The sequence below is a fragment of the Terribacillus saccharophilus genome, from assembly GCF_046592595.1.
Classification (GTDB): Bacteria; Bacillota; Bacilli; order Bacillales; family Amphibacillaceae; genus Terribacillus; species Terribacillus saccharophilus_C.
In genome coordinates, this window is record NZ_JAWVPF010000007.1 from 173,015 (window position 1) to 230,685 (window position 57,671).

Genomic DNA, 57,671 nt, shown 5'->3' on the forward strand with positions numbered 1-57,671 from the left:
TGTTATGTCATGGATACTTGTTCCACTTTTTCATGATGGTCAAACAGAATCTTGAAATCACCGGAATGTAATGGCACCTGTTACTATCGCTATGAGAATAATGAATAAAGAAGTCAAAACAGCCCATTTAACTGCATATCGCTGAAATGCACCAAGATCAATTTTCAACATACTGACAAGCAATATCGTAGAAGCTACAAGCGGGCTCATAAGATGTACCGGCTGCCCTAATATGGAAGCCCTGGCGATTTCGACAGGGTCAACACCGTAAGCGGATGCAGCTTCAGCGAATATAGGTACCATACCGAAGTAATAAGCATCATTTGAAAGAACAAAGGTCAATGGAAGACTTGTGATAGCAACTACTACCGGGAAGAGTTCACCCATGGATGGCGGAACAAATGCGACAATCGAACCTGCAATTGCATTGACCATTTCTGTTCCAGACAGTATGCCGGCGAAAACACCTGCAGCAAAGACAAGCAAAACAACTGTGATTGCATTGCTTGCATGTTCTGCAATACGCTCTTTTTGTATTTGGATATTAGGGTAATTGATAGATAGAGCCAACACAAAACCTATGAGGAAGAGTACTGCCGGATGCATAATTCCCATTACCAGCAATACCAAGATAGCTATAACAAGGAATAAATTAATCCAGCGAAGCTTTGGCCGCTTCAGTAAGTCTCCTTCCAGCGCTGCAGCCATATAAGGTTCTGACTCATAGCTACCGGATTTTATTTCTGTCACTCCTATACGTTTCCGTTCCTTAAGACCGAGCATAAAAGCAGTAAAGACGACGAAAACGATACCGCCAAGCATTGTTGGCAAGAGCGGGACAAAGAATTCAGAAGGGTCAAGCCCTAGAACCGCGATTGCTCTAGTTGCAGGACCTCCCCAAGGAGTCATGCCGCTGATGATACTCAAGGCCAGCATCGCAACTGTTGCCATAACAAGCGGATTCATACCAATTCGTTTATACAAAGGAAGCATGGCGGAAACCGTGATCATGTAAGTGGTGGTTCCGTCACCGTCAAGTGCAATCAGCATTGCCAGTACAGCTGATCCAATCGCAATTTTTACAGGATCACCCTTTACTAGCACGAGTATTTTCTTAATGAGAGGATCGAATAGACCGGCATCGATGAGGATTCCAAAAAACAAGATAGCGAATAATAACAGAGCTGCCGAACTTGCAACAGTTTGCAGTCCATCCAAAATCATATCTCCAAGACTTCCTCCAAATCCTCCAATTAAAGCAAAGAAAATCGGTGTCAACGTCAAAGCAACAATGGGAGAAAGCTTCTTAGACATAATCAGAACAGTGAATACAATCATCATAGAAAAACCTAATATCGTCAGCATGGTTATTCCCCTCTCTTTGAATACGCTTTCATTCGCTTGCACAAGAAGCATTTGAACTAGCATATTACATAGCAGGAGATAAGTTAAATATAAGTATTTTTGCAGAACTCATAAGTATTTTTTATATTGTTACGTGCTGTTCTTGTTTCAAAAAACCGATGAATGCTTTTACCACTTGCAGATCAAGTGATTTCGGATCATACATCAACCATGTTTCACGAAGCAAAGGCTCTTCCTTTTCATTCGTCAGACCAATACGGTAAAGCTGATCAGATTCACGCAGGCATATTTCAGGCACGATCGAATAACCCAAGCCATGTTTGACCATCTCTTTGCACGTTTCCTGCCGATCCACCTCCATTGCGGTGAGCGGTGCGTGCTGCAGGTGCTCATGTATCCACCCATCTATGATTGTTTTCAATGAGGTGTCTGTATTGTATTTAATAAATGGAAGTAAGGGCAGCTGACCTATGCTGATCTGCTGTTTTGAAATGATATACAATTGTTCCCTCGTCAGTATCTCCTTCACTCCTTGCCAGCGGTGATTTCCCCGCAAAATGCCTAAGTGAACATCTCCCTCATCCAGTAACTTCATGACCCTCGTACTCCAGCCAGTCTGTACATTGTATTGGACATTCGGATAAATGGAAGAGAACTTTGTCAGCAAGCCCGGCAGTTTATATTGAGCGAAATTACTGGACACCGCTAAACGCAGCGTGCCTTGCACATCCTTCCCTAGGTTAGCTATCGCATCCTTGGTTTCCTTTAGCTTTCGAAGCATCTCGCCAGCATAATTTGTGAGGTACTCCCCTTCTACTGTCAGGGTTATACCCCTGTTCCGCTTTGTAAACAGCTTTACGTTAAAACTCTCCTCAATCTTTTGAATGCGGTATGTCAAAGAAGGCTGAGATGTGAATAATCTTTCAGCAGCTTTTGTGACACTCTTTTCTTCGCCTAATAGCTTTAATAATATCCAATCCTTTTCATCCATTGCTCACCCTCCTAGGTAATAACTCACAGTTATAAAATTATTTTTAATTAAGTCAAAAATAATTGTATTTTATTTTATCAATGCTCGGGACTATGCTGTCAGTATAAACTACTTCATCCTAAAAAGGACGTGAGCAGATGGAAAAAATCCGTATCGTCTACATGCGCGGGGGCACAAGTAAAGGTGTTTTTCTTCATGAAACAGATATGCCTGCAGAAAAGGAAGACTGGGCGCCTTTCCTTCTTGATTTGATGGGAAGTCCTGATAAACGGCAAATCGATGGGTTGGGAGGCGCCAATTCCTTAACGAGCAAAGCTGCCATTATACGAAAAGCTGAGGCTGATAAAGACTTTGATGTCTACTATACTTTTGCACAAGTGAGTATTACAGATGAAACAGTAGATATGAAAGGAAACTGCGGCAATATTTCTTCTGCCGTCGGTCCATTTGCAATTCAGGAAGGGCTTGTCCCTATCACCGAACCGATAACGTCTGTAAGGATTTGGAATACAAACACCCAAAAATTGATCATTGCCGAAGTAGCTGTTAAGGATGGTGATGTTCAAACCACAGGTTCGACAGCCATACCTGGAGTACCTGGTTATGGGTCGGAGATTGCTTTGACATTCTGCCATGCAGAAGGATCCGTGACTGGCGAGTTGTTACCTACCGGAAATGTTACCGATGTACTTGAGACGAGCTTTGGCAGCGTTCGCTGTTCTATTGTTGATGCTGCCAATCCTTTAGTTTTTGTAGAAGCTGCTGACCTCCGCCTACAAGAGACCATTCTGCCAGCTGCATTCACAGAAGCAGACCTGCAGCGATGCGAGGAATTGCGTGCTGCTGCAGCTGAACTCTGCGGATTTTCCACTAGAGAAAATGCGACTAAGGTTTCTCCGGCAGTTCCAAAACTCACATTGATCGGAGAAGCACAAGCATTTACTGATATGAACGAGAATATGTACTCGACTGAGGATATGGATATCCATGTGCGTATGCTATCGATGCAAAGACCACATGAAGCACTTGCAATAACTGGCGCTATCTGTACCACTGCAGCATGTGCTATTCCTGGAACATTGCCACATAAGCTTGCTCGAAAAACAACAGGAAACTTACGTATTGCCCATCCTTCCGGTATTACTGAAACAGCATATAGCAGCTTGTCAGAAATAAAAGTAATACGTACAGCAAGAAGAATCCTTGAAGGCACTGCATATGTAAAGAAGACCTATAATTCAAGCGAAGTATTCGCTGCAAAGAATTAAAAAGCTGTCGATAGTGACAGCTTTTTAATTTATCTTGATCAAATTTAAAATTTAGTAAAGTTAGCTTCTTTGAATGCGACTAATAATGTTGTTCAATTCCAGATGTGCTCTATACTCAGACTTCTCTTACCAAGGTGAGCTTGTCAGCAGCTAGTGTAATATTCTCTTTTAAGTAGGAAGGCGCATTTTTATGTACCAGTATATCCTCTGTCGTCATCCACATTACTTCTCCTACTTCTTCCGCGCTCTTTACATAAGGTTCACCAGCTATATCCTGACAAAGAAAAACGATATCGATAACATGCGTACCCTTATCCGTCACAAATGAAGAGCTGTTTACATAAGTCAAGTCCTCAACTTCAATACCTACCTCTTCAAAAATCTCCCGCTTCAGTGTCCTTTCCAAAATATTAGAAGATACGCCTTCCAAATCACACTTACCACCAACCATGGACAAGCATCCTGCTGCATGCTCTTCCTTTTCACTTCTTGTGATCATAAGCCACTTACCGTTACGGTATATGGCACCTTCTACATTGACTATAAACATTGAGAATCCCCTTTACCATTAGTAAAAATATAAATCATAGATATCACTTGAATTATCCAGCAGATAAATCATGAAAAATATCCAGTTCTTTGCACCCTCTGAACTTCCTCAATGATACAATTATAGTATGTTATTCCAATAATTAGAGCAAGGAGGAACAGAAGTATGAAAGCAGCAGTTATATTTGATATGGACGGTACCCTTTTTCAAACTGATAAAATACTGGAATTAGCTCTTGATGAGACATTCTCCCACTTGCGTTCATTAAACTTATGGACTGCTGATACCCCTATTGATACATATCGCGAAATTATGGGAGTTCCGCTGCCTACAGTATGGGAAATCCTGCTCCCTGAACACTCAAACGAAATCAGACAGCAAGCGGATGCATATTTCTTAGAAAAGCTAGTAGTTAATATAAAGAGCGGAAATGGTGCTTTGTATCCGAACGTACAAGAAATTTTTTGTTACTTGCGTGAAAATAACTTCAAAATCTATATTGCCAGCAATGGACTCACAGAATATCTTCAAACCATTGTCACTTATTACAATCTGGACAAGTGGGTGACGGAAACATTCAGTATTGAACAAATACATACACTTAATAAAGGAGATTTAGTCAAAACAATAATTGATAAATATAAAATTAAGAGAGGTGCAGTTGTTGGTGACCGCATATCGGATATTAATGCAGCGAAAGATAATGGACTAGTTTCGATTGGATGTAATTTTGATTTTGCGAATGAGGCAGAATTAGCTCAAGCTGATTATGTTATAAATGATTTGAGTGAACTCCAGCATGTAATAGCCAAATCCGGCCTAAATTCTAAACAAATTTACAATTAGGAGGTTCCTATGAATACTGATTTTTATTGCGAGGAAGTATTGAACGGAAAAACTCCAGTGAAGAAAGTAATAGAAACCGAAAACGTATTGGCCTATCATCATACAAAACCTTTTTATCCAGTACATATTGTTGCAATACCAAAGAAACACATTCCTTCTTTGATAAGCTTAGAAGATAAGGATAATAGTTTACTTCTTGAACTGCTTGCCGTAATTAAAGAAGTCGCGGCTATGGTTAATAAAGAACATGGAGCATGTAAAGTCATTACAAATATAGGAGACTATCAAGATTCTAAGCATTTGCATTGGCACATTGTAACTGGTAAACCTTTATAAAAGCTATTTTCAAGGAGATGCTTCATGGAAATATATAAGTTCACAAAAGAATCAGGTAAACATATTAGACAATTTAATTCCAATTTTACGATGACACGAATTGGGATGTTGGAAAAGTCTGTTCATATCGGATATATGTATTTAGAGAAAAACGGTAACGTCGGAAATCACCAAGCTGTTACTCCTCAGCTTTTACTCATTATCAGTGGAGAAGGTTTTGTGAAGGGAAAAGAAAATACGTTCAATGAAGTAAGTACAGGAGATGCAGTATTTTGGGACAAAGGAGAATGGCATGAGACGAAAAGCGCTGATGGGATGACCGCACTTGTCATTGAAAGTGAAGGTCTTTCTTCTTCCCTGCTATCTCAATTAACCTAGGAACCCATGTGGGTTCCTATTTAAATACATAAGGAAAACTTTAAATACGCCGACCATCTACAGTATTTTACTTCTATTTACTCCTTGTGAATATCCTGCCCATTCAATAATTGCCATTTCTAATAAATCAGCGCCTATACCAATCTGCTCCATTTTTGTGTATTCACCAGGATGATGGCTTAAACCATTTTTAGAAGGTACAAATAGTAACCCAGTTGGACAAAGCATTGCCATATTCATTGCATCATGTCCTGCCCCACTTGCAATATGCGTATACGTATATCCTTTTTGCTCACAACTTTGAGATAGGGATTCTATTACTTCTCTATCAAGATTGATAGGATGCTCATCACTCAACTTACTGTACTCAATACTAACATTTCGCTTTTGCTCTACTTGTTTTACCACAGCAAATAGTCTTTCAGTTACTCTATTCTTTGAATCAATAGAAGTTCCCCTTATGTCGATTTTCATTGTAGCCAGATCTGGTATCACATTCATTGATCCTGGTTTAACTTCACATGCACCGACTGTTGCCACCGTTCCGTTACCAGCTTCCATTTTTGCTGCCTGCTCCAGCTGCAAGGCTATCTCCGCTGCACTCAAGAAGGCATCCCTTCGATAATCCATTGGTGTCGTTCCTGAGTGAGATGCTTGCCCTTTAATTTTTACTTCAAAACGTGTAGGAGCAGCAATGCCTGTAACTATACCAATCTGTTTTAATTGTCTTTCTAAAACAGGTCCTTGTTCGATATGCATTTCTAGAAATACTTTAAACTCCTCTTTCTGACGGATACTTTTTTCTATCTCATTAAAGTTAAGGGAACATTCTGAAAATACATCGTTAATCAAATTCCCTTTGCTATCACTAATCTCAGATAAAGATTCCTTTTCTAATATTCCTGCCATTGCCTTGCTGCCTATTGTGGAAACACCAAATCTTGAGGATTCTTCACAGGCAAAAGCAATGATCTCAATCGGGTGTTCTGTCGTAACACCTTTTTCATTTAAGCTGCGAATAACCTCGAGGGCTGCTACAACGCCTAATACACCATCGTAATTCCCACCATGGATCACTGTATCTAGATGGGAACCGCATGCTACGACAGGAAGATCAGGGTTACTGCCTTCCCTGCGTGCTATCACATTTCCACAAGTATCAATCCGAACGTCCATTCCTTCTTTTCTGCAAAGGCTGCTAAAATGTTCAGCTGCTTGTCGCTCTTCTTTAGAATATGCTAAGCGCGTTACTCCCTCTTTCGAACGACCAAACTGATTCATTTCATGTAATGTCTTCTCTAAACGTCTTAAATCCATATCTTACCTCCAGCATCTAATTTTGAATAGTTTTATCTGGTTTATTTTTGCATTTCTCCTTGATTTTGTGCTCAAACACCTACTAAATTCAACATTAAACTAGTAAGAAAATGATATATGTCCAATTCCAACGATAAGGCAGCATGATTAACCCATGCTATATTTTCTTACTAAATCCAATCCCCTTTCATCAAATGGAAACAAACCTTTACTTATATTTTTCTGTAATAAATCCAATGACAAAAAAGCATATTCAATTAATTCAGCAGGATAACCATACTTTACACTATTCACCTCAAATTCATCTTCATCTACAACCATCCAGTCTTCATTTCTTCTTTTCACTACATCTAAATCCAAATCAACAAAACTAAGCTGATTGCCATTAAGCACGGAAGGCATTGCAATATTGCAGTAATATGAGAGTATTTTACCTTCTTCAATCTCCATGGCAACTGTGTAGCCTTCTTTTAAGAAGAAGTACTCCAACGAAGTAACATCTATTGTAAAGCTTGTATTTCTCGTATGGTGTTTCAACTCTCTGCCGCTTTCACAAAGAACGATCACATACTCTGGCGTTTTTCTCAATAAACGACCTTTCCATTCATAGTGCGGAATGTCGGGATATTTCATTGATTTCATGTGTATCACTTTATTCAAGGGTACCCTCTCCCAGTCTATGATATGAATTCCTATTGATGATATTACCTTCTTTAAGATTTTACCTGCTCAATCAGGCAACCTCTCATTTTGGAATAACAATAGACTTACAATTATCGTAATATTTGATAAAATCAGTCTATCATAGTTTTAATTGAAATAGGAAAAGGTCATTGACTTATAAAAATTCATCAAAAAAAGAAAAAAAAAGAATCTTTTCAGCAAAGTATTCTTTTGACCGAGCATTCTCAGTTATTGACGAAGAAGGTAACTTGCTGGCAATTGTGAGTCAAGAAGATGAAAGTGAAATTCTAGTGGTTGCACTGTATATGTTGCCTAGAGGAAGTCTTAGACACTTTTACTCTCTCCTGTTCGATTATATCTGTGTCTAAGCGTACTTCATGATCGACTTCATAGAACTTGTTAGATTGTTAAATTGGTCTAACACAGTATTTAAGATTATTCTGTATAAAGAATGATAAATATATTTTCGCTTAAACAATGATATCAAGATTGGAGGCAACAATCATGGAAGACTTCCACACTTTCCTTCAACAGTATCTATCAAGTTGGAAAGCTGCTAATTTAGATTTTATGAAAATTGTAATAGATGAATCATTCAAGGGAATTGAAATTAGAGATGGTATTGCTTCCACACACGGAAAGGAAGCATCGGTGACAGGTTGGAGCCAAGCCTTTACCTATTTTAAAGACAAGGATATGGAGTGGATCTTATCTCCAACCACTATCCTGCCACTCAATGAAAATGAAATGATGGCAATTATACGAGCAACGATGACACTGGAAGGAAAATTAATCGATACATCTAATTTGTTCTTCCAAACATTCTCAAGTAAATCTGGAGAATGGAAGCTGATTCGTACTTATGAAGAAACAGGTGTTTTGAATTCGTAGTATTTATTTAGCAACTAATAAATCTAGTTTAAAGAAATCGGCGTAATTCTGTAGATGATAATCAGCTATACTGCTTTGCCCTTGATACATGCAAGTTAGAATACCCAGCTCTTTTGCTGGCGTCAAGTCTAAGTCCCTATCTCCAATCGCTAAATCGATACCATGTTTTTTATGTAAGTAACTATAAGCAGCAGAATCAGGTTTACGAGGAAACCATCGTCAATTGTAACTATATCGGCAAAGTACTTCTCCCAATTATAATGTTGCAAGATAGACAAGACGCCATCCCTGTGCTTATGAGTCACAATGACGTTTTTATTCGCAAACTTCAGTATATCTTCCACATGATCAAATGGCAGTAAATCATTTGGTAATAAATTTTTAATTAAACCTTTTACTTCTGCTTCTTTGTCTTTAGAGACCTTATAGTAGTTAATTGCATGAGAATACGAAATTTTTAACTTCTTATAGATATCCTCCTTATCATCTACATCATCCAGAACAGAAGAAAGCGCACTGGTATAGGGCCGGATACGTATCAAATAATGTCCCATTGAAATCCCAAAGTATGTTCATATTGTCACCCTTTCAAATACTCCAATAAGTATTCAATTATATAAATTATATTACCATATCTCGGTAATCCAAAGATGTTTAATAAAAGTCAAAGGAGATTTGTATTGAGATCCATCAAAAATATCGGCCATTTCTGTAAAAATGATTGCAATGGCTTTATCATTAATGACGCGAGTTTAGATAAAATAGATACCCTATTCTACAAACTAATTGAAATGGTAATAGATACTTATCGGCAAAAGTTAGGTTCAAACTTACATAGTATTTATATAAGAGGATCCATTCCGCGTGGTCTAGGTATTCCAGGCGTGTCAGACCTTGATACAGTCTGTGTAACCAACAAAGAATTAAAAGACATAGACCTCGATTGGGCTGATAAAGCAGAACGAGAATTAAACAATGCTTTTAATTGTGTTAATGGTGTAGAAATGAGCTTTTTCCACCTTAATGATATATGTAATACGAAATTATTTTCTATCTACCCTTTATGATTAAAACACACAGTATTTGTGTCTATGGCGAAGATTTGAGAGACAATCTGCCATATTTCAGAGCAGATACTACTTTAGCAAATGAGCATTTGATCAATATAAAGAGTCATATTGACCAAGCTAAAGAGGATCTTAAAGATAATGAGGATAAAGAAGATATTTTAGACTGTTGTACGTGGATAATGAAGATTATTATTCGGGCTGGACTAGCATTAATAATGGAAGAGGAAAAGCAATATACCCGAGATTTATATCCAGCATATGAAGCATTCTCAAGATATTATCCTGAGAAAAAAGAAAAAATGCTGCAAGCTCTCGAATATGCAATAAATCCAACTAATCAAACGAAGGACATATCCTTTTATCTAAATGATATGGGAAAATGGATGATAGAAGCGTCAGAAGAGTGGTTATCACTTCACAATCCCAACAAAGACCGTAACATGCTTATTCAATAAATTATTTAACGGTAAATTTATTAAACATAGATCTATATACATGCTGGTAACTACTATGTATGTAATATAACAATCGTAATCAAATATAAAAAAGTGCCCCCTATTTATAGGGGCACATTTAAAAAGTTAGAATCCAGCTTCATACTGTTTCGGTACAACATTCTCTTTTCTCAACAGCTTGGCAGCTTCCAATGTCCAATAAGGATTTCTTAGCATGCCTCTTCCAACTTGTACAAGATCTGCATCTTCATTTCCGATAACAGCGTTAGCCAAAATTGGATCATCAAGTCTGCCTACAGCCATGACTGGGACTTGGAGTGCTTCTTTGATTTGACGTGCTAGTGGCACTTGGTAAGCAGCATGTGTGCCTGGTCTGCCCCAAGCTGCAATTTGTCCTTCACCACCGGAAGAAACGTCAAACACATCTGCACCTGCATCTTTGTATGCCTTAGAAAATTCGATACTTTCCTTTATACCATAGCCGCCTTCTACATATTCTCTTGCGGAAATTCGCATAATCAATGGCATATCAGCTGGCATTTCTGCTTTAGCTGCTTCGATGACTTCACGACCGAATTTCGTCAGATCCTGACCATATTGATCATCACGCTTATTCGTTAATGGAGAATGGAATTGGTGAATAAGGTAACCGTGTGCACCATGAATTTCGATTGCATCGAATCCTGCCTGTACCGCACGTCTTACAGCTAAGCGGAATTTCTCGACCATACCTTTTACCTCTTCTGTTGTAAGGGCTCTAGGTGTTTTGGAATTCTCATCAAATGGTATAGCAGATGGTGCCACTGGTTCAGGCGCATCTTCTGCTTTGCGTCCCGCATGAGCAATCTGGATACCGATTTTAGCTCCATGGCTATGTACAGCCTCTACAATTTTTGCAAGTGCCGGAACTTGCTCATCAGACCATAAACCTAAATCATAATCCGTGATTCTTCCATCCGGCTCTACATCTGTCATCTCAACGATGATGAATCCTGCACCACCAACCGCTCTGCTGACATAATGAAGATAATGCCAGTCATTCGCTATACCATCTTTCTTTTCTACGGAATACTGGCACATCGGCGGCATAACTACTCTGTTTTTCAGCTCTAGATTCTTTATTTTGTAAGTACTGAATAAATTTTGCACGTTTAAGACTCCTTAGCAAATAAAATATATGCATAACGCATGCATTTAATTTATCGGTTTTAGTATCGCTCTGTCAAACGAAAGGCATAAACAAAAAAGCACCTTTTCAGGTACTTTAATGGTTTACGTCTATAATTTCTGCAATAATTGCTTTAATATGTGTGCAGAGTCCACTTGAGCATAATTTATGCTTATAACCTCATGAAACGTTTGGAGACCACGCTGCAGTTTATTCTCCCCTAATTCCGTCATCTGCGTATAAGTTCCTCTGCGATCATCCGTGCAAATATGTTTTTGCAATGCACCGCAGCTGTCAGCTTCCATATTCGCGACCAGCCTGGACAGAGCACTTTGACTCAATCCTATCAATTCCTGCAGTTGCTGCAGACGGAGCTTTTTCTCTGGAGCTTTGGACAGATAGTACAACACATAAAACTCTTTAATCGATAAATTGTATTCTTTTTGCAGAACTGTTTCCAGTTCCTTTTTTATTTTCAAATGTAAATTATCCAGAGCCAACCACTCATCCATGAATTCATGGTTTGTATTCATAAGATATTCCACCTATTCTAATCTCGAATGCTATACATGTTACTATACTGGAATTGACAGGGCAGCTCAAATTTATTTTATAAGAAAACAGACCATGTAAATCTACATGGTCTGTTCAGTAAATATCATTTAATTAACTTGACTTGATATTTTTTCGTTCAGATTCTTTTTTATTTTGTTCACTTAGTCTTTCAGAGAGCTTGTGTCCTTCAATATCCACATTAGGAATTAGCTTATCCAGCCATTTAGGCAGGTACCATGTAGCATGTCCCATCAGCTTCATTACTGCCGGGATAAGTGCCAGGCGGACGATGAAGGCATCGAACAACACACCGAATGTCAGAGCCAGCCCCATTGACTTGATCATCGTATCTCCCGCAAAGATGAATCCTGCAAATACAAAGATCATGATCAAACCTGCAGCTGTTACGACAGGACCACTATACTTAAGACCTGCTAAAATGGATCTGACCGGATCCTTGGTGATTGTATATTCTTCGTGCATGCGACTAACAAGGAATACTTGATAGTCCATTGCTAAACCAAACAAAATACCGATAACCAAAATTGGCAGAAATGCCAGGATTGGTCCTTCTTGCGGAATACCAAGCAAGCTGTTGAAGTATCCATCTTGTAAAATGAAAACGGAAAAACCCAATGTTGCAGTCATGGTAAGCAAGAATCCAGCCACTGCGGTTAGCGGTACTAACAAGGATCGGAATACAATCATTAGTAAAATAAACGCAAAACCTACAATGATGACACCAAAGACAGGTATTGCATCGTTCAACTTTTCAGCAATATCAATGTTTATGGCCGTCAGACCAGTTACTCGGAAATCGATATTCTCTCCGCCGCCATTTAGCGAGAGCTGTCTGATATCATGCACAAGGTCGGCTGTGCCGCTATCATTTGGTCCTGTTTCCGGTATCACGTTAACGATTGCATACTTCCCGTCTTCGTTAGGCATGGCTGGTGTTACTTGTCTTACATTATCCAATTTTCCAATCTCTTCTGCTGCTTTTTGGAATTGCGTTGTCTGATCACCGCTTGTTCCGGAAGCATCAACCAAAACAGCTAAAGGTCCGTTAAAACCTTCACCGAATCCATCCGCCAGCACGTCATAAGCCTGACGCGCCTGATCGTCTTCTGCTTTCATTCCATCATCAGGTAACCCCAACCTCATATCTGTTGCGGGGATGCTGATTACTACTAAAATCACGATGCTGAGAATCGCAACTATCAGAGGCTGCTTTGTAACGAATCGTCCCCAGGCGTTCGAGTCAGTTTGTCCTTTTTGAATTTTAGCTGATTTACTTAACAGACGATTCTTCTTCTCTATTTTTCTGCCTACGAAAGCCAATACAGCAGGACCAGCAGTAATGGACACTAGTACTGCGAAAAGGACACTTATTGCAGCTGTAATCCCCATTGCTGCAAGGAACGGAATACCTACTACAGTCAATCCGCATAAGGCAACAATGACTGTCAGACCTGCGAATATTACTGCTCCCCCTGCCGTTCCGTTAGCCCTTGCGATGGATTCGTTAACCTCGATACCTTCCCTTACCTGCTGCCTATGTTTAGAGAAGATGAACAGCGCATAATCTATTCCAACAGCTAAGCCGATCATGACGGAGAGAGACAAACTGAATGATGTAATGTCGAACATACTTGCACCAATCAGCGTTATGCCAATGCTGGCAACCAAACCAAGTATTGCGTTAAATATCGGTAATCCAGCGATAACAAACGAAGCAAAGGTGATGCTTAATACGATGAAGGCCATTACGATACCTATCACCTCGGAGATTCCTCCGATTTCTACTTCAGATGGTATGATGTCGCCTTTCATTGCAACTTGTATTCCTTCGTTCTCGGCAATTTCAATACTTTTTTCTGCATGTTCCAATGAAGATTCCGGAACATCGGCAGCTGCTTCTTTATATGTGATATCAGCATAAGCAACAGTTCCATCTGCATTTATCGTCTGTGCTTCGAATGGATTTGCTGCAGATGCTACTTCGTGATCTTCCATTATCTTATCAAGCACATCGCTGATTGCTTGCTGAGAAGGTTCAGATGTTAAACTCTCGTTCCCCTCTGCACCAAACACGATCCTTAGTGACCCAGCATCCGATCCACTTGGAAATTCATCCTGCAATAAAGCATTTGCTTCCTCAGATGGTGTTCCCGGTATACTCATATCTCCGGAAAAAGACGGCTTTAAAAGAAATGCAGAAATAAAGATGATGGCAATGAAGGCAATCCATCCTGCAAGAACAGTCTTTTTATGCAATGCACTCCATTTCCCTAATCTATATAACAATGTAGACATAAAAATCTCCCTTCTCATTTTAGAACCTGAATATCTTACTCCATTCATATTAAAGGGAGAGCAAATAAAAAAAACGTACGTTTGGGCAGTACGTTTTTAAAAAGTCTACAATTTATTATAGTTAAGGTGGATCAAACCTGATTCAATGGCTACAGCAACCGCTTCCGTTCGGGAATCCACACCCAATTTATTAAAGATAGCCGTTAGCCTTGATTTTATTGTCCTTTCCGAAACACCCATATCAAAAGCAATATCCTTGCTCGTCGTCCCTCTGGCAACTGCTTGAAGAATGATGATTTCCATTCGGGAAAGCTGGACCTTTTCTTTAATATGCTGCCTTTTTCCCTGATAATCCCGGATTCTCTTCATCATGTCCTCTCCTATGAGGGTCTCCCCATTCATAGCGGTATCCATAGAATGAAACAAAGATTGGAGACTGGTATCTTTCAGGAGATAACCTTTTGCACCTAAAGCAAATCCTTCTGCCAGCAATTGGTCTTCATTATAAGTTGTGAGAATGATGATAGGCAGCTTAGGATGCGTGACTGATAGCTTACGAATTGCTTCCATGCCGCTCATGACAGGCATGTACAAATCCATCAATATTATATCTGGCTCTAAATCATTTACAAGCTGGATTGCTTCTGCCCCATGTCCGGCTTCGCCTATGGTTCTATAATTTTCATTTGTTTCTATAAGCAATTTCAGACCTTCTCTTACGACTACATGGTCATCTGCGATAAGCACTTTATTCGTCATTTAATCATCTCCATTCTCCGGAATACTGACTGTCACTGTTGTACCTTCTCCCAATGTGCTGCTAATGTGGATCTCTCCGCCTAAAATCCTTACACGTTCCTTCATACCAATTAAGCCGTAATGCCCTTGCTTGTTTGAGATTTCTTCTGCATCAAAGCCAACACCATTATCCTCCACTTCTAAATGGATACGATTATCCAAAGTGCCTGTAATAGAGACAGAAGCTTCGCTTGCCTTGCTATAACGTGCGATATTCAACAGACATTCACTAACGATTTTGGAAAGATGCTCGGTAATTTTCGGCGATAGAGATTGCACGACTGTATAATTTAAACTGCATGGTATGCTTGTTGCAGTTGTAAACTGCTGTGTATTTTCGCGCAGGATGTACTCTAAGTCGATATTTTCTTCGTGTAAACGTAAGTCATCAATGACAATCCGGGAATCTGCCAATACGGAGCTGGCACCTTTCATAGCAAGCTGCGCTATTTGCTGCGCACGCTCCTGATTTCCATTAGAGAGGTGGGCATTAATTGCCTCGAGCTGCATTTTTATACCCGCAATCCCTTGTGCCAGCGTATCATGCAAATCACGTGCCATTCGCTGCCGCTCACTATAAAGAGTTAGATTCTCCACTTGGTGATGCGCTTCTTCCAGTTCCTGCAGTATTTGTTGGGTTCTAATTCTTGCATTTACCTGTTTAAAGAAGATTGCAGCATAAGCAACAATTATTAAGGTAGCCGGAATAACGATAACGAAGTAGGTAAACAAACTTTCTTTTGGAATAATAATGACTGAAGCAATAATAGATAGACCAGCTAAAATGACAAAGAAAGCGAGTCTGTTTCTCCCGACCATCCCGACTAGCTGACCTAGGAGTAAGGGAAACAATGCAATAATTGTTACCGAAACGTTGTACATTAAAAAGGCGCTTCCATACACAATCAACCCTTGGACACAAAAATATATCCACGCCTTGCCCGGCAGAAACCTATTTGAAAACCAATATAATGTACTAAAAATAATAATTAGTACACTGAATAACATACAATGCAAAAAAGAACTGCCCGACATAATTTGTATAATCAAAGATGCAGTAAAAGCAACAATAATCCAGATCAACCCCGGAATTCTTGCTGCAACCATATTATTGTTTTCTTGTTTTAAATTATTTTGTGTGTACACGTGATTGTCCATTTAATTCTCCTAATATCCCTTTAATGATTAGTATGCACCATTCTAGAATGTTCTGTCTTTCCCGTTCGGGCATTTTCATTCAGATTACTTCCTTTTACTGAAACTATTCACAGCAGCTAAGATAACAAAACATGTCATAGTATAATTAGCCATGTTTCTAAATTTACTTCTATAAGCACAAAAAAAGAGAAGGAATATCCTTCTCTTTCCGTACATTACTTCATCCACTCTGGCTTATGAAATTCAGTGAATTCTTCCTCAATTACCTTAGCAAATTCCTCTGACTCTACCGCTTCCTTTATATCCTGAACAAACTGCTCATCTTTATTTTCTGTAGATACAACTACTCGGTTCTGAATGTCCTCTGGCAATTCGTCAAGTGCGAGTGCAGTCGCTAAATCGATGCCAGCAGATATAGCGAAGTTTCCATTTATAGCAGCCAAATCAACAGACTCCAATGTACGCGGCAGCTGAGCCGCTTCTACTGGTTCGAATTTTAGATTCTTTGGATTGCTTGTCACGTCTTTCTCTGTGACCCGCAATGGATCAGCATCTTCATCGATTTCAATCAGACCATTATCTCTTAGCACGGTAAGGCCACGGCCAAGATTAGTCGGATCATTAGCGAGTGCAACAGTGCTTCCATCTTTTATCTCATCCAGTGACTCGAATTCATTTGAATAAATACCAATAGGTGCTGTTGGAACTGTTATAACGCTGGTCAGCTCCATATTGTTCTCCTCGGCGAAAGCGTCCATATATACTTTATGCTGAAATAGATTAGCATCTAATGAGCCGGTTTCCAACGATTTATTCGGCTGCACATAGTCATTGAACTCCTTTACTTCCACTGTATATCCTTTATCCTCCAGATACGGTTTTACGCCTTTTTCAAGCATGTCGCTATACGGAATTGTTGCACCTAGGACGATCTTTTTATCGGATGAAGCACTGCTTTCTCCCGAACCGCAGCCAGCTAGGACTATGATGAACACTGCGGCAAATAATAAGAAAATAGATTTTTTCATTTTCGTTTCCCCTCCATAGTTCATCTTTTTGATACAACTCTTGCTATAAGATCACCTAGGTATTGAATAACTTGAACGAGTACAATCAGAACGATGACCGTAGTGAACATGATAGTATTATCATACCTGTAGTACCCATACCGTATAGCAAGATCACCGATCCCGCCTCCGCCTATTGTGCCGGCCATGGCAGAATATCCAATGAGACTGATGGCTGTAATGGTTAGTCCTGTGATTAAGCCCGGCTTTACTTCCGGAAGGATGATACTTCTAATAATCATCCAAGGAGATGCACCTACAGCAATAGCAGCTTCAATCACACCCTTGTCTATATCCCTTGCTGAGGATTCAACGATTCTTGCATAAAATGGGATAGCTGCAACAGATAAAGATACAGAAGCAGCTAAAGGACCGATCGTCGTATTGAGCAGAAATTGTGTGAAAGGCAGTAAGAAGACAAGCAGAATAACAAAAGGAACCGATCGAATGAGATTGATAATTAGTCCGGCTATTCTTTTTACCAGCACATTTTCTAAAAACAAGCCGCGATCTGTTACAAATAACAGTATTCCAAAAGGCAGCCCAATCAAGATCGCCACAGCCAAAGCGATGGAAACCATTAGAAGTGTTTCAAGAAATGCTTGGTTCAATTCAGGCAAGATGGCGATTACGCGATCCATCATCAAACACCTCCACCTTGCTTACTTTATCTCTCAGATAAGCAATCGCTTTATTTACTTCAGCTTCATTTCCGTTTAATTCCATCACGAAAATTCCTAACGGCTTGTTCTGGATGTACTCTACTTTGCCGTGCAGTATATTGCCTCTGATCGGAAATGCCTGCAGCATATCCGATACAACAGCATCGGCAGCAATGCTGCCTTTGAATTGCAGCCTGACCAGCTTTCCGTTTATCTCTCCCAATAATTCTTCCGGGAGATCAAAACTAAGTACAGTCTGGATAAAGGATACTGTCAAAGGATTAGCAGGATCTGAGAAAATATCATAAGTTGGACCGTGCTCTACCACTTTCCCATCCTGCATCACTGCACAGCGGCTGCAAATCTCCTTTACAACCTCCATCTCGTGCGTGATGACAACGATTGTCAGCCCCAGTTCTTTATTTATTTTCTTCAGCAAAGCCAAAATTGATTTTGTCGTACCAGGATCCAAGGCAGAAGTAGCTTCATCACATAAAAGGATCTTCGGCTGATTCGCAAGTGCCCGCGCAATACTGACTCGCTGTTTCTGACCGCCGCTAAGCTGGGCTGGATACTGATTTTTCCGATCCTCTAACCCCACCAAGGCAAGCAGCTCATCCACTCGATGCTTTATTTGTTTTTTATCTGCTCCTGCAGCTCGTAATGCAAATGCCACATTTTCAAATACCGTTTTTGAGGAGACTAGATGAAAGCCTTGAAAGATCATACCGATCGACTGTCTTGCTTTTCGCAGATCTTTTGACGACAGCTCATGCAAATCAACTCCATCAACAAAGACTTTGCCTGATGTTGGCTTTTCCAATAGGTTGATGCAGCGCAGCAAGGTGCTCTTGCCCGCTCCGCTATATCCCACTATTCCAAACACTTCACCTGCTTCAACGGTTAGAGTCACATCATCAACGCCAATGATTTCCTTTCCCTTGCTGCTGTATTTCTTTGTGATGTTCTCCAGTTTTATCACCTTTCATCTCCCTCTCCTGTCGGTATTTTCAGCTGTTGAAACTTAGTTGCAGGATGCCCAGCCGGTAGTCTGCTTGATTCATAGTCAAATAATTTTTCTCTCAATGTGCCTGATCTGTAGGTCTGTTTATAAAGTCCCCTTTCTTGCAGAATCGGGATAACCAGGTCAACAAATGACACCAAATCTCCTGGTGTAACAAGATGATTCAAATTAAAACCATCCACCCCGGATTCTTCGAACTGATGCTGAATAGCATCTGCCACCTCTTCTGGATTCCCAACTATCAAACTTTTGTCAGGTGTATCGAACCGCTTCAAAGCTTCGCCGACTGTCAGCTGCTTCGCTGCATCCTTTGTCAAAGAGGCTGCTTTATAGTGGCCACCTTCTGTCGCTTTACCATAAGAAAACGGCTCGTCAGGGTCTAACTCTTCATATTCCGAGATATCGTAGCCGCTTGCACCAAATTGCGCCTTGGCAGCATCTGGACTCCAATGACTTGCATATTCCAAATACTTTTGCTGCGCCTCTTCTGTGGTTTCCGCTACGATGACACTCAGGAAAGAGAAGATCTTAATGTGATCTGGATTCCGCCCATGCTTGGCAGCTTTCTCCCTTATATCCTCTGCGTAGTGACGGATACGCTCAGGCGTGGGCCCTCCAACGAATACACATTCTGCATGCTTGGAAGCAAATTCCCGTCCACGTTCGGATGTACCAGCTTGATAAATCACAGGTGTCCGCTGCGGGGAAGGCTCACTCAAATGCGGTCCCTCTACCTGGAAGTAACGGCCTTCATGATTGATTTCATGTACTTTTTCAGGATTCACCAATACTTGGTTTTGCAGATCCTCAACCACTGCATCTTCCTCCCAGCTGCTTTCCCATAGCTTATAAGAAACCTCCAGGAATTCATCGGCAATCTCATACCGTTCATCATGCTTGATCATTTCGGTCAACCCAAAATTCCGCGCAGCGTTCGGAAGATATGACGTCACAACATTCCAAGCAACTCTGCCCTTTGTCAGATGATCCAGCGTGGAAAAACGACGCGCATTCCCAAATGGAGGTTCGTATGTAGTACTTACTGTAACGGCGAATCCCAAATTCTCGGTTACACTTGCCATCGCAGAAACCAATAGCGCTGGATCATTCAGGGGAACCTGCAGACCATCCCGGATAGAGGGAGCTTTACTATTCCGGTAAACATCATATATTCCCAGTACATCGGCAAAGAAGATTGCATCGAATTTACCGCGTTCGAGTAACTTCGCAAGATCGATCCAATAATTCACGTCCTTGTACTGACGATGCCGCTTACTCTCTGGGTGCTTCCATAACCCATGCGAGTTATGCATCGCACTATTCATATCAAATGCATTCAAAATGATTTGTTTTCCCACTTTTATCCCTCCATTTTAACTAATAAAAAGACCCCTTCTCGGATAAGAAGAGGTCTTACTTAGTCGACGCAGGCGTACAACGTCCACTCTCTTCTCATCTTTCAAGCTAGCAGCTTGCTGGAATTGGCACAGTACTGCAATAGTCTGTTGCCGAGGCTTCAAAGGGCCAGTCCCTCCACCTCTCTGGATAAGAAATGCTTATTGAATTACAGCTCAATATACAGGACAGTCCTCTGTCTGTCAATCGAGTTTTCTAAATTAAATATTTAATTGACAATATTCTGATTATGGATTATATTTATGCCGACAACCGAATAGATACACTTATCTAGAGTCAGGGTAGGAACTGGTCCAGCGACCCTGCAGCAACCGCTTGTAACAAGCAAGGTGCTAATTCCAGCAGACAGACATGTCTGAAAGATGAGAGAGAATGCTTACATAACGCCACCTCTTTCATTTGAAAGAGGTTTTTTACTTTATTGGATGAGGAGAATGTTCATGCGAGAAACTGCAGAGAAAACAAAAGTGTTTGATCATGTGATACAGCAAGCAAAGATCCTGTCTATAGAATTCAAAAAACGCGCTGCACATATTGATAGCAGTGGAGAATTCCCTTATGAGAACTTTCAAGCATTAAAAGAGAACGGCTTTTTGTCACTGACTGTGCCGACGGAATATGGAGGCAAAGGATTAGATCTTGCAGAATACTTACAAGTTCAAGAGATACTTGCACAAGGAGATGCTCCTACCGCTCTATCATTCGGCTGGCAGCTCGGTGTTATACTGGAAAACGCGGAAAGCAGAAAGTGGGATGAACAAAGCTTTCAAGACCTCAGCAATAAAATCATCCATGACAAAATTCTTCTGAATTTAGTTCAAACAGAGAACGCAACCGGAAGTCCTTCACGAGGAGCAGCTCCGACGACAACCGCAACGCTGGAAGGTTCAAATTGGCGAATCAATGGCCGTAAATCTTTTGCTTCGATGGCTGCTGCTTTAGACTACAGTATTGCTACCGCTACTATACTTCCATCTGGAAACAAAGGCTTCTTTTTGATTGATCATAGTTTGGAAGGAGTGTCTGTGGAAGAAACATGGAATAGCATCGCAATGAGAGGAACAAGAAGCGATGATTTGATTTTGGAAGACGTACTTATTGAACAAGATGCGCTGCTCGTGGAAGAAACCAAAGGAACATCCACTCCTAGAGGCTGGTACTTACAGATTGCGGCTGTTTATCTGGGTATTGCTGTGGCTGCGAGAGATTATACCATTCAATTTGCGTCAGAATTTCAGCCTGTTTCCTTGCCAGGTCCAATAAAAGATGTTCCAGAGGTCAGAAGAAAAATTGGCGAGATAGAATTGGCGCTGTTTAATGCCAGAGAAGTACTTTATGGTACAGCCCGAAAATGGGTTGAGCAGCCCGGAAAAAGATCAGGAATGAGTCCTGATTTAGCTGCTGCTAAACATATTGTCACCAATAAAGCGAACGAAGTAGTAGATCTATGTATGCGTATAGTTGGAGCCCGGAGTTTGTCCGCCGACAATCCGCTTCAGCGCCACTTTCGTGATGTAAGGGCTGGGTTGCATAACCCGCCTACTGATGATGCGGTAGTGTATTCGCTTGCAGATGCAGTCCTTCGGCAATAAAAAAACTCCTGAATCCATAACGGATTCAGGAGTTTCCTATTTACCAAGCATAAGCATACGGTGCGGCTCCGCCCGGGCCCGGGAAAATTTCATCTAGCCGTTTTAAAACAGATTCATCAAGATTGATTTCCAGTGCATGTAACGCACTCTCGAACTGTTCGACTGTACGCGGCCCAATGATTGGCGCAGTTATAGCTGGATTGGCAAGCTGCCAAGCCAGGGCAATATTATCCTGTGTTTCTCCTAGCTCTTCACATAGTTGAGCGAACTGCTCCAATTGCACTCGCTGGGCGTCGATTTTATCACCAATCTTATCACTTCGGCTTCCAGGTAATTTTTTAAGTGCATTTCTGCCAAGCAGACCTCCATCCAAAGGGCTCCATGTGATAATGCCAATCCCAAGCTGTTTTGCTGCTGGCAATACTTCCAATTCTGCATATCGGCAGTTGAGATTGTATTTATGCTGTTCAGAGACCAGACCTAAGAAATGACGGTTTTTTGCAGCGCCTTGCGCTACGGCAAGCTGCCATGCAGCAAAATTACTGGAGCCTACATAACCTATCTTCCCTTGGCTGATTCCTAATTCAAAAGCTCCCCATAGCTCTTCCCACGTTACGGCAGGATCAATATGATGCATCTGATACAGCTCAATATGATCTGTTTGCAAGCGCTTTAAAGAATCTTCAAGATGACGCCGAATTTTATAAGCTGACAACCCCGCCTCATCATTTGGACCATCAGCTGCTTGATGCATGCTTCCGTATACTTTCGTACCCAGAACCACTTTTTCTCTTCGGCCTCCGCCTTGTTTGAACCATCTTCCGATAATTGATTCTGTCAGACCTCGATTTTCTGCACCGTATACATTCGCCGTGTCGAAGAAATTAATGCCCGCATCAAGTGCAGCATCCATAATTCGAAATGCATCTTTTTCATCTGTGGTTGTACCAAAATTCATCGTACCTAAACAAAGCCTGCTTACCTTCAAACCTGAGTTACCAAGGTATTGATAGTCCATCTTAAGGTCTCCATTCTGTAATTTGTTTGTATTGCATAATGTGAATCATATCTTAGCTTTTACCCTTTTCTACAGGATTTTGGTCATACGAAACCCAATCACTGTAGCTTCCCGCGTATAATTTTACATTCTCGAACCCGGCCATTTTTAAAGCAATGTAGTTGGGGGCAGCAGTTACACCTGAGCCGCAATACACGATAACCGGATCTTTGGTATCCAGCTCAGCAAATCTATTTTTCTGTTCTTCGCTTTCTTTAAATGAACCCTGATCCAATCCTTCTGTCCAGAATTTATTGATGGCCCCTGGAATATGGCCAGGTATTCTATCAATTGGCTCCACTTCGCCTATGTAGCGTCGTTGCTCTCTTGAATCTATTAGTGTAGAAGACTTTTTCTCTTGTTTGACGACTTGTTTTACTTCCTCATAAGAGGCCAGCATATCTTCTCTGATAGTCACTTCAAAGTTTGCTGATTCGTACTCAGGTACATCTTTTGTCGTGGTGTAACCCGCAACCACCCATCCTTTGAAACCCTCGTTTAATACAAATACTTTTTCGTGACCTAAAAATTGAAGCAGCCACCAAAATCGTGAAGCATACGAACCTTCTCCACCATCGTAGGCAATCACCGTTTTTGTATTGTCGATACCCGCTTTCTCGATGTCAGATTTAAATTGATCTATGTCAGGCAGCGGGTGCCTTCCACCATGTTTTGAAACAGGAGCTGAAAGCTGTTGTTCTAAATCAAAATAGACGGCACCAGGGATATGGCTTTCTGCATAAAGCCCGGCTCCTTTATCCGGGTTTCCCAATTCAAAACGGCAGTCTACAATTTTGACCTGTTCGTCATCTAAATGGTCATTGAGCCATTCCTTATTAACAACAAAATTCACACTACATTACCCCTAACTTATTTTTAGAATAGACCGTGTATATCTCCTTTTTAAAATGCAGGCTTTATTATCCTATATATACTAGATAGGAATGGTTGAATCCTTCAAAAACTTAAAGACTATAGCCTCGTTTCAGTTATGATTATGTTGTTGCAGCTACTTCGAGCCATGAGAGGATGATGGCATTTTGGTTCGGTTTGCATACGCAGAGTACAATATGAGCTTAGTGAATTAGAGAATTCATTACGTCCGATCATCTCTGCAATGGATTCTTGGGGAGTAGAGTATTTACATACACTTAAAGAGATGCAGGAAGCAGAATAACTATATCGATAGTATAAAAACACACTTACAATAGGGGCTGATACCCGTTAATGTAAGTGTGCTTTTCATTAATTATTAGAGATCGAATTGAGCATTCACTTCCTAATTGTTCTTACCTCTGTTATGAGCAAGGAAAAACGTGGGACAAGCTATCGACTACCTCATACGACTATAAGTCACTTGATATCCATCTCTATCAGCTTCGACTTAGCCATATCCCAAAGCCCTTCTTTATAATCCTTCTCCCAATCACTCACGTGCAAATCGGGCAGGTGCTCCGATGGGAAATAGCGCTTCACATTTTCGGCTGCTTGATTTAGGAATTGACCATTCACTTCCGACTGATGGAAGATGATCTGCGAAGGGTTCAATAATGCGCTGATGGTTTGAATCAAATTTGAGATTTGCAATACAGCTCTCTCATCTTCCATATCAAACCCACTTTCCGGAAGGAACCGGTTATTATCATCAATTGGAAGAAACGATATTTCCCCGCTGAACATCGTATGCCCTTTTACTAGCTTTCCATCAACCAGAATACCCGCTCCTGGTCCATTCGCGCCCATGTATATATAGACAAGAGAAGCTTCATTGGATAATCCCTTTCTATTCCGGTAACCGATAACTGCAGCGTTCATGTCGTTCTCTATAGTTACTTCAACTGGAAGATTTAAAATGTCCCTCATATTTTGGTTTGCATACATGGGATATCCAGGGATGTAGCTTATTACATCCCCTTTTACAGCACCAGGTATGCCCATCGCAATTGTTCGGATGGACGGATCCTCAGCTAGTTTTGTTTTCAGAAATGCTGATAATGTTCGGGGTTCCTGATTTAAGAAACTCCCTGCAGAATCTTCATGTATCTTTTTGCTGAAAGCATCCATGATGACATAATTTGTTTCCTCTTTTTCCAGGTATACTAGCAATGTGTGGGCAAAGTCAGGATTATAAGCATAGCTTTGTGCTCTCCGGCCTCCTGCAGATGGTAAAAGGCCCAAGGAAAGCACTTCTCCTCGGTTTACCATCTCTTGGATAAACTTGCTGGCAGTAGGAAAGCTTATCGAAAGATCCTCTGTGATTTCTGCTTTTGACATACTATCAGTGTTCATCAACAATTGCCTGATCCCTCTACTAATGTTTGCTTTCACTTGATCCTGCATTGTCATCTGATTAATCTATCTCCTTTATTGCTATCACTTCTTATCCCACCTATATAGTAATCTCGACCACATTTCCTTCAGGGTCTTCTATGACGCTCTCGTAGTATCCATCCCCTGTAATGCGCGGATTGCCCTTGACTGTATAACCGTCCTTCCCAATTTTTTTCGTTAATCTATCAACCTCTTCCTTGCTGCCAACAGAAAATGCCACATGCGCCCAACCCAAGTGCTCTGGCAGGGAATGCTCGTTAATCCCCACTTTATTCATGAGTTCCAATCTCGATCCACTCGAAAAAGTAAGAAAGTAAGAAGCAAATCCCTTCTTTTCATTTACATACAGACTGTTACATTCTGCTCCGAAATAATGGGTGTAAAATTCTTTCATTCTCTCAATATCCTTTACCCATATGGCTACATGTTCTATTTTCATTATCAGGCTCCCCTTTCCTTCAAACTTATTAAACTAGTTTAATAAGTGGACAAATGCTAACTCACTTCATCAATTGGATCATCTTTTGAATCGTAAGCAGTACCCCGTTCTCCTCGTTTGTTTTCGTAATAAAACTAGCTGCTGCTTTGGTATTTTCACATGCATTTGCCATTGCAAAGCTATAACCTGCGATGTCCATCAACTCTACATCGTTCTCACCATCACCAAAGGACATCGTTTCTCCTTTTGCCGCACCTACAAGCTCTTGCAGCTTTTGCACGGTTTTCCCCTTATGGACATCAGCTGCAGTAATATCCAGCCACGTCGGTTCAGAAGCAACTATATACATTGGTTCATTATAAGTCTGCTCAAGTAAGTGCTCTTTTAGCGCACCAGACCCGTGTGATCTATCATATACCGTAATCTTGACCAGCTCTGATTCAATAGCAGTCAGATCGTCTGTCTTCTCCACTTTTGCATATGAATTTCGAACCACATTATAATCGGCCTCAGATATATCTGATCTAACATAAGCAGAGTCTCCGGTACACGCAATCACTGTCACCGTTTGATCATAAGTTAGTATATGACGTATAAGATCATTACCTAATATTTTGTTCAGAGGGAAGTCTTTTATCAGTTCGCCATCCCTTTTAATGCGAGTGGCACTATCCCCCAGCACCCAAATATCAGAATGTCCTTCAAATAGTTCTTCTACCCGTTCACACTGCTTCCCTGTACAAGCGGCAAAAATGATACCATTTTCCTTCATCATCTTATGTGTTTCATCGAAAAGCTCTTTGTCGAAACTCCCCTTGTTATTCAAAAATGTACCGTCTAAGTCCGTTACAACAAGTTTCAGCATAATCATATCCCCTTTGCCTGTAGGTAAGTACGATTGAAGCATACATCCTGGGATCGATCTCATGTCAATATCTTTTTTATTCAAGAAGAATTGCAAGACAACACATAATGTACACAAGGGATATTTATAATGAGAATAATTAGAATAAACAAAGGAGACGTAAGATGTTATTGTTATTGATCGGCATGCTTGTTGTAGTCATTATCACGGTCACCACTCCTAAAGATCTTTTCCATTCTCCAGACGAAATCTCTGCAGCTGTCACCCGCAAAGCTAAAAAAGACGCTGAAAAATATCTGCAAACCAGTAATCAAAATCATTCAAGCTCGTGAATCCAACTGCTTGTGTAATGGCAAAACTAAACAACCAATTATCGATGGATTTCGATAATTGGTTGTTTTACTTACGATTAAAAAATTGTGTACAAAGCAGTATTTGCTATTGTAATCATTGTCATCAGCAATGTATTAAGGAAAGCAGCCACATAAACGTTTCCGGTTTTCCTGAAGAAGTAACGATTAAATATTCCCGCAACTACCAGTGCAGGTACTAAACCAATTACCACAATGGAAGAAAGAGCTTGATCAGGATAACCTGCAGTTCCCGTCGCAAACAAAATACCATAATGATACCCTAGGTAAAGTAGTAAGCCCCCAACAAAATGTAAGATTGAAACGAAATACCCTTTTATTCCATCATACTTTACTGTTGCCGTGTTCATATTGATGGATAGGCCCACAATAAAGTAGTAAATAAAGAAAAGCGGAGCGTATTTGAGAAGTGCAATGACATGCTGATCTTCAAATGTTTTAACTGCAAATGTCCAGATACGGAAATCTGTCTTGAATAATGCATCTACAAGATAGAGTACTGCGTATCCAATAATTACAGCTATAGCTGCTGTAAGGAATGATGCAATGATTGCCTTGAAGCTTGCCTTTAGACCATAACTATTGATCGTTGCACCATATGGTTTCTTTGCAACGAAATGGTAACATACCATAATCATCAATGTCACAATCGCTACATTAATCGCCCAATAAACGACGGGGTTTACCGTTGGAGCGCCAAAGAACGCAGATGTTTCTATCAGCTTACTCTGGCTTCTTAAATACACATACTGAATGCCGCCTAACACCAGCATAACAGCCGAGCAAATTGTCACGTTTTTCTCTGATTTTTTTACAAATGAATAAATCAATATAATCAACGATATGGCTATCAGTATCATACTTCCCTGTCTTAAAAGCCTCATTCCGTATAAATCTCCCCCGTATAAAGCAGAGAAGAATAATGCAGGGTATAGACCTCCGAAAACAACTAACAGCAAGCCCGCTAGCTTCGCACCGTTTGTTTTTGGCTGCGGAAGCGGCTCTGGTTTTCCTGTATATATTTTTTTAAGAAATGGCAATTTTGATAATAACAATATAATCGGGATAAAGAGCATAAAGAATCCAATTAACGCGACAAAGGAGAACCATTCTTTAAACATCCATGTCTGCTTGCTTGTATTTACTTTTACGATGTCACTGTAATCAGCAAAAGCCTCATCGTAAAAATTGATAGCAAATCCTGTAGTTGTCTCTGAAAAATGATTCCAAGGATGTGTCTCATCAGGCTGATAAATCACCCTTTTACCACCAGCAACCTCGTATATTTCACCTGATTGAGGTTTTTCAGGATTCCCTAAAAATCCCATACCTTCTTCTGTATTGACATAATCTTTTTCCACAACAGTATTTCCAGCAGCTGCTGCAGCTTCATCGAAGAAAAACTCATCATATTTTCCAGCGATTTTCCCAGACATTCTTGGTCCATATGAATTGTTTATAACCTCATCGGTATATTCAAGTGATTTCAACCATTGATAATCCGAGCCAACTGTCAGGGAAGCATAAATCTTTCGTATACCATTTTTCTCGAAATCGGCCTCATCTAACATGGTGGCATGTGTCGAAGAAAATCCTCCCATGGAGTGACCTGATACAGCAATAATTCCATTACCCGCATCATCTTTCAGTACGTAGTCCTGATCATACATATATTGAACTGCATCATAAACTGCATGCGGCCAAAAAGAGAAAAATGGAACTGGCTTCTCCATTGTACCCGTGGAGTGCCCGTGGTCATATTGATCTAACGCTAAGACTATATATCCTCTTTTTGACATCTCTATAGCTTGCGCATCTTGCATCTCAGCAGAATTCAGATAACCATGAGCTGCTATGATTGTAGGTTTAGGTTGCTCATCTGCTCCATCCGGCTTATACAATAGACCAGAAAGCTCTCCTCTTGGCGTGTCAAAATAGATACGAGTAACCTGAACATCCCCATTTGAATTATTAAAACGTGAAGCAGAAAAACTCCCAACTAAAATTAACAGGATTGAGATTAAAAGTAATATAACTGGCCGTTTTAAAAATTTCATGATTTCCCCCTAAAATTCCTTTGTAATAGTTACCTTTTTATTGTGAAGAGATTATCTGGAATATAGATCACCTCCTAGCTTCCTATTTGGTTTTTGTGCACTCAGAAAAACACATCAAATAACTCTGAATAAACTTCAAAGAATTCGATGTGTCTCCTTATCTCGTCACAGTTTATTAACATGAAATTAGTATAATTATCCATGAAAGCGTTGTCAATATATAATTACAGCAGAATGTACTTTTAAGATAACAGTGATATAAGTTTATTCAGCTAAATATTGAAATATAGCTTTGCTATTTGATTTTTTATTTTGTATGCGTTTTACAAGATTTCGAAAAAAGTCTCCAACTCAAAATAAAAATCTTGTAATAATATTAAAAAACCTTAAATCCATTAGGATCTAAGATTTTTATGATAGTCATGTTTTAACTAATTGAAGACTGCCTTTATTTATACGTCGAGTTTCTTACTAAATATATAATCCACTTGTTCTTCATCACCCATATAGAAAGAATGAACTCCAGTTTTAACAAAGCCATTTTTGCTGTAAAAAGCGATTGCGTTTTGATTATTTTCCCATACTCCAAGCCAAATGACCTTCTTATTCATTTCAGTCGCTATCTCAATTGCTTTGTTCATCAGATACTTACCTATTCCTTGTTTCTGGAATCTGCTTCTTACATATATTCTTTCAATCTCTAACGACTCGTTGTCCATTTTTTCAGACTGGGCATCATCTGTGTTTACCTTAAGGTAACCTGCAAGCTCTTCATTCAGATAGATGAAAAAGAATTCCGAAGAAGTATTCGATAATTCCATTTCCAGCTTTTGCGAGTCATATGCTTTTTCCAAGTAAGCCTTCACATTTTCAGGTGAGTTTTGGTCCTTGAATGTATCACTGAAGGTTTCGATGCTAACCTCTTGAAGTATCGGCAGGTCCTCTACGCTGCATTTTCTAATAGTTATAGACATTATTAATGTATAGCTCCCTTATGTTATCAATAGTCTCGTTTGTTTCCTTTTTTCACATATTCCCAGTCTATTTCGATATTCTTTCTAACCCTCTGCAAAAGATGATAGAGAGTGTCTGCTTCCTTGTCAGACAATCCAGCTAATGCAACCTTATCGGAATAATCATTTTCTCTTCTTATGAATTGATAAACATGCTCCCCTTTTTCTGTCGGAAACAGTTTCTTGATTTTTTTATTTTGTTCATCATCTTTCTTTTCGATAATGCCATTGATCTCAAGTTTTTTTATAGCACGGGCCGCAGTTGTTCGATCTACTTTAATCATTTCTGCCAGCTTTTCTTGAATGATTCCTGGGTTCTCAACAATCCGGACAAGATACAAATACTGCCCCTTGGCAAGATCATATTCTTTAAATTCTATATTACTTATAGAATCCAATGCCCTGGCGATCATCCCTATCTCGCGTAGAATCTCCTTCATATATACAACTCCATTTGTTTTTTCTTGTACATAAAATAGTAAAGGATTATTGTTGTAAATGCAACAATAATCCTTTACTGAATCAAACACATAATATCAAAATCACACAACATGATTGCATAGAAATTTCGTTCAAAAGTCTGCTTAAGCAGCAAATACTCGTTGAATAAGTGAAATGGTCAAAACCACTGTTAATACAGTACCTGAAGATGTCAAAAGAAGAATTTTTCGTCCATTCTGCTGTTTAGAGGATTTTATAAGCTCATTGATCAACAGCATCCAAATAACTGTTGCTGCTATTGAGATTAGACCCAGAGTCATATAGTAAATCTCCTTTCTTTATCCTTGAACGAAGCGATTTTCCTGGAAGAGCTATTTTTATACAATGTCATAATCTCTTCTCCAGCAGCATAACATCTCTCCATTTGCCATTTAACTGAGCAATTCGCTCTCTTCTGCCGACCACACGAAAACCGAACTTTTGGTGCAGCGCCAAGCTAGCAGCATTCTCAGGAAAAATACTTGCCTGCACAGTCCACACGCCTTCTTTTTCACTAACACCAAGCACATTTTCTAATAATGCAGATCCTATACCATTACCTTGGAAGTCAGGATCTATGTATATACCTACTTCAACAACTCCTATATAAACTTGGCGTGTAGAATAAGGGGATAATGCTACCCAACCTGCTATCTTTTCACCAACCTCTGCGACTAGTCTACCAAACGACAACTTGCCGCTTATTCCAATATTCCCAATCGGGAGCATCAGTCTCAAAAGTAGCGTTTCCACTATCCATCCCCATCTTGTATATGTCCCTAACACGCTCCCAATCACTCTTAACTAATTCACGCACTAGAACTGAATTCATTACTTTAGCACCCGCAACAACTTTGTTGTTTTACTGTCACGATATTAGTTTTACATACACCGGTTTCTGGAAGCTTTAATTTCACTTGCTTAGCCGATTCAACGTCCCCCGCAATAGAAGCAACTATTGATCTTACCTGCTCGTATCCTGTAGCCAGTAAGAATGTAGGAGCTCTGCCGTAGCTCTTAACACCCGCAACATAGAAGTTCTTTTCTGGGTGTCTCAACTCTTTCTCACCGTGCGGACGAACTGTTCCGCAGCTATGCAAGTTTGGATCGATAAGCGGCGCTAATGCTGGTGTACTCTCTACAATCGGATCGATTTCGTACCGGACTTCTCGAAGGAAGCTAAAATCTGGCCGCGCACCTGTATTTACTACAATCTCGTTAACGGAAGAGATAGCATTTCCTTCTTTACTGCTTAATGTATACTTGAATCCGTCATAATCAATTGCTTCTATATTAAACGGAGCGAATACTTCTATCACACCTTGTTCCACAAGCTGATGGGCGCTAGATCCTAATGCACCTCGAGCTGTAAGTTGATCCTGTTCCTCTCCTCCAAATGCGGATATCGGTGAATCTCTCCTAAGAATCCAAGATATCTTTGTTGATGGATGATTTTCTTTAAGCGCCGCTAGGTTCAGCAATGTATTCAATGCAGAATGGCCAGATCCAATCACAACCGTATGCTTACCTTTAAACGACTCCGGTTGTTGCTGCACTGTCGGGATGTTTGTATGTACTGAATCTTTGATAGAAGAATCAAGCCACACACCGTCAGCATAAGGTGGATTCGGATTTTGCCAAGTTCCGCTTGCATCTATGATTGCTGAAGCTCTTACCTTGTCTAATTTTGATCCATTTTTATAATGGACAACAAATGCTCGTTCGTTTCGTCTATCAGATTTTAATTTATCAGCACCATCTTTAGTTACCGCAATAACCTCGGAATTAAAGCGTATATTCTCTTCCATTACTTGTAGCTGTGAGAGTGGTTTTAGATATTCATTTACTAACTCTTGACCAGTTGGCAACTTATCTTTATCAGGATGTTTCCATTCAGTTCCGGCTAATAGTTTCGTTGCTGCTTGATTCGTGTTGTACTCCCAAGGAGAGAATAGTTCAACGTGACCCCATTCTAGAATGTTGCTTCCAACACCCTCTCCTTTCTCCAAAATCACATAAGGTAAATCATATTCCACTAAATGTGCTGCAGCCGCTAAGCCCACAGGACCGGCACCAATAATTACTACAGGTAATTGATCGCTCATATTACTCCACTCCTTTGATTAAGTTAGCACAGCATTTTTCTGCTTTTACTGCAGGGCCCCTGAATAAGCAGCAAAGTTCTTCCGAAAGCATGTGGTTTAACATAGATGAATTTAAGCCGTAGTAATTCCATGTCCCACGCTTTTCCTTAGTTATTAGGTTAGCATCGAGAAGGATCTTCAGATGATAAGAAAGCTTGGACTGTGCCATTTCCATTGTTTCTGTTAAGTCACAAACACATATGGCTTCCACCGGGGATTGCGATAATAATTGAAGCAACTCTAACCGCTTCGTATCAGCTAGAGCTTTAAAAATCCCTTGGTAATCACTTAGCGATAGTTCTTTTGTTTCCATACACCGATCCTCCTTAAATCAATTTATTTTGATGTTTATAATCATATAATACATCAATTTTTTTTGATGTAAAGAAGGTATAAATATCTTTTATACAGCATTGTGAAAGCCAACCTTTTTAGCCTTAACCTTTAAAAGGGTGGACTTACTCCACCAATATTTAGTGCCCCTCGGATGCAATTTAATTACTTCATAACCTGCAAGCTTGTATATTACATCATGCATAAGTGATATATTTATATTAGCGAAATGTTGGCATTTGCCCCTTTACCGTCTTGGATCATCTTGTCCTGGAAAAACATAAAAGCTTGAAACCCTTATTTACCAAGGGTTCCAAGCTTTTTTAAGTTAGTTATTCTGACTTAACTTGAACTACCGACTGCTACCCTGTCAATTTTGTTAAGCGCGCAATATGAACAGGGAAATATATAATTTATAAAATAAAGGTGCTTAATCCCAGCTTACTTATGCAATAGGAGTACCGTTTGGTATTTCAGTATCTGGCTTTAATAGAATAACATCTCCTTTTTCCGGGACTCCTCCTAAAACTAATACCTCCGATTTGAAACCCGCAATACGCCGAGGAGGAAAATTGACGATTCCAATGATTTGCTTTCCTACAATTTGCTTTACATTGTAACGCTTAGTTATTTGTGCACTTGAGGATTTCATTCCGATTTCCTGTCCAAAATCAATCTTAAGCTTTATCGCAGGGATTTTGGCTTCTTCAAAAAACTCCGCTTCCTTAATCGTTCCGACACGAATATCCAGTGCTGTGAAATTTTCGATTGATGCCAATGACTTGCCTGCCTCCTATCTAATGTCTTTAACCCACTGTTTTTGCAATTACTGCGCTGGTCGGAACGGTTTCAGGAGTCGAATGCCTTCCTCAATGGATCCCTCCATCAGTTCTAAAAGCTGGGGCACAAGTTCCTGCATCCGGGGTGCGTTCAGGTGCCGATCGAGAGCATCTCGGTTTTCCCACCGCTCGTAGATGATAAATGTACCTGGCTGACCTTCTACCTCGTGAGCCTCGTAGTCAATATTGCCCAGGTCGTTGCGCGACGGGGTGATAGCAGCAGCCATGAATCCCTTCATCTCGGCTTCTCTTCCTGCTTTAGCTTTCGCCTCCCAGAGTACAGTAACGTAACGGTTCTTTGTATCGTTCATGATAATGCCTCCCTAATTTATAAAAACTTCGTCCGTTCATGTTTGAAATACCAGTGATTTATGACTTATTTTCATGCAGTTATAAGAGTTCAAAAGAAAGATTAAAGCCTTGGCCCGCAAAAACATCTTGACGAACATGTTTGTGACATCATTTATTCTCCCGTTACTGCAACTTCATCTGGTTGCGGAGCATCCAATCGAGTAGTTTATCCGGGAGAATGCGGACTAGCCGGATCAGCAGTGCCGAATCGCGACCAACCGTATAGCGAGTACGCGGCTTACTTACGTGGATCGCTCGTGAAACCACTGCTGCCACTTTCTCGGGGCTGATACCGTCCGTTGCCCACGTTTCAGCCTGAACCTTTACGGCATCAAAAAGGCGGTCATGTCGTCTGTGCTGATCTGGCGTCATTAACTTGGCCAGGCGCGCCGCTGTCGTAATCCCTTGTTCCGAAAGGCCAGTGCTGACCCCACCCGGAGTAATCATGATAACCTTTAATCCAAACGAGGACATCTCCCTGCGAAGACTGTCATTGATTGCTTCCATAGCATACTTTGCAGCCGAATAAATTCCGAAACCGGGCATGGAGACCTTTCCCCCAATAGAACCGATATTGACCACACGCCCACCGCTGTTCAGCAAAGCTGGGGTAAGCGCCTGAATAACCGCGACCTGTCCTATTACACTGACTTCGATCTGGCGGCGAAATTCATCGAGCGGAACCATCTCGAGTGGTGCATTCACGGCAATGCCGGCATTGTTGACCACTGCCCGCAAAGGGCGACCAAGCGGATCTTGTGCCACCCTTTCGGCCAGGGCCTTTAGTGTATCGATTTTGGTAACGTCGACGATTACCGGCTCGATATTTTTGCGTTTGATTTTTTCAGCATCTTCCTGACGACGAACTCCCGCCAAAACGTGAAATCCTTCAGCAGCGAGCTGCTCCGCGGTAGCTCTACCGATGCCGCTGGACGTACCTGTGACGATGACCAGTTCTTGAGTTTTGAATGGCATAGTAACCCTCCTAGGGTGGATAAAATATAAATCACTGTATAGCAGTGCTATACCGACATTATAGCACTGCTATACAGATCCGTCTATAGCAGTGCTATATACTTTTTGTAAGGGTTAACCCTGCAGTTCGAAACATCGTTTTGACGGGCGTTGGGTGATACACGACGTGTCACATTTCACTTGTTATACCACGAATCCTATAGAACTCCTTCAAATATAAAAAAAACCGCCATCAACCTGGAGGCCAGGTTAGATAGCGATTTTTTTATGTGTCTTCTGAATTAAGGCTTGAATCGGCGTCTTGATTTTGAATCAAAATAATCTGCATTACGCTTTCTCTAATGAGATCTACAACTTTGGGCTTTGGGGGAGGGGCTTTGCGAATTTGAGCCGTCACATACAGCCAAGAGGCCGTATTGGCGGAAGCCCAAACCAGATCAGCCGCAGCTTGGACTGACACAGCCAGTTTGCCTTCATCGGCGACTCTCTGAATATTTTGCACTAGTGCTTGGTACGACTGATCAGCCGCCTCGATATGGGCCCCCTCGAGCAACCGCCCCATCATCGCCGCATAAATCCGAGGACGGGCTGCCGCGAAGCTGACATAGTCATCCCATCCTTGACGAAGAGCCGTCTCTGGAATAGTAGACTCCACAGCGGCAATCTTGCTCTCGAATAACTGTTTGAATGCTTCCGCTATAGCTGCACTCAGGAGTCCATCGGCATTACCGAAATGGTGGTAAAGTGTAGGAGCAGTAACCTGCGCGATTGCAGTTACGGCTCGCGTCGAAAATTGGGTTCCGCCCTCCTCTTCGAGTACCCTAAGAGCAGCTGCCAATATTTTGTCATATGTGTTCATAGCTTCTATTATAGCAGTGCTATACACGTATGTCCATGATGAAAGTTCTATGCCTGTAACCATAATACCTGTCTTGGAAACAAGATGGGCACATACCTACATATAAATAAATACGTAAACGTAAACATTTACGTAATTTTATATCGAAGATGCTCAACCATCCGAAAGAGGTGATACTATGAACCAACGCCTTACGCAATTAGACCTATTCAGCGACACGCTGGAATTCTTAGATGTCAGCATCAGTGAGAACTGAACCATTTGAATGCAACAGATGATAAATTCCTTAACCATCATCTTTAAGCAGATCAACTCCCCTCACTTCTGTAAGAAATGGCTCATGAGTATGTCATAGACCATAAAACAGCTCCTGATGCCAAAACATTTCTACTCCTATGGGAGCTGTTAACCACCGGATGTTGTCAGAAAAGTACAGAAGCTTGTCGTCAGATGGTAACTAATTAAGCAAAAAAATCCGAACTAGTATGTAAATGCTTTTACTGGCATTGGCATAGGTTCGGATTATGTGTTTTGCTAAACCACTAACTGTTTTTTAAGATCATCTACTCCGTAGCGGTTAATAAATTTCACAAATGGCTCTCTCTTCTTGCCATGCTCAGAGTAGATATCTATCATTCTTTCAACCACTTGGTAAAGATTTTCAGGTTCCAGCTGCTCAAGGAATAACATACCCGTTTTAGCATCCTTACCTTTTGCTTTACCGCCAATGTATAAATCATATCCGTTTTTGAATTTCATAACGCCAATATCATTGACTAAGGGTTCCCCGCAGCCAATAGGGCAACCTGTATATGCGGGCTTTAGGGTAAAAGGAACTGATTTACCCGCTATTCTTTTATTCAGCTCGATGGCAACAGGCATCCCCTCTTTTTCTTCACCTTTACAGAAATTACAAGTTCTAAGACTTTTCACAACATTGCCTACCGGATAACAAGATAATCCTGCTTCTCTAAATTTCTCTTTAACAAATTCCACTTCAGATTCAAGTACATTTATATAAAGTTGCTGAAAGGTCGTAAGCTCTAGTTCATCTCCATCCTCCATATACGCAGCGATCACATGCAATTGCTTGGCATTTAATTTTGAACCAAACGATATGCCACCATTAACGGCCAATTTAATCCTCTTATCAGCTTGTTCCATATCAATACCCCCACTCTTATGTATTTAAATTAAATCGTATTTTAGAGGATCATCATCAAACGAATTATCTGCGACCTTTATCGAGCCTGTAGGACATCCTTGCAATGCGTCCATCATATCATCGTGATAAATCTCAAGGATCGGTATTATTCCTTCGTTCCCATCCCATACAGCAAATGCTGAACCTTCTTCATCATATTCATATATATCCGGAGCAGCTGCTCCACATGCTCCGCAAGCTATGCAAGTTTCTTTATCGACTATAAACAACGATATGCTCTCCTTCCCCAAGCCAATGTTTCTATATAAATAGCCATATACTTAAGGACCCGCCTGTTTTAAAAGCCATGCAGGGATTATAGCTGCATGGCTTCATCTACTAGTGATATCATAGTGCTCTTATCGCTAAGGATTGTTATTTTGAAATTCTACCCTGTAAACAAACTGTAGCCTAAGATGACGATACCAAGATACACTACAGCTGAAATCGCCCAAATCATAATGCTTCGTTTTGGATTCATAAGCTGCTCCTTCTTTCTGTAGTTATGCTTTTAACTTCGTCCGTTGCAATCTTAAGGCATTAAGTACAACAGATACAGAGCTGAATGCCATCGCTGCTCCAGCTAACCAAGGAGCCAGTAGACCTACCGCTGCGACTGGAACGCCCAGACTATTGTACGCAAGTGCCCAGAAAAGATTTTGCTTGATATTGGTGATTGTCTTCTTACTCATAAGAATTGCATCAGCAATGCTTGTTAGCTCCCCGCGAATCAGGGTGATATCGGCAGCTTCCATGGCTACATCGGTGCCCGTACCAATTGCCATCCCGATATCAGCAACGGCTAGAGCAGGTGCATCGTTTATTCCATCGCCCACCATCGCTACTTTTTTCCCAGCAAGCTGAAGTTTTTTCACTTCTTCGGCCTTGCCTTCTGGCAGCACTTCGGCAATGACTTGTTTTATGCCAACTTGCTCCGCTATAGCTTTAGCTGTTTGCGTGTTATCTCCTGTAATCATCACTACATCCAAGCCCATGGTATGCAATCGTTTGATGGCTTCTTTTGATGTTTCCTTGATCGTGTCCGCGACAGCAATAATACCAGCATAGTGACCTTCGATAGCTACCAGCATTGCCGTTTTACCCTGTTTCTCCAACTGCTCCATTTCTGTTAATACATCTTGTACGTTAATATCGAACTTGTTCATGAGTCTGCGTGTTCCAATTAATACCTGTTTATTGTCCACAGTCGATTGGATACCGTATCCTGGAATCGCTTCAAAGGTATGTGAGGATCCAAGCGCGATATCTTTCTCCTTAATGCCTTCGACGATTGCTTCAGCAAGAGGATGTTCGGAATTCCGTTCAGCAGTACCTACAAGCATCAGAAATTCGGTTTCATCGATTCCATCTGCCAACAAAACATCTGTCAAAGATGGTCTACCGTTTGTGACTGTACCTGTTTTATCCAGAATGATCGTGTCCAATCGATGTGTTGTTTCAAGATGTTCTCCGCCTTTGAACAAAATACCGAACTCAGCTGCACGACCAGAACCTGCCATGATGGAAGTCGGTGTTGCCAGGCCGAGTGCGCATGGACAGGCAATGACCAGAACGGCGATGAATTTTTCAAGAGCCTCGGCAAAATCCCCGGGACTTACGGCGAAAAACCAGATCAAGAACGTCACCAGTGCAATCCCGACAACAATTGGCACAAAAATACCTGAAATCACATCGGCCAACCGTTGTATTGGTGCTTTGGAACCTTGTGCTTCTTCAACCACTTTGATGATTTGGGCCAATGCAGTGTCTTTCCCAACTTTTGTTGCTTTTATTTTTAAGAACCCATTTTTATTGATTGTTGATCCAATCACACTATCCCCGATGGATTTATCTACCGGAATACTTTCGCCGGTTAACATGGATTCATCAAGCGCTGACTGCCCGTCGACAATCTCACCATCAACGGGTATCTTCTCTCCTGGTTTCACGTACACTATATCTGCTTCCAAAACCTCTTCGATCGGGATAATCATTTCTTGTCCATCACGAAAAACTGTTGCATTTTTCGCCTGTAATCCCATCAGCTTTTTAATAGCCTCGGACGAACGGCCCTTCGCTTTTGCTTCAAATAGTTTACCGAGTATGATCAACGTAATCAAAACCGCGCTTGTTTCATAATAAAGCTCAACCATATGACCATGAGATCCAAGGGATGCGATGCTCAAATACAGCGAATAAAAATAAGCAGCCGATGTACCTAAAGCAACCAGTACGTCCATGTTTGCACTCTTATTCCGTAACGCTTTATATGCTCCCACATAAAATTGTCTGCCTACGATGAATTGCACAGGCGTCGCAAGGGCGAATTGCACCCAAGGATTCATGAACATATCAGGGAGCCAGATGAAAGATGTAAACTCAAAATGACTGACCATTGCCCATAATAATGGGAGCGATAAAATCAAGGAAAATACAAACTTCCCTTGCTGTTTTACAATATCTTTTTGACGATGATCCACTCTATCCGTTTGTGTATCCTGCTTTTGTTCAAGGGCATATCCCAGTTTCTTTATCGATTCCTTCATATCAGGAACGGAAACTTGATCAGGGTAATATTCCACAACAGCAGATTCCAGTGCAAAGTTGACAGTCGCACGTTCTACTCCATCCAACTTATTCAAACGTTTCTCGATCTTATTTGCACAAGCCGAACAGGTCATGCCTGAGATATCAAAATCAGCCTTATCTGTTACAATGTCATAACCCAAGGATTGAACCTTTTCCTTGAATTTCTCAATATCAGTTACTTCTGCATCATATTTGATGTTTGTTTTCTCAAGGGCAAGATTGACGTTGGCTTGTTCCACACCTTCGACTTTGTTCAGCCCTTTTTCAATCCTCGTTGCACAAGCAGCACATGTCATTCCCGTAATCTGGAGAGTTGCTTCCTTTTGACTCAATGTTCTCACTCCTATCACCATATACCTAACGGGGGTATATTTGAATGTAAAAATCAGATCGTGCGCAGAAGACTGACACGATCCGATGACATTTTTATTTGAAGGTTAAGCAACGTCATATCCTTGTTCTTCAATTACATCTTTAATTTCTTGAAGGGTTACTGCATTTGAATCAAATGCCACTTCCACCTTTGCATCGTCCAAATTGACTTTCACATTATCCACACCATTTAGCTGACCTACATTTCCTTCTATAGAGTTAACGCAATGTGCGCAAGACATTCCTTCTACATTAAGTGTTACATGTTCCATTATAAAATCCTCCTTAAACATATGATTTGTTAAGATACAAGCATGTTACCATACCCTTGTAGGGTAATAAAGCGTTTTGGTTTATTTAGTGACATGGCATCAATTCTTTGCTGACCTTCTACTCTTCCCTTAAAAAGAGCCTATCTTGTAACTCCCTAGGATAATTCCCAGTTTACACGCAAATTATGCTGTGTTTTGATTCCATCACCTAATCGTCGTGATGACCTCACACCTCCAATATACATTACCCCCGTTAGGTATGTCAACAGTTTAATTTAAAGCCAGCATCCGATGGCTGGCTGTTATTAGGAAGATGCTTTAGAAAACCTTTTAAAAACATCCATCAATTCTTCAATGGCTCCTGCACCGTCTCCATCCTTAATCGCATCCGATACACAATGGTGTGTATGTTGCTCCAATAAATGAAAACCCACTTTATTCATCGCAGCATTGATGGCAGAGATTTGAGTAAGAATATCCACACAATAACGGTCGTTTTCGATCATACTTTGGATACCTCGCACCTGGCCTTCTATACGTTTCAAGCGTTTAATTAGCTGATCTTTATCATTAGTTGATCTATGAGTAACTTTAATTTCTTCGGCATTGTTCATTGCATTCACCTTCATTTCCTTTAAAGATATGCATATAATATCTCCTTGTACTCTACACGGGTACCATATTATTGTACCATATATAAGGAGAATTAGACGAATCTTAATGTCCAGGATAGGTATAGTAAGAATACTAAAGCGCTCAAACCTCACTAATTCAATTATAGCCCCATGAATCGAAACGACCTCCCCCCTTGTGGATGCAGTCTTTTCCATGCATATGTTCAGATCAGGATATCCATCCAAACTTTTATTGCCGTTGCTGTGATTAATAGAGTAAGTATTACCTTCAGTATTTTGACATTCATCTTCTTGCCGATCATCGTCCCTATTGGTGCAGCGATAAGACTAGCTAAGACAATAATAATCGCTGGAACAAGAGGTACTTGGCCTGTAGAAAGCTTCCCTGCAGCAGCACCGATAGATGAAATAAAAGTTATCGCTAAGGATGTCGCTAACGTCATACGTATAGGTATCTTTAATACAACTAACATAATCGGAACCAGTAAGAATGCTCCTCCAGCTCCTACAATCCCTGCTCCTATCCCTACCAAGAAAGATAACCCTGCTGCTAATCCTGTAGAAAATGTAACGTCGGACAGCTCCAGATCATCCTTCCCCCTCTTAGGGACAAACATCATTATTGATGCAATTATAGCTAATATTCCATATACAAAGTTGATGCCTTCTTCAGATAAGAGACGTGAACCAAAGCTTCCAATAAAACTTCCAACCAAGACAGCAATCCCCATGGTCAGTATAAGACGTTTATTCAAGTAATTTCCCTTACGGTAAGCGAATACTCCCGAAAGTGTCGAAAAGAATACTTGAACAGCCACAATCCCGGATACTTGATAAGCGTTGAAACCCGTGTATCCTAATAAGACAGGTACATATAATAATAAGGGGTAATTTATGATTGCCCCGCCGACTCCAAGCATACCGGAAAGCAGCGAACCAATTAGACCTATGACAAATAGAATCAAAATGAAGGCGACATCCATTCTGCTGCTCCTCTCTTACTAAAAAAAGAGGGAGTAACTCTCCCTCCTCTGAATTAACCTTTTTTAATCCAAAATTTCAATAAGCCATCTTCTTCTTTATCTTGCAGTAACTCATAGCCGCCAGATTTCGCCCATGCGCTTAGATCAGCTTTTGAACCTTTATCAGTCGCATGTATTTCCAGAACATCTCCCGTATTAGTTCATTCATTGCTTTCTTTGTTTTGACTACCGGCATTGGACAGGTAAGTCCTTTTGCATCTAATACTTTATCACTGACCATTTTTTATTATCTCCTTTATTTAATTATGAATGGCACAGCGGTTCGGACCAATCTCCATTTCGCTTTGTTCGTCAGCTTTCGGGCTAATTTTGCCCATATTTGTTTGTCTAATTTCTTGATATGCATTCGGCTGAGGTGGCAGATTTTCTGATACAGCTTGACGGAATGCTTTTTCATCCATGTTTAACCCAATATTTTTTTCAAATAAATCCCCAAGTTTAGCCTGTACCTCTCCGTTCTTCCCTAACTCACTTGGATTGCTAAAATGTGCAGGAAGAACGATTAGCTCATCATTTAATTGTTTATACGTATCATAAAGTGTATTACGCAAGTCATCTGCCCAGTCCCCTGCTTTTCCAGCAAGATCCGGACGTCCAATGGATTCCACAAACAAAATATCTCCGGTCAGCAAGTACTTATCATCCACAATTAAACTAGTACTTCCAACTGTATGTCCTGGTGAATAGATAGACTGCACACGCACAGTAGCTCCACCTACCTGCAAATCTTTCCCTTCTTCTAACGCCTCATAGGCAAACTGAACTTCCTCTGCATCTTTTGGAGGCAAATGATAAGCTGCTTCCGTCTTTTCACGCAAGAGGCGTCCTCCAGAAATATGGTCAGCATGAAGATGAGTATCTGCAACATGTTTGATTGTGATGTTTTTCTCTTTAGCGAAATCAATATAATTATCTACAGACCTGCTGCTGTCAACGATGAGTGCCTCACCATCAGATTCAATAAAGTACGAGAGACAGCCTTTGCCAACACGAACAAACTGATAGATGGATCCACCATTGCTTAGGTCCCCAATCTTTACAGGGTTAAGATACTCGCTCCAAGCTCTCATTCCACCCTGTAAAACGAGCACATCTTCAAAACCAGCTTCATCCAACATTTCTGCTACCATTTCGGATGATCCTTGTTTTGCACATACGACAAGCAAATCTTTATCTTTTGGTATTTTATCAACGATTTCTTCGACACCTTCAATTAAATCGAAGTACGGCACGTTCAAATATTCAATATGAAAGCCTTCAATTTTCCAATCACCAAATGCATCTTGGTTCCTTACATCCAGAATAAATAATGGTTCCCTACTTAATACCTTTGCTGCTGCTTCTTTGGCGGTAATTAATTTCATCTCTTTTTCCTCCTCAATACTTGTACCATTTAGATTATTTTTGAACTTTGTCAATGGGGCCGGTCCACTCCGCCATACCCTGGACAGCATTCTTGATATGTTTGAATCCTTTTTCCTCCATTTGTAAAGAAGCCAAATCACTGCGACTTCCTGTACGGCAGACAACATATATTTCTTTATCTTTGCTGATCTCGTCCATACGATCTTCCAGTTCTCCTAATGGAATAGAAACTGCTCCTGGTATATGACCAAATGTATATTCAGCTGGCTCCCGAACATCCAGAATTACGACGTCTTCCCCTGATTCCAGCTTCTGAATAATTTCTTCGTTTTGAACGGTATGAGGGAAGTTTTTATCTTCTTTCGCTTCTGCATCACCTGATTTGCGGAGGTAGTGTTTCAGTACCTCTCCTTCCTCTGTTGAACCGAGATACTGGTGACCGCTGCTTTTTGCCCAAGCTTGAATATCTGCCAGAGAACCTTTGTCAGTGGCCTGAACCTCGATAACCTGTCCTGGCATGACCTCTTTCATCGCTTTCTTCGTTTTGACGATTGGCATCGGACAAGCTAGTCCTTTCGCATCCAATACATGATCTGTTTTAATACTCATTCTTCATATCCCCCTATTTAGGTTTTATTCTGTTTCACTTTCCCAGTCATTCATGCCACCTGTCATATTCTTCACTTTGAACCCTTTATCTGCTAACCACTCTGCAGCCAACCCACTACGATTTCCGGATCTGCATACCATGATGTATTCCTTATCTTTATCCAAATCGTCTAACCGAGTTAGGACTTCTCCCAATGGGAGGTGCTTCGCTCCTGGTATTCTTCCCAGAGCTATTTCGTTGCGTTCTCTTACATCAATAATGTGAAGTTTCTCTTTCCTCTCTAGACTCTCTGCCACTTGTGTTGGCAAAATTGTTTCAATTTCAGGTTTTGTACTCATATTGTTTCTCCTTATATAATTTGTGTGGTAAGAACTTGACGTCCCAACTCTAAAATACCCCAATAGGTATATTTTCGTGCAAAAAAAATAACTCACTAGAAGTTTGATTTGTCCATCAAATACCCATGAGGGTATATTAGCAAACGAAAAAATTGCTGTCAACAACTTAAATTATGCACCTATCTTCTTCTTAGTCTTACTTATTTTAGAATGATAATGAAAATTGACTTGATACCTACAAGGGTATATATTGAGTTTAGTAATATTCTGCCACCCAATTCTATTTGAGATTGATGACTTGAACCTTGCGCTTCTAATCTTTCCACTGCTTGCCTCTTTGTTTATAGAGATACTTCATGTATGAAACATTCCTTGAAGCAATATCTTGTATTCACTAATCAATCAAGTGGTAAGAATAGACTGACACGATTGTAAATACAGCACAATTAAACTTAATTTTGGAGGAAACCTTATGAAATATGATAACCAAAGTAAAAATAGAATAAAACGTATCGAGGGACAGTTACGCGGTATCTTAAAAATGATGGAAGAAAATAAAGATTGTAAGGACGTTATAACACAGCTAAGCGCTACAAGAACTGCGATTGACCGCACTATTGGTGTAATTGTGAGCTCTAACCTAGTGGAATGTGTTCGAGAAGCTAACGAAAACGGGACAGAAGCTGACGAGTTGGTGAAGGAAGCTGTAAATTTGTTAGTTAAAAGCCGATAAGTAAAAATTAGTGGGGTTGACTTTCATCCTCACGCCCTTTAATATACCCCTATGGGTAATTAAGATATTTTTTTAAAGAAAATAATACCCCTATGGGTAAATTGAAATGTTGGAGGAATTTATTTATGCAAAGTACTAAAGTGTTAGATGCCAAAGGACTAGCTTGTCCCATGCCAATCGTCAAAACAAAAAAAGCGATAAATGAGCTAAATACAGGAGATGTGTTGGAAGTTCATGCAACTGACAAAGGGGCAAAAGCAGATCTCAGCGCATGGGCGAAATCCGGCGGCCATGAATTACTGCAAGATACAGAAGAAGATGGCGTATTGAAATTTTGGATTAGAAAAGCATAACAAATTATACCTGCACAGGTACCAAAGAATGGGAGAAATGAAAAATGTCAGAAACGAAACGTACTACCATCGTTTTATTTAGCGGTGATTATGATAAAGCAATGGCAGCGTATATAATTGCCAACGGGGCCGCAGCTTATGACCATGAGGTGACAATATTTCACACATTTTGGGGATTAAATGCACTTCGAAAAGCTGAAAATGTAACAGTCAACAAAGGATTTCTGGAGAAGATGTTTGCAAAAATGATGCCCAGAGGCGCAGATAAAATGGGTCTATCCAAGATGAACATGGCTGGAATGGGTCCTGAAATGATTAAAAAAGTAATAAAAAAACACAATGCAATGACCCTTCCGCAGCTCATAGAAATGGCGCAGGAGCAAGACGTCAAACTCGTTGCTTGTACGATGACAATGGATTTACTGGGACTGCAAAAAGAAGAATTGTTAGATGAGATTGAATATGCAGGAGTTGCTGCATATCTTGGTGATGCTGAAGACGGCAACGTAAATCTATTTATCTAACATCGATTGGAGAGAAAACCTTGGAGTTTATCATATACTTCATCATTGCTCTAATTGTCTATTTTGTCATAAGGAATCACTTCTCGAACAAAGCTGCTAAACAAATTGGCACTATGGAACTGAGAGGTATTTTAAAAGACAAGAACAAACAGTTTATCGATGTGCGTACCTCTGCTGAGTACAAAGCAAACCATATTAAACAATTCAAGAATATTCCACTTCATGAATTGAATAGCAAAGCTTCGAACTTAGATCAAAATAAAGAAGTAGTTGTCATCTGTCAAAGCGGGATGCGAAGTTCACAAGCTGCAAAAGTGCTTAGAAAGATGGGCTTCAATAGAATAACCAATGTCAGAGGCGGGATGAATACCTGGCGTTAATAGTTAGGACACAAATCATATAGTGCCAATCGAAAGAAATGGAGCGTGAGTGTTGAATACTCACGCTCCATTTTCTTTGAGTAGGTAAAGTAAGGTTCTCTCATCTGCAGAAAATCTGGATGATCCTTAGTATTTTACTTTTGGTCATTTATACTTATGATCATATTAAGATTATCAATTTGGACCTGTGATCTCCACCTTATTCTAAGGTATTAGTTACTGTGGGTTAAAGTGTGGATATTGAATTCAACTTTACTAAAATGAGATTTAACTACTCATTCGATGAAAATTTGCATTCCAGTAGATAAAAACGCTCACCACTAATTACATGACTATTAGATAGTTCTTTACGCTAGTGAGAAACTTTATCCTCAGCTGGTGATACAGTTTGGTATGGGGCTCTCATGCCAATTGTTGTAAACGGTGGAGACAATTAATTCCCTTGAAGGTGGCTCCCTTGTATCAACAAAGAAGACATTTATGAAGTGCATATAACAGCTCCTGATGCCCAAAATATTTCTGTTCCTATGGAAGCTGTTAACCGCTGGATGTTGTTTAAAATGCAGAAGCTTATCGTCAGATAGTACTAATTATGCAAAAAATCCGAACTAATATGCTTTTACCGGCATTTACATAGGTTCGAATTGTTTTTTTCAATTACTTTTATGCCATTATCTAAACCACACTCTTTTTTTTAAGATCATCTACTCCGTAGCGGCTGATAAATTTAAAAAATGGCTCTCTCTTCTTGCCATGCTCAGCGTAGAGGTCTATCAATCTTTCTACCACTGGTATATATTATCAGGTTCCAGCTGCTCGAGGAATAACACGCCCGTTTTTGCATCCTTACCTTTTTGCCTTACCACCAATGTATAAATCATATCCGTTTTTGAATTTCATAACGCCAATATCATTGACTAACGGTTCTCCGCAGCCAACCGGGCAACCAGTATATGCCGGCTTTAGGGTAAAAGGAACAGATTTACCTGCTATTCTTTCATTCAGTTCGATGGCAACAGGCATCCCCTCTTTTTCTTCACCTTTACAGAAATTACAGGTTCTAAGACTCTTCACAAAATTGCCTGTTATTTTGGAATTCTAACTTGTAAACAAACTGTAGCCTAAGATGACGATACAAAGATTCACTCAGCTGAAATCGCCCAAATCATAATGCTTCGTTTCGGATTCATATAACTGCTCCTTCTTTCTGTAGTTATGCTTTGTGTAATTGATCTTAATTTTCAATCTATACTGTATGTGTTATCCTTTCCATGAAAGGGGAATTTTATATGAGACTATTTGATTCGCATTTTCACATAATAGACTTTGATTATCCTGTTATTGAAAATCAAGGATATACCCCACCTAGCTACGTTACAGAAGATTATCGTAAAGAGACTGCTGACTTGAATGTATTGGGTGGAGCAATTGTGTCTGGATCGTTTCAAGGTTTTGATCAGGAATACTTACTGAAGGCACTTAAACAAATGGGAGAAGCTTTTTGTGGCGTCACACAGTTACCTTACACTGTAACAGATGAAGAAATCTTAAAATTACATAACCATGGAGTAAGAGCATTACGATTTAATATTAAACGGGGCGGATCGGAGGATTTGTCTAAACTTGATTACTTTGCAAGAAGAGTTTACGATTTGGCCGGATGGCATAGCGAACTTTATATTGATGCAAAACAATTGCCCGAAATTGCATCAACCATTGTGAAACTACCTGCTATTTCAATTGATCACTTAGGATTGTCAGAAGAGGGGCTAACACATCTTTTAAGATTAGTAGATAAAGGCATACACGTAAAAGCTACAGGGTTTGGACGAGTTGAACTAAATATTGAAAACGCTTTAAAGTCTATATATAAAGTAAACCCTGATGCTCTTATGTTCGGTACAGATTTACCATCAACAAGAGCCAAGAGGCCTTTTGAATACAAAGACATTGAATTAGTTCAGAGTTTATTTGATGATCAAGCTACTGATAAGATTTTGTATACAAATGCCATGAAATGGTATTTCAGGTAATTTATTTCACAATAAATAATATTTTATTGCGCCCCTTAGTCCAATGAAAGTTGCAATAGGTTACTAATATAAGAAGGTGATCTTAATGAATTTGAATCAGGTTATATTTAGAGAGGCAAAAATTCAAGATCTTGACAGAATAGTGTATCTCCTATCAGATGATGTTCTAGGAAGTAAGAGAGAAAACTATAAACAACCATTGCCTGATACTTACTTAGATGCATTTCACTCAATAAACTCCGACCCAAATAATGAATTGATAGTAGCCTGTTATGGGAATGATATTATCGGTGTCCAGCAGATTACGTTTACTCCTTTCATTACTTATCAAGGCGGATGGAGAGCTACAATTGAAGGTGTTCGAACTGCACCTATCGAACGTGGAAAAGGTGTAGGATCTGAAATGATTAAATGGGCAATTCACCGTGCAAAAAAACGCAGATGTCACTTAGTTCAATTAACTACAGATAAAAATAGACCCGAAGCACTTCATTTTTATGAAAAGCTGGGATTTAAACCATCACACGAAGGCTTAAAATTACATCTGTAACGAAAGCCCTGCCCAAATGCAATATATTTTAACCTAACTCTGATCCAACATTAGAGTGGACCAATAACATCGCTACTCAAAAAGTTATCATGACAAAAGGAGTTATCCATCTCTTCTCAGTAGATATTTATACCACCATTATAGTTACTGAACTTCAATACTTGAACTCCTATGTATTGAAAACCCTACATCAGCAATTTATTTTTTGATTATACCACTAGAGGTTGTTGAAACCATCTAGTGGTGCATTGGCTGCACGTTGTTATGATGCAAACCCCAAACAATGTTAGATAAAAAGCATTGTTGCGAGTGGAAAACCAAGTGATAGAACCTAATAATATCTTATATTTCAGAAAAATTATTTTAGCATTTTACCGCCATTCTTGGATCACTCTCTATCAAGTGCTATAAGCACTATGCTTAATTCCATATTACCACTCTTCTTAAGAGATCAATTCGGCAATGAAATATTGGATCTGAAGTTGGCCGCCATTGCTTAAGAATTTTAAAATGTAAATGACTTTCAATCAACTACAATTAATCACTTCAGAATATTACCACTCAACTTTTTTCCTCTTAAATAGTCCGGAAAAGTATACCTAATACCAAGAACGTTTTAAAAAAACTCCTATACGTTTTCGAACGTTCTTTTAGGTATAAAATTTATTTAACTCAAAGCGATCATAAAAGTACTTTTATGACCGCTTCGGTCTAATTGAAGTTGACTCCAGTTTTTTGGAGGTTGGAAAGCAAAATGCTTCCACCCACTTTTATATTACGTTATTAACTGATTTAATTAGACGAAATAGCTGGTTTGCTGTCAATTTAAGGTTTTTATAAGCTACTTCAGTGTTCATTGCTTCTTCTAAACTCATTGGAGTATTTACAATAGAGAAATAAGAAGTGATACCATTCCCGTTTAAAATACCTGTTTTCTCTGTAACACTGCCTGCTAAGGCTATAACCGGTATGTCGTATCTTTTGCCCAAGCGAGCCACCCCCAAAGGAGCTTTTCCCCTAGAAGTTTGCGCATCAAGTTTTCCCTCTCCGGTAATTACAAAGTCAGCTCCCTGAATTTGCTTCTCCATCTCGATAATTTCTAGAACTAAATCTATCCCAGACTGCAGCTCGCCATTCAGGAACCCGCCAAATGCAGCTCCTAATCCACCAGCTGCACCTGCACCTGGGATATCATTAATATTTTCTCCAAGCATTTGATAAGCAGCAGAGGAAAATTGCTTTAGTCCCTCATCAAGCTGTTGTATCATCTCACTCGTCGCGCCTTTTTGAGGTCCGAATACATGACTCGCACCTTCAGAGCCGTATAAAGGATTATCTACATCACAAGCCACTTTAAATGAACATTCCTTCAATCTACTGTCTGCATTAGAACTATCTATTCTGTAGACTTCCTTCAGCTCTTTTCCACCTAAACCAGTTTCTTTCTCCTTTTCGTTTAAGAAACGATACCCTAATGCTTGCAGCATCCCCATGCCGGCGTCATTTGTAGCACTGCCACCTAGACCTATTACAAACTCTCGACATCCTCTATCCATGGCATCTTTTATAAGTTCTCCAACGCCATATGTGGTTGTAAACAATGGGTTTCGCCGATCGTTCGGAACGAGTGGCAAGCCGCATGCTTCGGCTACTTCTATGACCGCTGTCTTTCCGTCATCTAAGGTACCATAAGTTGCCTGAACCTTATTCCTATAAGGTCCTAAAACTTCTTTTACTATAAGTGTGCCGTTGGTTACTTGCACTAATGTCTCCACAGTGCCTTCTCCTCCGTCAGCTAAAGGCATTAACAAGATTTCCGATTCAGGATAAACATCTTTTATTCCTGCTGCAATAGCCTCACTTCCCTTTCTTGAAGAAATGCTTCCTTTAAATGAATCAATTGCAATAAGTACTTTCAATCTTATCCCCACCCCATCCCTATAATGAAAGGAAAAACAAAAATGTAATGTTACTTATGCTAAGGATCTATTGTAAGCTTTGTTCTGCATACCAAATTTAAATGAATTAAGTAAGAAGACCAAGTAAAGTTTCACAGATTCATCAAATCTATAGGATTTACACCTGTTTTAACTGAATTCCTTTCAAAACTATATTGGAACGTATTTTGTAAGTGAACAACTTTTCAATGCTTTTCAGTAATTACCTTCAGTATTTCCTTACGCGCTCGATTTCTGTGTGACTGCATCAGTACACTGGCGGCGGTTCCATCCTTAGCCCTCATACATGAAATAATCGCTTTATGCTCAGTGATCGAGTGAAATGGAACAGGACGATTATCAATCGTTAATAACCTTGCCCTATATATTTGGTCAGAAAGAGTATCAATAATTGCTCTTAGACGTTTGTTTTTTGAATAATCGATTATTTGGTGATGAAAATGATCATCCAGCCTTGCCCACTTTTTTAAATCACGTTCTTCAAGCGCCTCTTCTTGAAGCCTTATCGATGTTTCAAGTCCTGTTATTTCCGATTCGCCTACTTTTTCAGTGGCCAGGCTAACAGCTAGCGCATCTAGCGTTTCTACGATTTCATATATTCGCTTGAGATCCTCCTTCTCGATCGGTTTTACGATAAACCCTCGTCTAGGAATAAGCTGTACCATCCCCTCCGTTTCCAAGCGCACAAGCGCTTCTCTAACAGGAGTTCGGCTCATTTGCAGTACTTCAGCCATTTCCCTCTCCAATATTGTTGTTCCTGGTGGAAGAATTAAATCACGAATAGCTAGTCGAACTACATGATAAGCCCTTTGTGGCAATCGATAATCCCCTGTTCCTTCTAGATTATCGATAAGTTTTTCTATCTTGCTATTATCCATTTATATCACCTATCCAATTACTTTGTTTATAACCTTTGCTTTTACAATATACCATTACACTATACATTGATTATAATCAAAGAATCAGTGAGATAAATTGATTTAATTGAGTAAACACTGCTATTAGAAAATGGCTGTGGTAAGAAAACGCCACAGCCATTTTTTTAATTTTTTGCTTCTTTGACTATATTGAGATTCTTTATGATAGCATTCGTAATTTCTTCTGTATTAAATTCTCCACCAAGGTCTCGAGTGAGGATACCTTGTTGCGTGGTTTTAGCAATCGCTTTATTAATCAAATTTGCTTCTTCTTTTAATCCGAGATGTTCAAGCATAAGGGAAGCACTTCCTATAGCACCAATAGGATTAGCAATTCCTTGTCCAGCAATATCTGGCGCTGATCCGTGCACAGACTCAAACATGCTTGGTGCAGTACCCTCGGGATTTATATTAGCACTGGCTGCTAACCCGAGACTCCCCGCTAAGGCACTGCCTAAATCAGAAAGAATGTCTGCGAATAAGTTAGAAGCCACCACAACATCGAGTTCTTCTGGCTTTAAAACAAATTGAGCTGCCGCCGCATCCACTAGCCACTGATCAGTTTCGACATCTGGATATTCTTTACTTACACGATTAAATACCTCATCCCACAGCACCATTCCATATTGTTGTGCATTACTTTTTGTGATACTAGTAACTTTCTTTCTTTTTCTGGTGCGTGCCAGTTCAAAAGCATAACGGATAATACGCTCACAACCATGTTCTGTAAACAGAGCTGACTGTACAGCAACTTCCTTTCCAGAACCGCGTCCGGAGAAGTTACGCCCGCCAATACCAGAATATTCCCCCTCAGAGTTTTCTCGAATCAATACCCAATTTAATGAATCAACATCAGGATGATTAAGGCGTCTCGGGACTCCAGGAAGAAACTCAATTGGTCGAATATTAGCCCACTGATCAAACCCCTGACAGATAGCCAAACGAAGCCCCCATAAACTGACGTGATCCGGTACACCTGGAAAGCCAACAGCGCCAAAATAGATGGAATCATAGTCTCTTAATTTTTCGACTCCTCCATCCGCCATCATTTTGCCATGTTCCAAGTAATATTCGCATCCCCACGGGAAGAAATCGCTTTCAATTTTGAATTTGCCATTAGAAGCGTCTGCTAAATGATTAATTACACGTAGTCCAGCCTCTACTACTTCCGTACCAATGCCATCACCAGGGATTACCGCCAAACGAATAGTTTTTGTATCAGTCATTTGCTCTCCTCCTCCCCAACTCACCAAATATAGTGACTTGGGTTAATATGGAACTTGATAGTACATATATTAATCAACGCATGCATTAAAGTCAATAAATATTGTCTTTTATTTAATTTCTAGATTTAATTGACATCTATGTATACGTTATATACAATTCAATTTAAGTGATTTCTTAAAACTGAGATTATAAAAGGAGGTTTTGTATACGCTTACACATATGTATTTGATTACTTTCTGCTCTATAATAACTTAACCGTATTTGAAATGAAAAATTTTGTATGCGTTTTCACATGGACGGGAATGTCCAAATCTCTAAAGGTAACTAACTATAAAAGGATCAGTTTTAGTTAGTTACCTTCATAAGTTTCCAATTAATTATGCAATGTTCGTATGTCCTAATCCCATATTTCAGGAGATGGTATGTATGTTGACATTCTTAGCATTATCGATGATCGTCGTCTTTATTGTCCTTCTCTCGAAGAATAAATTAACTGTTTTTGGTGCATTAACGATTGTCCCATTCGCCTTTGGAGTTATCTCTATTTTTATTACAGGAGCGTCCCTGCTAGACCTTTTTGATTGGATTAAGGAAGGTATTCTGTATAGCGTTGATGAAGAAACAGGAGAAGTGTCGATGGGAGTTATTTCCCCAGCCATCGTTATATTGTTTGCGGTATTGTACTTTGGTGTAATGCTTAATGTTGGCCTGTTTGACCCTTTGTGTGAGTTTTTTATCAAGAAAGCCAAAGGTGATCCCTTAAAAGTAACAATCGCCACCGTTCTGACTGCTACTGCAGTCACAATGAATGGCGACACTACTACTACCATCATCATTTGTATTGCTGCTTTCCTCCAGCTCTATAAGCAAATGAACATTAAGTTAATTTACTTGGCTGTCATAATCGTTACACCGATTGGTATCTTTAATCAGCTACCGTGGGGTGGACCAACAATAGCAGCAAGTACCGCTATGGGAGTAAATATTAGTGAACTATTTGCTGATTTGTTGCCCGGTATGATTTTAGCAGAGGTATTCGCTATCGGAATGGCTTATTTCATCGGTCTTAAGGAAAGAAAAAGATTGAACTTCAACCCGAAAACTGCCAAAGACATTTCACCAGAGGACATGCAAGAAATGTTAAATGCAATACGTCTTAAAGACCCTGAATTAAAGCGACCTAAGCTATTTTTCTTCAATTTGATCCTCACCTTGATAATTTTAGTCATGCTGATATTGGATGTTGCACATGGCGGGGTACTCTTCGGTATTGGTGCAGCAATCGCTCTAACAGTCAATTATAGAACCGCGAAACTTATCAATCAACGTCTCGATGACTTAGCAGCAGATTCCTTAGCACCCGCATTAGCCACTTTAGCTGCTGGTGTATTCTCCGGCGTATTAACAGGAAGCGGTATGTCAACCGCCTTGGCTATGTCGATTACAGCTATTATTCCTGAATCGCTTGGATCGAATATGGCACCAATATACGCATTGATATCAGCACCTGCAATAACCTTCCTTCCACAAGACGCATTCTACTTTGGTATCGCTGGTGTAATGGCCGATGTTATGGCACAGTACGGAATAACGGCAAGTGAAGCAGCAGTAGCATCTATGGTCGGTCAAGCGTTCCGACTCATCTCTCCAGTTATCCCAGCTTTGTACATGTTAGTAGCATCAACGGAAACAAACTTTATAGATTTTCAGAAGAAATATGTCATCTATGCTTGGCCAATCATATTTATCTATTTAATTACGTATATTTTAACCGGTGCCTTACCAATTTAAATGATAGCAACTTCATAAGAAACGAAGGAAAGGCGGACATTGCCTTTCCTTCGTTTCTTAATGTGAACTTACAGCTTATATTACAACTGAAATAGATTACTTCTATCCAGAAGATTAAAAGATAATGATATTCATCCAATCCAATGATTCATATAAGCCGCAGAGTGTTATTCGTTTTAGCATTTAAACACGGTCTTGTTATTCAGTATTATGTTGGAGTATACGAGTTCGATCATTCAAAATGGCTTAAGTCAAAACGAATAAAACAAACTGTATTAAATAGGAATCGTTTTTGTTTAAATACATACTACGAGAGATCTAACAAAAATTGTTAAGGCCTATCAATGCCCTCAAATGTGTTTAATACTTCACCCGCGTGCGCAGTGGAATCGTAGGGAAGTTTACCGATACCTCTAGTGGTTGGCTCCTTACCTACTCTCCTCCAAAGCTGTTTAGCCTTATCCGTGGCAAAACTAATCAGCGTATCCCGTACAAAAGTATCCCGTGTGAGTTGGTCAGTGCTTCCTCCTGGCGCCTGCTGACCAACAATGCCATACATCTCTGTACCGTGTACAGCAGGGGCACCTTCAGATGAGCCAATACTCAAGAGATATGCGTTTCCACCAGCGGCAGCATGACTAAGCGCAGCGCGTATCGCAGGCAAAGTGTATAAATAGTCAGTTAACAACGCACCACGAACATCAACGGGGGTACGACCGTCTACATCGTAAACCGCAACAATACGCTTGGCGCGGCTACGCGGAATCCGAGACTTCATAACGAGTTCATCAACAATATTCTCAATGCTTCCCGGGTCAAAGCTCTTTGTAGCGTTAATAACCCACCAATCACCCTCATTGGTCGCACTACTGAACAAAATATCGATGTCGCGGTGGCGCCCTGATTTGATGACATCCAACGGCGTGTCCTCTATAACGGATCCTGGTTGTATGTGATCATCAACTATTCCGAGGGTAGTATTGCCGACCCCATTCCGGTCTCCGATATCACGTGGACTGACTTTATTCAGGGCTTCTGTAAGTAGCTGTGCATCAACGGTCAGCAACTGTTCAGGATCATTTTGGAACCCGAGATCAGTGAGAACTTTGTGTGCGAGTTCTTCCGCCCACCAAGCCGGTACGATACGGGATGCACCTCCAGAGAATGCAGCCAACCGATGGTAAAGACCATCAGCAGAAGGTGCAGCTAGCAATGCCGCACTGATAAAAGCTCCACCGCTGTGTCCGGTAACTGTGACATTTTCCGGGTCACCACCGAAACGGTCGATATTCTCTTTCACCCAGTTTAATGCTGCGATGACGTCCTGCAAGCCGAGGTTTGTTGCCTCTTCAAAAACCCCACCATATTGAGAGAGGGAGAGCCACCCTAGTGCGCCAAGTCGGTAGTTGACTGATACACCAACCACCTGTCCGGTTGAGGCTAGACCAGATAGATCGGATGTGATTTGTGTGTTTGCACCGTATTCAAATCCCCCACCATGTATATACACGACCACAGGTAGAGGCCCTTTGGCATCAGAAGGTGCCCAAACATTGAGATTCAAGCAGTCTTCACTGGTGCCACTTTCCAAATCAAGCCAACTGGTATCTCCTACCTGAATCGAAGCCGGACCTTTCTTATCATAAGGGAGGTCCGAATCAAAAGGAACTACCGTTGGCTTGCGAAAACGTTTAGCTGTAGCGTATGGAATACCTAACCATGAGCGGAACTGAGGGGTGTTTTGTGACATTATTCATCTGCTCCTTTCAAAGTACTGATTAAAAATTCCCTCAATATTGGAAAATGCATTAATCAGTTTAGAGATATTAGACTATATCAATAACGAAAATGGTGGATATTACTTTGAGTAATATTGTCATTAAAGGATTATTACATGTTTGCCGATATATTTACCTGATTCTAAGTTTGTTTGTGCTTGAGCTACTTCTCCAAAACCATGATAGACTTTAGCAATAGGAACTGTTATTTCTTTATTCTCAATGCTTTTTAAAATGTCATTAAAGATACTAGAAGGTAAATCCCTTGCTCCTCCAGCGTAACTAGTTAAGAAGACTCCTGTTGGAATCATAAATGGCGAAAAATTATCCAATGTCCATTGACCTGATAACGCACCCGTAAAGCAGACACGTCCACCCTTTCTAGTTAGACTCATGTCTTGGAACAAAGTGGTAAGACCTACCAATTCTAATACCATATCAACACCTTGCGGAGTGATTTTTTTAATTTCACTTTCGATTTCTTGATTATCAACCAGTGTGTAGTCGGAGCCGTATTGCCTCAAGCTCTCAAGCTTTTCAGTTTTTCGACTTGTTGTAATAACTGTGGCCCCCATTTTTTTAGCTAAGATCAGGGCCATTAATCCTACAGTTGATGTACCACCACGAATTAGTAATACATCACCTTTTTTGATACCTAAACCAACAGTAAGGGAACCATAGGCTGTTTGGAGCATCTCCGGTAAGGCCCCGACAATGTCCCAGTCTAAATTAGTATCTAGTGGAATAATGTTTTCTTCTCTAACTAGCATATATTCTGCATAAGAACCATCAATAGACCGTCCCAAACCGCCCATCATTGTAGCAACTTTTTGTCCGACTTTGAATCTACTGTTTGAAGTCACTTCATCAACTATACCAACTCCCTCAATTCCTAAAATTCTGGGAAATGAGAAATCGGCTGACGATTCACCTCTCCGGCTTGTAATCTCTGACTCATTAACGCCAAAGGCTTGAACC

61 protein-coding genes, 3 pseudogenes and 2 riboswitches (1 of these 66 cut by a window edge) are annotated in these 57,671 nt (G+C 40.3%); of the genes and pseudogenes, 17 read left to right on the forward strand and 47 right to left on the reverse strand.

Features of this window, described 5'->3' with window-relative positions; genetic code table 11:
* Positions 1 to 57: 57 nt before the first annotated feature.
* Both SFC25_RS13400 and SFC25_RS13405 read right to left on the reverse strand, forming a co-directional pair.
* Positions 58 to 1,365: a CitMHS family transporter gene (locus SFC25_RS13400; RefSeq protein WP_411215758.1), complete on the reverse strand. Its 1,308-nt coding sequence runs from the start codon at positions 1,363 to 1,365 to the stop codon at positions 58 to 60.
* 121 nt (positions 1,366 to 1,486) lie between these two features.
* Entirely contained in the window at positions 1,487 to 2,356 is an 870-nt protein-coding gene (locus tag SFC25_RS13405; RefSeq protein WP_411215759.1) for a LysR family transcriptional regulator, read from the reverse strand.
* Positions 2,357 to 2,493: 137 nt separating this feature from the next.
* Between SFC25_RS13405 and SFC25_RS13410 the strand changes: the two genes are divergently transcribed.
* On the forward strand, positions 2,494 to 3,624 hold the full coding sequence (locus SFC25_RS13410; protein ID WP_411215760.1) for a 2-methylaconitate cis-trans isomerase PrpF family protein: 1,131 nt from the start codon (positions 2,494 to 2,496) through the stop codon (positions 3,622 to 3,624).
* A 115-nt stretch (positions 3,625 to 3,739) separates the two neighbouring features.
* On the opposite strand, the gene SFC25_RS13415 is transcribed toward SFC25_RS13410, so the two are convergent.
* Entirely contained in the window at positions 3,740 to 4,174 is a 435-nt protein-coding gene (locus tag SFC25_RS13415; RefSeq protein ID WP_411215761.1) for an NUDIX hydrolase, read from the reverse strand.
* Between the two features lie 165 nt (positions 4,175 to 4,339).
* Here SFC25_RS13415 and SFC25_RS13420 point away from each other — a divergent pair, with 165 nt between their 5' ends.
* The 3 genes from SFC25_RS13420 to SFC25_RS13430 are packed head-to-tail and all read left to right on the forward strand — an operon-like array spanning position 4,340 to position 5,734.
* Positions 4,340 to 5,020, forward strand: coding sequence for an HAD family hydrolase (locus SFC25_RS13420; RefSeq protein ID WP_411215762.1), 681 nt, complete (start codon positions 4,340 to 4,342; stop codon positions 5,018 to 5,020).
* 9 nt (positions 5,021 to 5,029) lie between these two features.
* Positions 5,030 to 5,356 carry an HIT domain-containing protein gene (locus SFC25_RS13425; protein WP_411215763.1) on the forward strand — a complete coding sequence of 109 codons (327 nt, stop codon included), beginning with the start codon at positions 5,030 to 5,032 and terminating at the stop codon, positions 5,354 to 5,356.
* Positions 5,357 to 5,380: 24 nt separating this feature from the next.
* Positions 5,381 to 5,734 (forward strand): cupin, encoded by a 354-nt coding sequence (locus SFC25_RS13430; protein WP_411215764.1) that lies wholly within the window; start codon positions 5,381 to 5,383, stop codon positions 5,732 to 5,734.
* Between the two features lie 57 nt (positions 5,735 to 5,791).
* Here the strand turns inward: SFC25_RS13430 and SFC25_RS13435 are convergent, their stop codons facing one another.
* Positions 5,792 to 7,051 (reverse strand): Zn-dependent hydrolase, encoded by a 1,260-nt coding sequence (locus SFC25_RS13435; RefSeq protein ID WP_411215765.1) that lies wholly within the window; start codon positions 7,049 to 7,051, stop codon positions 5,792 to 5,794.
* A 147-nt stretch (positions 7,052 to 7,198) separates the two neighbouring features.
* Positions 7,199 to 7,702, reverse strand: coding sequence for a DUF402 domain-containing protein (locus SFC25_RS13440; RefSeq protein WP_411215870.1), 504 nt, complete (start codon positions 7,700 to 7,702; stop codon positions 7,199 to 7,201).
* Between the two features lie 537 nt (positions 7,703 to 8,239).
* On the opposite strand from SFC25_RS13440, the gene SFC25_RS13445 reads away from it, so the two are divergent.
* Positions 8,240 to 8,626, forward strand: coding sequence for a hypothetical protein (locus SFC25_RS13445; protein ID WP_411215766.1), 387 nt, complete (start codon positions 8,240 to 8,242; stop codon positions 8,624 to 8,626).
* 3 nt (positions 8,627 to 8,629) lie between these two features.
* Here the strand turns inward: SFC25_RS13445 and SFC25_RS13450 are convergent.
* Positions 8,630 to 9,202 (reverse strand): annotated as a pseudogene (locus SFC25_RS13450) (HAD hydrolase-like protein).
* Between the two features lie 104 nt (positions 9,203 to 9,306).
* On the opposite strand from SFC25_RS13450, the gene SFC25_RS13455 reads away from it, so the two are divergent.
* A complete protein-coding gene (locus SFC25_RS13455) occupies positions 9,307 to 9,693 on the forward strand; it encodes a nucleotidyltransferase domain-containing protein (protein WP_411215767.1) in 387 nt (128 codons plus the stop codon).
* A gap of 35 nt (positions 9,694 to 9,728) precedes the next feature.
* The gene (locus SFC25_RS13460) at positions 9,729 to 10,151 is read left to right on the forward strand and encodes a hypothetical protein (RefSeq protein ID WP_411215768.1); all 423 of its coding nucleotides are present in this window, start codon (positions 9,729 to 9,731) and stop codon (positions 10,149 to 10,151) included.
* Between the two features lie 126 nt (positions 10,152 to 10,277).
* Here the strand turns inward: SFC25_RS13460 and SFC25_RS13465 are convergent, their stop codons facing one another.
* From SFC25_RS13465 to SFC25_RS13505, 9 genes are all read right to left on the reverse strand, one after another.
* Positions 10,278 to 11,300, reverse strand: coding sequence for an NADH:flavin oxidoreductase/NADH oxidase (locus SFC25_RS13465; RefSeq protein WP_411215769.1), 1,023 nt, complete (start codon positions 11,298 to 11,300; stop codon positions 10,278 to 10,280).
* A gap of 129 nt (positions 11,301 to 11,429) precedes the next feature.
* Positions 11,430 to 11,852, reverse strand: coding sequence for a MarR family winged helix-turn-helix transcriptional regulator (locus tag SFC25_RS13470; RefSeq protein ID WP_411215770.1), 423 nt, complete (start codon positions 11,850 to 11,852; stop codon positions 11,430 to 11,432).
* 133 nt (positions 11,853 to 11,985) lie between these two features.
* Positions 11,986 to 14,190: an MMPL family transporter gene (locus SFC25_RS13475; protein WP_411215771.1), complete on the reverse strand. Its 2,205-nt coding sequence runs from the start codon at positions 14,188 to 14,190 to the stop codon at positions 11,986 to 11,988.
* Between the two features lie 105 nt (positions 14,191 to 14,295).
* Entirely contained in the window at positions 14,296 to 14,949 is a 654-nt protein-coding gene (locus SFC25_RS13480) for a response regulator (protein WP_411215772.1), read from the reverse strand.
* A complete protein-coding gene (locus tag SFC25_RS13485) occupies positions 14,950 to 15,870 on the reverse strand; it encodes a sensor histidine kinase (protein WP_411215773.1) in 921 nt (306 codons plus the stop codon). It lies immediately after the preceding gene.
* 491 nt (positions 15,871 to 16,361) lie between these two features.
* Entirely contained in the window at positions 16,362 to 17,174 is an 813-nt protein-coding gene (locus SFC25_RS13490; protein WP_411215774.1) for a MetQ/NlpA family ABC transporter substrate-binding protein, read from the reverse strand.
* Positions 17,175 to 17,194: 20 nt separating this feature from the next.
* Positions 17,195 to 17,857: a methionine ABC transporter permease gene (locus SFC25_RS13495; RefSeq protein ID WP_411215775.1), complete on the reverse strand. Its 663-nt coding sequence runs from the start codon at positions 17,855 to 17,857 to the stop codon at positions 17,195 to 17,197.
* The gene (locus SFC25_RS13500; RefSeq protein WP_411215776.1) at positions 17,826 to 18,857 is read right to left on the reverse strand and encodes a methionine ABC transporter ATP-binding protein; all 1,032 of its coding nucleotides are present in this window, start codon (positions 18,855 to 18,857) and stop codon (positions 17,826 to 17,828) included. Before SFC25_RS13500 ends, SFC25_RS13495 begins: the two co-directional genes overlap by 32 nt.
* The gene (locus tag SFC25_RS13505) at positions 18,854 to 20,257 is read right to left on the reverse strand and encodes an LLM class flavin-dependent oxidoreductase (RefSeq protein ID WP_411215777.1); all 1,404 of its coding nucleotides are present in this window, start codon (positions 20,255 to 20,257) and stop codon (positions 18,854 to 18,856) included. The genes SFC25_RS13500 and SFC25_RS13505 overlap by 4 nt, the downstream gene beginning before the upstream one ends.
* 91 nt (positions 20,258 to 20,348) lie before the next feature.
* Positions 20,349 to 20,451: riboswitch (SAM riboswitch) on the reverse strand.
* A gap of 127 nt (positions 20,452 to 20,578) precedes the next feature.
* A riboswitch (SAM riboswitch) is annotated at positions 20,579 to 20,684 on the forward strand.
* 71 nt (positions 20,685 to 20,755) lie between these two features.
* Here SFC25_RS13505 and SFC25_RS13510 point away from each other — a divergent pair.
* On the forward strand, positions 20,756 to 21,907 hold the full coding sequence (locus tag SFC25_RS13510) for an acyl-CoA dehydrogenase family protein (RefSeq protein ID WP_411215778.1): 1,152 nt from the start codon (positions 20,756 to 20,758) through the stop codon (positions 21,905 to 21,907).
* A 40-nt stretch (positions 21,908 to 21,947) separates the two neighbouring features.
* Here the strand turns inward: SFC25_RS13510 and SFC25_RS13515 are convergent, their stop codons facing one another.
* Together SFC25_RS13515 and SFC25_RS13520 are read right to left on the reverse strand one after the other, a co-directional pair.
* Positions 21,948 to 22,925: an aldo/keto reductase gene (locus tag SFC25_RS13515; RefSeq protein WP_411215779.1), complete on the reverse strand. Its 978-nt coding sequence runs from the start codon at positions 22,923 to 22,925 to the stop codon at positions 21,948 to 21,950.
* Between the two features lie 52 nt (positions 22,926 to 22,977).
* Positions 22,978 to 23,817 (reverse strand): sulfurtransferase, encoded by an 840-nt coding sequence (locus SFC25_RS13520; RefSeq protein WP_411215780.1) that lies wholly within the window; start codon positions 23,815 to 23,817, stop codon positions 22,978 to 22,980.
* A gap of 201 nt (positions 23,818 to 24,018) precedes the next feature.
* Between SFC25_RS13520 and SFC25_RS13525 the strand changes: the two genes are divergently transcribed.
* Positions 24,019 to 24,141: a winged helix-turn-helix transcriptional regulator gene (locus tag SFC25_RS13525; protein WP_411215871.1), complete on the forward strand. Its 123-nt coding sequence runs from the start codon at positions 24,019 to 24,021 to the stop codon at positions 24,139 to 24,141.
* Between the two features lie 176 nt (positions 24,142 to 24,317).
* Here SFC25_RS13525 and SFC25_RS13530 read toward each other — a convergent pair whose 3' ends face one another.
* From SFC25_RS13530 to SFC25_RS13540, 3 genes are all read right to left on the reverse strand, one after another.
* Positions 24,318 to 25,310, reverse strand: a complete 993-nt coding sequence (locus SFC25_RS13530; RefSeq protein WP_411215781.1) for an ROK family protein — start codon at positions 25,308 to 25,310, stop codon at positions 24,318 to 24,320.
* Positions 25,311 to 25,353: 43 nt separating this feature from the next.
* Entirely contained in the window at positions 25,354 to 25,734 is a 381-nt protein-coding gene (locus SFC25_RS13535; RefSeq protein WP_411215782.1) for a VOC family protein, read from the reverse strand.
* Between the two features lie 61 nt (positions 25,735 to 25,795).
* Positions 25,796 to 26,599 (reverse strand): HAD-IIB family hydrolase, encoded by an 804-nt coding sequence (locus tag SFC25_RS13540; RefSeq protein WP_411215783.1) that lies wholly within the window; start codon positions 26,597 to 26,599, stop codon positions 25,796 to 25,798.
* 164 nt (positions 26,600 to 26,763) lie between these two features.
* Between SFC25_RS13540 and SFC25_RS13545 the strand changes: the two genes are divergently transcribed.
* Positions 26,764 to 26,931 (forward strand): hypothetical protein, encoded by a 168-nt coding sequence (locus SFC25_RS13545; protein ID WP_411215784.1) that lies wholly within the window; start codon positions 26,764 to 26,766, stop codon positions 26,929 to 26,931.
* A gap of 77 nt (positions 26,932 to 27,008) precedes the next feature.
* On the opposite strand, the gene SFC25_RS13550 is transcribed toward SFC25_RS13545, so the two are convergent.
* The 21 genes and pseudogenes from SFC25_RS13550 to SFC25_RS13650 all read right to left on the reverse strand — a co-directional run bounded on the left by SFC25_RS13550 (position 27,009) and on the right by SFC25_RS13650 (position 44,449).
* Positions 27,009 to 29,027: an alpha/beta fold hydrolase gene (locus SFC25_RS13550; RefSeq protein ID WP_411215785.1), complete on the reverse strand. Its 2,019-nt coding sequence runs from the start codon at positions 29,025 to 29,027 to the stop codon at positions 27,009 to 27,011.
* A gap of 452 nt (positions 29,028 to 29,479) precedes the next feature.
* A complete protein-coding gene (paiA, locus tag SFC25_RS13555) occupies positions 29,480 to 30,001 on the reverse strand; it encodes a spermidine/spermine N(1)-acetyltransferase (protein ID WP_411215786.1) in 522 nt (173 codons plus the stop codon).
* Positions 30,002 to 30,027: 26 nt separating this feature from the next.
* Positions 30,028 to 30,480 carry a MarR family winged helix-turn-helix transcriptional regulator gene (locus tag SFC25_RS13560; protein WP_411215787.1) on the reverse strand — a complete coding sequence of 151 codons (453 nt, stop codon included), beginning with the start codon at positions 30,478 to 30,480 and terminating at the stop codon, positions 30,028 to 30,030.
* 144 nt (positions 30,481 to 30,624) lie between these two features.
* The gene (locus tag SFC25_RS13565; protein WP_411215788.1) at positions 30,625 to 30,801 is read right to left on the reverse strand and encodes a hypothetical protein; all 177 of its coding nucleotides are present in this window, start codon (positions 30,799 to 30,801) and stop codon (positions 30,625 to 30,627) included.
* Positions 30,802 to 30,868: 67 nt separating this feature from the next.
* Positions 30,869 to 31,273 (reverse strand): GNAT family N-acetyltransferase, encoded by a 405-nt coding sequence (locus SFC25_RS13570; RefSeq protein ID WP_411215789.1) that lies wholly within the window; start codon positions 31,271 to 31,273, stop codon positions 30,869 to 30,871.
* 83 nt (positions 31,274 to 31,356) lie between these two features.
* Entirely contained in the window at positions 31,357 to 32,625 is a 1,269-nt protein-coding gene (locus SFC25_RS13575; protein ID WP_411215790.1) for an NAD(P)-binding domain-containing protein, read from the reverse strand.
* Between the two features lies 1 nt (position 32,626).
* Positions 32,627 to 32,977, reverse strand: coding sequence for an ArsR/SmtB family transcription factor (locus tag SFC25_RS13580; protein ID WP_411215791.1), 351 nt, complete (start codon positions 32,975 to 32,977; stop codon positions 32,627 to 32,629).
* A gap of 465 nt (positions 32,978 to 33,442) precedes the next feature.
* Complete coding sequence (gene csaA, locus SFC25_RS13585; RefSeq protein WP_411215792.1) at positions 33,443 to 33,775, reverse strand: chaperone CsaA; 333 nt, start codon at positions 33,773 to 33,775, stop codon at positions 33,443 to 33,445.
* Between the two features lie 48 nt (positions 33,776 to 33,823).
* Positions 33,824 to 34,147, reverse strand: coding sequence for a putative quinol monooxygenase (locus SFC25_RS13590; RefSeq protein WP_411215793.1), 324 nt, complete (start codon positions 34,145 to 34,147; stop codon positions 33,824 to 33,826).
* Positions 34,148 to 34,310: 163 nt separating this feature from the next.
* On the reverse strand, positions 34,311 to 35,162 hold the full coding sequence (locus SFC25_RS13595; protein ID WP_411215794.1) for an SDR family NAD(P)-dependent oxidoreductase: 852 nt from the start codon (positions 35,160 to 35,162) through the stop codon (positions 34,311 to 34,313).
* 265 nt (positions 35,163 to 35,427) lie between these two features.
* Positions 35,428 to 36,021, reverse strand: a complete 594-nt coding sequence (locus SFC25_RS13600) for a TetR/AcrR family transcriptional regulator (RefSeq protein ID WP_411215795.1) — start codon at positions 36,019 to 36,021, stop codon at positions 35,428 to 35,430.
* A 534-nt stretch (positions 36,022 to 36,555) separates the two neighbouring features.
* Entirely contained in the window at positions 36,556 to 37,185 is a 630-nt protein-coding gene (locus SFC25_RS13605; RefSeq protein WP_411215796.1) for a nitrite reductase, read from the reverse strand.
* 24 nt (positions 37,186 to 37,209) lie between these two features.
* Complete coding sequence (locus SFC25_RS13610) at positions 37,210 to 37,455, reverse strand: ferredoxin (RefSeq protein ID WP_411215797.1); 246 nt, start codon at positions 37,453 to 37,455, stop codon at positions 37,210 to 37,212.
* Between the two features lie 273 nt (positions 37,456 to 37,728).
* Positions 37,729 to 40,146, reverse strand: coding sequence for a heavy metal translocating P-type ATPase (locus tag SFC25_RS13615; protein WP_411215798.1), 2,418 nt, complete (start codon positions 40,144 to 40,146; stop codon positions 37,729 to 37,731).
* Between the two features lie 105 nt (positions 40,147 to 40,251).
* Complete coding sequence (gene copZ / locus SFC25_RS13620) at positions 40,252 to 40,458, reverse strand: copper chaperone CopZ (protein WP_411215799.1); 207 nt, start codon at positions 40,456 to 40,458, stop codon at positions 40,252 to 40,254.
* 305 nt (positions 40,459 to 40,763) lie between these two features.
* Complete coding sequence (locus tag SFC25_RS13625) at positions 40,764 to 41,072, reverse strand: metal-sensing transcriptional repressor (protein ID WP_411215800.1); 309 nt, start codon at positions 41,070 to 41,072, stop codon at positions 40,764 to 40,766.
* Positions 41,073 to 41,296: 224 nt separating this feature from the next.
* Positions 41,297 to 42,076 (reverse strand): sulfite exporter TauE/SafE family protein, encoded by a 780-nt coding sequence (locus SFC25_RS13630; protein ID WP_411215801.1) that lies wholly within the window; start codon positions 42,074 to 42,076, stop codon positions 41,297 to 41,299.
* A gap of 53 nt (positions 42,077 to 42,129) precedes the next feature.
* A pseudogene (locus SFC25_RS13635) lies at positions 42,130 to 42,356 on the reverse strand (sulfurtransferase TusA family protein).
* Between the two features lie 19 nt (positions 42,357 to 42,375).
* Positions 42,376 to 43,500 carry an MBL fold metallo-hydrolase gene (locus tag SFC25_RS13640; RefSeq protein ID WP_411215872.1) on the reverse strand — a complete coding sequence of 375 codons (1,125 nt, stop codon included), beginning with the start codon at positions 43,498 to 43,500 and terminating at the stop codon, positions 42,376 to 42,378.
* Between the two features lie 34 nt (positions 43,501 to 43,534).
* Positions 43,535 to 44,110 carry a sulfurtransferase TusA family protein gene (locus SFC25_RS13645; RefSeq protein WP_411215802.1) on the reverse strand — a complete coding sequence of 192 codons (576 nt, stop codon included), beginning with the start codon at positions 44,108 to 44,110 and terminating at the stop codon, positions 43,535 to 43,537.
* 24 nt (positions 44,111 to 44,134) lie between these two features.
* Complete coding sequence (locus SFC25_RS13650; RefSeq protein ID WP_411215803.1) at positions 44,135 to 44,449, reverse strand: rhodanese-like domain-containing protein; 315 nt, start codon at positions 44,447 to 44,449, stop codon at positions 44,135 to 44,137.
* Between the two features lie 472 nt (positions 44,450 to 44,921).
* Here SFC25_RS13650 and SFC25_RS13655 point away from each other — a divergent pair, with 472 nt between their 5' ends.
* The 4 genes from SFC25_RS13655 to SFC25_RS13670 all read left to right on the forward strand — a co-directional run bounded on the left by SFC25_RS13655 (position 44,922) and on the right by SFC25_RS13670 (position 46,439).
* Complete coding sequence (locus SFC25_RS13655; RefSeq protein WP_374075856.1) at positions 44,922 to 45,182, forward strand: metal-sensitive transcriptional regulator; 261 nt, start codon at positions 44,922 to 44,924, stop codon at positions 45,180 to 45,182.
* 125 nt (positions 45,183 to 45,307) lie between these two features.
* Positions 45,308 to 45,535: a sulfurtransferase TusA family protein gene (locus SFC25_RS13660; RefSeq protein ID WP_411215804.1), complete on the forward strand. Its 228-nt coding sequence runs from the start codon at positions 45,308 to 45,310 to the stop codon at positions 45,533 to 45,535.
* A 44-nt stretch (positions 45,536 to 45,579) separates the two neighbouring features.
* The gene (locus SFC25_RS13665) at positions 45,580 to 46,059 is read left to right on the forward strand and encodes a DsrE/DsrF/DrsH-like family protein (RefSeq protein ID WP_411215805.1); all 480 of its coding nucleotides are present in this window, start codon (positions 45,580 to 45,582) and stop codon (positions 46,057 to 46,059) included.
* Positions 46,060 to 46,079: 20 nt separating this feature from the next.
* Positions 46,080 to 46,439: a rhodanese-like domain-containing protein gene (locus tag SFC25_RS13670; RefSeq protein ID WP_411215806.1), complete on the forward strand. Its 360-nt coding sequence runs from the start codon at positions 46,080 to 46,082 to the stop codon at positions 46,437 to 46,439.
* Between the two features lie 675 nt (positions 46,440 to 47,114).
* On the opposite strand, the pseudogene SFC25_RS13675 reads toward SFC25_RS13670, so the two are convergent.
* Positions 47,115 to 47,522, reverse strand: a pseudogene (locus SFC25_RS13675) (nitrite reductase); the annotation flags it as partial.
* Positions 47,523 to 47,728: 206 nt separating this feature from the next.
* Between SFC25_RS13675 and SFC25_RS13680 the strand changes: the two are divergent.
* Both SFC25_RS13680 and SFC25_RS13685 read left to right on the forward strand, forming a co-directional pair.
* Positions 47,729 to 48,472 (forward strand): amidohydrolase family protein, encoded by a 744-nt coding sequence (locus SFC25_RS13680; RefSeq protein WP_411215807.1) that lies wholly within the window; start codon positions 47,729 to 47,731, stop codon positions 48,470 to 48,472.
* A gap of 85 nt (positions 48,473 to 48,557) precedes the next feature.
* A complete protein-coding gene (locus SFC25_RS13685; RefSeq protein ID WP_411215808.1) occupies positions 48,558 to 49,022 on the forward strand; it encodes a GNAT family N-acetyltransferase in 465 nt (154 codons plus the stop codon).
* A gap of 770 nt (positions 49,023 to 49,792) precedes the next feature.
* On the opposite strand, the gene SFC25_RS13690 is transcribed toward SFC25_RS13685, so the two are convergent.
* The 3 genes from SFC25_RS13690 to SFC25_RS13700 form a co-directional block, all read right to left on the reverse strand.
* Positions 49,793 to 50,941: a glycerate kinase gene (locus SFC25_RS13690; protein ID WP_411215809.1), complete on the reverse strand. Its 1,149-nt coding sequence runs from the start codon at positions 50,939 to 50,941 to the stop codon at positions 49,793 to 49,795.
* 224 nt (positions 50,942 to 51,165) lie between these two features.
* Entirely contained in the window at positions 51,166 to 51,858 is a 693-nt protein-coding gene (locus SFC25_RS13695; RefSeq protein ID WP_411215810.1) for a GntR family transcriptional regulator, read from the reverse strand.
* A gap of 164 nt (positions 51,859 to 52,022) precedes the next feature.
* Positions 52,023 to 53,123 carry a tartrate dehydrogenase gene (locus SFC25_RS13700; RefSeq protein ID WP_411215811.1) on the reverse strand — a complete coding sequence of 367 codons (1,101 nt, stop codon included), beginning with the start codon at positions 53,121 to 53,123 and terminating at the stop codon, positions 52,023 to 52,025.
* A 427-nt stretch (positions 53,124 to 53,550) separates the two neighbouring features.
* Between SFC25_RS13700 and SFC25_RS13705 the strand changes: the two genes are divergently transcribed.
* On the forward strand, positions 53,551 to 54,915 hold the full coding sequence (locus SFC25_RS13705) for a citrate:proton symporter (RefSeq protein ID WP_411215812.1): 1,365 nt from the start codon (positions 53,551 to 53,553) through the stop codon (positions 54,913 to 54,915).
* A gap of 331 nt (positions 54,916 to 55,246) precedes the next feature.
* Here the strand turns inward: SFC25_RS13705 and SFC25_RS13710 are convergent, their stop codons facing one another.
* Complete coding sequence (locus SFC25_RS13710; RefSeq protein ID WP_411215813.1) at positions 55,247 to 56,665, reverse strand: carboxylesterase family protein; 1,419 nt, start codon at positions 56,663 to 56,665, stop codon at positions 55,247 to 55,249.
* A 129-nt stretch (positions 56,666 to 56,794) separates the two neighbouring features.
* Positions 56,795 to 57,671: the 3' portion of a zinc-binding dehydrogenase gene (locus SFC25_RS13715; protein ID WP_411215814.1), read on the reverse strand. It continues 113 nt past the right edge of the window; 877 of the gene's 990 nt are visible here — the last part of the coding sequence; its start codon lies beyond the right edge, outside the window — the gene reads right to left on this strand; the stop codon is at positions 56,795 to 56,797.

What these genes read in the sequence shown, in the direction of transcription:
- SFC25_RS13400 (WP_411215758.1), bottom strand. Translation starts at nt 1,365, where the DNA reads ATGCTGACGATATTAGGTTTTTCTATGATGATTGTATTCACTGTTCTG.
- SFC25_RS13405 (WP_411215759.1), bottom strand. Translation starts at nt 2,356, where the DNA reads ATGGATGAAAAGGATTGGATATTATTAAAGCTATTAGGCGAAGAAAAG.
- SFC25_RS13410 (WP_411215760.1), top strand. Translation starts at nt 2,494, where the DNA reads ATGGAAAAAATCCGTATCGTCTACATGCGCGGGGGCACAAGTAAAGGT.
- SFC25_RS13415 (WP_411215761.1), bottom strand. Translation starts at nt 4,174, where the DNA reads ATGTTTATAGTCAATGTAGAAGGTGCCATATACCGTAACGGTAAGTGG.
- SFC25_RS13420 (WP_411215762.1), top strand. Translation starts at nt 4,340, where the DNA reads ATGAAAGCAGCAGTTATATTTGATATGGACGGTACCCTTTTTCAAACT.
- SFC25_RS13425 (WP_411215763.1), top strand. Translation starts at nt 5,030, where the DNA reads ATGAATACTGATTTTTATTGCGAGGAAGTATTGAACGGAAAAACTCCA.
- SFC25_RS13430 (WP_411215764.1), top strand. Translation starts at nt 5,381, where the DNA reads ATGGAAATATATAAGTTCACAAAAGAATCAGGTAAACATATTAGACAA.
- SFC25_RS13435 (WP_411215765.1), bottom strand. Translation starts at nt 7,051, where the DNA reads ATGGATTTAAGACGTTTAGAGAAGACATTACATGAAATGAATCAGTTT.
- SFC25_RS13445 (WP_411215766.1), top strand. Translation starts at nt 8,240, where the DNA reads ATGGAAGACTTCCACACTTTCCTTCAACAGTATCTATCAAGTTGGAAA.
- SFC25_RS13470 (WP_411215770.1), bottom strand. Translation starts at nt 11,852, where the DNA reads ATGAATACAAACCATGAATTCATGGATGAGTGGTTGGCTCTGGATAAT.
- SFC25_RS13475 (WP_411215771.1), bottom strand. Translation starts at nt 14,190, where the DNA reads ATGTCTACATTGTTATATAGATTAGGGAAATGGAGTGCATTGCATAAA.
- SFC25_RS13480 (WP_411215772.1), bottom strand. Translation starts at nt 14,949, where the DNA reads ATGACGAATAAAGTGCTTATCGCAGATGACCATGTAGTCGTAAGAGAA.
- SFC25_RS13485 (WP_411215773.1), bottom strand. Translation starts at nt 15,870, where the DNA reads ATGTACAACGTTTCGGTAACAATTATTGCATTGTTTCCCTTACTCCTA.
- SFC25_RS13490 (WP_411215774.1), bottom strand. Translation starts at nt 17,174, where the DNA reads ATGAAAAAATCTATTTTCTTATTATTTGCCGCAGTGTTCATCATAGTC.
- SFC25_RS13495 (WP_411215775.1), bottom strand. Translation starts at nt 17,857, where the DNA reads ATGATGGATCGCGTAATCGCCATCTTGCCTGAATTGAACCAAGCATTT.
- SFC25_RS13510 (WP_411215778.1), top strand. Translation starts at nt 20,756, where the DNA reads ATGCGAGAAACTGCAGAGAAAACAAAAGTGTTTGATCATGTGATACAG.
- SFC25_RS13515 (WP_411215779.1), bottom strand. Translation starts at nt 22,925, where the DNA reads ATGGACTATCAATACCTTGGTAACTCAGGTTTGAAGGTAAGCAGGCTT.
- SFC25_RS13530 (WP_411215781.1), bottom strand. Translation starts at nt 25,310, where the DNA reads ATGACAATGCAGGATCAAGTGAAAGCAAACATTAGTAGAGGGATCAGG.
- SFC25_RS13535 (WP_411215782.1), bottom strand. Translation starts at nt 25,734, where the DNA reads ATGAAAATAGAACATGTAGCCATATGGGTAAAGGATATTGAGAGAATG.
- SFC25_RS13540 (WP_411215783.1), bottom strand. Translation starts at nt 26,599, where the DNA reads ATGCTGAAACTTGTTGTAACGGACTTAGACGGTACATTTTTGAATAAC.
- SFC25_RS13545 (WP_411215784.1), top strand. Translation starts at nt 26,764, where the DNA reads ATGTTATTGTTATTGATCGGCATGCTTGTTGTAGTCATTATCACGGTC.
- SFC25_RS13550 (WP_411215785.1), bottom strand. Translation starts at nt 29,027, where the DNA reads ATGAAATTTTTAAAACGGCCAGTTATATTACTTTTAATCTCAATCCTG.
- paiA (WP_411215786.1), bottom strand. Translation starts at nt 30,001, where the DNA reads ATGTCTATAACTATTAGAAAATGCAGCGTAGAGGACCTGCCGATACTT.
- SFC25_RS13560 (WP_411215787.1), bottom strand. Translation starts at nt 30,480, where the DNA reads ATGAAGGAGATTCTACGCGAGATAGGGATGATCGCCAGGGCATTGGAT.
- SFC25_RS13565 (WP_411215788.1), bottom strand. Translation starts at nt 30,801, where the DNA reads ATGACTCTGGGTCTAATCTCAATAGCAGCAACAGTTATTTGGATGCTG.
- SFC25_RS13575 (WP_411215790.1), bottom strand. Translation starts at nt 32,625, where the DNA reads ATGAGCGATCAATTACCTGTAGTAATTATTGGTGCCGGTCCTGTGGGC.
- SFC25_RS13580 (WP_411215791.1), bottom strand. Translation starts at nt 32,977, where the DNA reads ATGGAAACAAAAGAACTATCGCTAAGTGATTACCAAGGGATTTTTAAA.
- SFC25_RS13590 (WP_411215793.1), bottom strand. Translation starts at nt 34,147, where the DNA reads ATGAACGATACAAAGAACCGTTACGTTACTGTACTCTGGGAGGCGAAA.
- SFC25_RS13595 (WP_411215794.1), bottom strand. Translation starts at nt 35,162, where the DNA reads ATGCCATTCAAAACTCAAGAACTGGTCATCGTCACAGGTACGTCCAGC.
- SFC25_RS13600 (WP_411215795.1), bottom strand. Translation starts at nt 36,021, where the DNA reads ATGAACACATATGACAAAATATTGGCAGCTGCTCTTAGGGTACTCGAA.
- SFC25_RS13605 (WP_411215796.1), bottom strand. Translation starts at nt 37,185, where the DNA reads ATGGAACAAGCTGATAAGAGGATTAAATTGGCCGTTAATGGTGGCATA.
- copZ (WP_411215799.1), bottom strand. Translation starts at nt 40,458, where the DNA reads ATGGAACATGTAACACTTAATGTAGAAGGAATGTCTTGCGCACATTGC.
- SFC25_RS13625 (WP_411215800.1), bottom strand. Translation starts at nt 41,072, where the DNA reads ATGAACAATGCCGAAGAAATTAAAGTTACTCATAGATCAACTAATGAT.
- SFC25_RS13630 (WP_411215801.1), bottom strand. Translation starts at nt 42,076, where the DNA reads ATGGATGTCGCCTTCATTTTGATTCTATTTGTCATAGGTCTAATTGGT.
- SFC25_RS13640 (WP_411215872.1), bottom strand. Translation starts at nt 43,500, where the DNA reads ATGAAATTAATTACCGCCAAAGAAGCAGCAGCAAAGGTATTAAGTAGG.
- SFC25_RS13645 (WP_411215802.1), bottom strand. Translation starts at nt 44,110, where the DNA reads ATGAGTATTAAAACAGATCATGTATTGGATGCGAAAGGACTAGCTTGT.
- SFC25_RS13650 (WP_411215803.1), bottom strand. Translation starts at nt 44,449, where the DNA reads ATGAGTACAAAACCTGAAATTGAAACAATTTTGCCAACACAAGTGGCA.
- SFC25_RS13655 (WP_374075856.1), top strand. Translation starts at nt 44,922, where the DNA reads ATGAAATATGATAACCAAAGTAAAAATAGAATAAAACGTATCGAGGGA.
- SFC25_RS13660 (WP_411215804.1), top strand. Translation starts at nt 45,308, where the DNA reads ATGCAAAGTACTAAAGTGTTAGATGCCAAAGGACTAGCTTGTCCCATG.
- SFC25_RS13665 (WP_411215805.1), top strand. Translation starts at nt 45,580, where the DNA reads ATGTCAGAAACGAAACGTACTACCATCGTTTTATTTAGCGGTGATTAT.
- SFC25_RS13680 (WP_411215807.1), top strand. Translation starts at nt 47,729, where the DNA reads ATGAGACTATTTGATTCGCATTTTCACATAATAGACTTTGATTATCCT.
- SFC25_RS13685 (WP_411215808.1), top strand. Translation starts at nt 48,558, where the DNA reads ATGAATTTGAATCAGGTTATATTTAGAGAGGCAAAAATTCAAGATCTT.
- SFC25_RS13695 (WP_411215810.1), bottom strand. Translation starts at nt 51,858, where the DNA reads ATGGATAATAGCAAGATAGAAAAACTTATCGATAATCTAGAAGGAACA.
- SFC25_RS13700 (WP_411215811.1), bottom strand. Translation starts at nt 53,123, where the DNA reads ATGACTGATACAAAAACTATTCGTTTGGCGGTAATCCCTGGTGATGGC.
- SFC25_RS13705 (WP_411215812.1), top strand. Translation starts at nt 53,551, where the DNA reads ATGTTGACATTCTTAGCATTATCGATGATCGTCGTCTTTATTGTCCTT.
- SFC25_RS13710 (WP_411215813.1), bottom strand. Translation starts at nt 56,665, where the DNA reads ATGTCACAAAACACCCCTCAGTTCCGCTCATGGTTAGGTATTCCATAC.